This is a genomic window from Pantoea sp. sgz302252 (assembly GCF_042610525.1).
In the GTDB taxonomy this organism is placed as follows: Bacteria; Pseudomonadota; Gammaproteobacteria; order Enterobacterales; family Enterobacteriaceae; genus Erwinia.
In genome coordinates this window covers 1-54,633 of sequence record NZ_JBHDVM010000019.1, presented here as the reverse complement: position 1 = coordinate 54,633, position 54,633 = coordinate 1, and the positions used below count along the sequence as shown (strand labels likewise).

The following is a 54,633-nucleotide window of genomic DNA, read 5'->3' as shown; positions in this document are numbered from 1 at the left end:
ACCTCTTTGCCAGTCAGGCTGATGTCTTTTCCGGCCAGCACGTCCGAGCCTTTTACCGTCAGGGCATTGCCCGCGCTCAGGTTTACGCTGCCTTCAATGCTGCCGAGGGTGCTGCCTGTATTGCTCAGCACCTTACCCTCATCAGTGCTTTTCAGACTGCTGCTGCCAGCGGTAAAGCCAATGCCGCCGGTGCCGGAAATGCCGGATTTTTTCTCTTTCCATAAAGAGTATTCCTGCTGCTGCGCGGTAGCGCTCTCTATGTTGAGGTTGTTTCCGGCGCTCATTGCGACATCCTGCGTGGCCGCGACGCTGCTTCCGGTGACGGTTATATCCCGTCCGGCCTGGACAGTTACGCTGTCGGCGCTGAGCTGGCTGCCGTTTACCGTCTGGTGCGAGAAGGTATCGCGCGACTCAACGGTCTTGCTTGATAAGGCGCCATTGCTGCCGGTGGCCTTGTAGTACTGGTCAAGCGTTGCCGTGTCCACAGCGTGTTGCAGGTTAATATCGTTACCTGCGGTCAGGCTAAGCTGCCGCCCGGCGGAGATATTGCCTGCGGTAACGCTGATATTCTGTGCTGCATCCAGTGATACCTTGCCGGAACCAATGATATCCGTACCGATTTGGCTGCCTGTAGAGTGATTCTGATAATCCTGGCCCCAGCTGAGATTGTCCCGGCTGGCGGTGCTTGCTGTAGTCAGATTTAAATCCCGGCCAGCGGTAAGGACGAGAGTGCCGTCTTCGCCGCTGTTAACGACCTGTGCGGCCTGGAGGTTGATATCCCTTCCTGCCTGTAGCGCCAGCGTGCCGTTGCTCTGCTCAACGTAAAAGCCCGCCACGCTGTCCAGGGTGGTGCGGGCAAAGCGCCCGTCTTCACTTTCGGCCGGGCGGGTAGTGGTGGTGGCGTTGATATCGCGCCCGGCGCTGAGCAGCAGGCTGCTGTTGGCCGCCATCACGCCGCCGATATTGTTGATATCGGTCTGCGCTTTCATCTCAAGGCTGTCGCCGCGAAGCTGGCCGCCGAGGTTAGTGAGGGTATCCGCCAGGATCTGTGTGCTTTGTCGGCTGCTGATACGGCCGCTGTTGGTCAGTTCACCGCTCAGGTTCAGACCGATGTTGTTGGCCGCCAGCAGCGCGCCGCTGCCGTCCAGGTCGCCCGGTTTCACCACGGCGTAAACCTGCGGCACCAGCACCTGCTGCGTGCTGCCGTCCGCCAGCTGCACGCTCTGCGTTACCATCCAGACCATGTCGCCCGTCAGCAGGCTCATCTGCTCTGAGGTCAGCGCCACGCCGGGCGTCAGGTTATATTTTTTACCGAACGCAATGCCGTTGTTCATCAGCATTTTGTACTGCTCTTCGTCGCTTTGCTGCCCGGCCAGATAACGCTGGCCGCTCAGCGCGATAACCTGTTCGCGGATGAGCCGCTGCTCGTAGTAGCCGTCGCCCAGGCGTTTCAGCACGTTATTGGGATCGGTAGCGAAAGCGTCCATCATATAGTCGGAGCTCAGCCACTGCTTCTGGCTGGCGAAGCGCGGATCGGTTTCTACCAGGTAAGCGCTGGTGCTTTGCGGCTGCACCATAAACAGGCTGTTATCCGGCAGGCTGATATTTGGGCCAGCCACGCGCACCACGCTTTCACCGCTCTGCATCTGCACTTCGAATGTTTTTCCGGCGGGCAGAACGATCTGCGCCCGGTCGTTTTTACCCGCGCCCTGAACCTGCGTATTGATTTCGGCGGTTTGATAGCCGCTGACGTTCGGGTTACTGCTCTGCGCGCGGGTATGATCTTCCAGCGTGCTGGCGTTAAGGTCGATAGTCTGAATTACTGTGGGTGGCACATAATCGCTGACTTTGACTACGGGAGAGTCATTGCCTTTTTCCTGATGGCGCGAATAGGCCGTTGCCAGACCGGCATCGTTAATCTGGCGGAAAGCCCCGACCTCAACGTTTTCCACGCTGGCGGCGTTGACGGCCAGCGTGCCGCCCGCAACGATCTGGCTTTTATCATTCAGCAAACTACCGGCATTAATCTGTAAGCTGCCGCCTGCAATAATTTTTGCCGGATCGGTTTCTTTTACGCGGTCTTCGGTGATAGTGCGGGTGTACTGATAATGCGTAAAGCGGTCACCGTCGGTGGTACCGCAGATAACACCCTCAATGCAGACAATATAAGTCTCATCCTTGTAGATATAGATGGTGTAGTCTTTGTCGTTATAGCGTTTGCCGTCTTTTAATCTGTTTACTTCATATTCCGAAATCGCTTCCTGGGAAACCAGCACGTTTTCCAGCTCAAAGCGGTCATTGATATTGTTAATTTCGCGAACGTTCAGCGCCATGGCGCCAGCGGACTCGATGGTGGCGCTGTGATTGTTCAGCGTCGCCGCCTGACCCGTCGCCAGACCTTCCCCGTTCAGCGTGCCGCCGACAGTGAGCACGCCGTCGCTGTAGATCAGCGCATGGTCGCGGTTGTTGATGGTTGTCGCGCCAATATCCAGCCGCTGCCGCGCCGCAAGGGTGGCGGCAACGCCGTTTGCCGCCAGGTTATTCAGGGTGCCGGCTTTTATCGCCAGCGCATCGCCATAAATGCGGCCGCTGCCGATGTTGCTGACGATATCGCCATTGAGGCGGGTGGTGAAGCCATCGATCAGCCCGTAGTTAACCAGGGATTTTCCGGCATTGAGTACGGTGGTCGCGGCGCTGATTTCCGCTGCGGCATCGTTTTGCACGCCGTTCGCGGTCAGGCTCAGGGTTTGCCCGGCCTGAATCAGCGCCTGGTTGTGGATTTTCCCCTGGCTGGCGAGCGTCAGGTTGCCCTCAGCCTGAAGCGTGCCGCCGTTGGTGAAGTCCCGCGCCAGCGTCAGCGTCATATCGCCCAGCGACAGCGCCCTGCCGGCGCCGTTGAACTCTTCACCTGTTACCGCCAGCAGACTGCCTGCCTCCAGGCTGCCCGCCTCGTTGTCGATCCGCTGTGCCGCCAGCCGGGTTTCCGCCAGCGAGCTGATTAATCCGCCGCTGTTATCCAGCTGGTCGCCAAGAGTGAGACTGAGCCGCTCGTCTGCCAGCACCGCGCCCTGGCTGTTAACCAGCTCGTCGGCGTTCAGCGTGATGTTGTTGCCCTGAATGCCCAGGCTGGCACCGCGCGTATTCTGGTTGAGGACTTTTTCCGCCGTCAGCGTCAGCGACTGCGCGCTGTAAATCAGCCCGGCGGCATTGTCTGTCGTCTTTGTCGTCTCCAGCAGCAGATCGCCCTGTGCGCCGATCCGGCCTGAACCGTTAGCCAGCGATAAGGCCTGTAGTGTTAGCGTACCGTTGCTGGCTATTGCGCCCTGGCTGTTATCAAAGGCCTCGCTGCGGAGGGTTATGGTGTTGCCCGCCGCGAACGTACCCTGCTGGTTGCTGACCTGGCCGCCGGTCAGGACAAGGCCGTTCTGCGCCTGAACGGTGCCGCTGCGGTTATCAACAGCCTGCGCAGTAATATTCAAATCCTGCGCCAGGATCTGGCCGTCGACGCTGGTCAAATCGCCGGTATTGAGCGTGGCGCTGCCGGTGCTGTAAACGGTGCCGCTGTTATTCAGCAGTTCCTTTTGGTGAGTATCGAGCGAGAGCGTGCCGCCGGACTGCAGCAGGCCCGCGCTGTTATCCAGGGCCTGGCTGCTGAGCTTCAGGTCGCCGCCGGAAGCAATAACGCCCTCGCGGTTTTGCAGCCCGTTAGCGAGGATCGCCTCCAGGCTGTAGCGATCTGTTACGATCGTTTTCCCCTGCTGATTAAGCAGATCGCTGGCGGAGAGCGCCAGCGCACCTGCGGAGGCGAGGGTGCCGCCCTGGTTATCCAGCACGCCCGCGATGGTCAGCTTCATGGTGCCGTTGCCGCTTTGCAGCAGCTGGCCGTAACGGCTGGAAAGGGTATCCGCTTTGACTTCAATGCTGGCGGCCTGAGTGACGGCGTTATCCAGAACCAGGGTTGCGCTGTTCAGCGCCAGCGCACCGTTCGAGATCACCGTGCTTTGCGAACCGGCAATCTGTGCTGCCTCCAGCGTCAGTTTGCCGTCGCCGCCGTGCAGGATTTTCCCCTGTTCGTTATTCAGCTGGTCGGTTTGTAGCGTCAGGTTTTTGCCGCTGCCGCTTATTACTCCCTGCCCATTATCAAGGCTGGTGGTTTGCAGCATCAGATTTTCGCCGCTGCTGCTGATGGTGCCCTGACGATTATTGATGCCCGCCGCGTGAACGAGCTGTAAGTCATGTTTGCCGGTTTGCTGAATGATGCCCTGCTGATTAGATAACCGGCTGGCGGTCAGCTTCAGCTCGTCAGCGACCAGTTCGCCGCCGTCGTTGTTCAGCGTGCTTTGGGTTTGTGCAACAAGCTGTCGGGCCGCGGCCAGCCTGGCGCCGGCGGTGGTGATATCGCCGCTGGCGGCGGTCAGGGTGACAGTGTCCGCTGCGGTCTGGCTGTGGCTGAAATCAAGTTTTGTCCCGCTGGCCGCCAGCTCGCCAGCCGCCAGGTTTTGACCGTTAGCGCGCAGCTCGCCTTTGCTGTTCAGGATCAGGTTGCCGGATGCGCTCTTTTTGCCGTCGCTGCTGACGCCTGCGGCCAGCGTGCTTTGCGAAGCGCTGTGGATGCTGGCGGCGCTCAGGCTGACGTTTTGCGCGGCGGCTATTGATCCGGTGTTGACCAGCTCTGCCTCTGTCCGGATTTCCGTGCTGCCGGCGGCGTAGATTTTGCCCTGGCTGGCTATCGCGCCCTGCGCCGTCAGCCGCAGCTGTTCCGAACTGGTCAGGCTGCCGGTATTGGTCAGCATGCCGCTGGCATCCACGGTGACATCGCCCGCGGAGGCACCGATATGGCCCGCGTTAGCGACGCCCACGCCGGCCTCGGTGCCGCGCAGGCGGATTTTGTTGGCGTACATGCCGCCAAGCGCGGCGACATCTATCGCCAGCGTGGGTTTGGCGCTGCCGTCGGGGTTTTTGGGCGCGACGGCCTGATGCGCCGCATCCACTTTATTACGGCCCGTAGTGACGTTCAGCTCGTTAGCCCACAGGCCCGCATTGACTTTTACCGCTCGCGCAATCAGGTCTGTTTTATCCTGTAATCGGCTTTCCAGCCCCGCGCCCTGGATCACGATTTCGCCGCGCTCCACGTCATAGCCCGTTAGCTGACCGTTACTCAGCTGTGGCTGCCCTGTAGTCAGCGTGGCGCGATGGGCGTTGATAAAACCGCAGCCGTCGCAGGTGATGCCCGCCGGATTGGCGATAACGACCTGAGCTTTCTGGCCCGCCACCTCGATAAAACCGTTGAGCTGGCTGGCGCGGCTGGCGTTAACCTCATTCAGGATGATTTTCGCTTCGCCTTTTGCCAGCCAGGGATTGCCGGTAACCATACCGGCCAGCTGCGTCTGAGTATTGCTGTGCGAGTTATTCAGCACCGCGCCTTTTTTATCCACGTCGAACTGGCTGTAGACGTTGCGCGAGACGCCAGCGGCGCCGGGCGTTTGAATATTGATCTGCGGCGTTCCGTTGGCCGCGCTGATGATGGTCGGCTGCTGGTTGCCCGGCGCCTGGCGGTCGGCAACGATACCTGCGCCAGCGGCAAAGCTGACGCAGCCCAGCGCGAAGGCCAGAGCGAACTTAAGGCGGGTCAGGGCGCTGATGTGCTGTAGCAGCGACTGCCCGGAAGCACAGGGGGATGAAATGCCGCCGTGCGAGGCAGCGATCTCCGCCACCACCATCAGCATGCCGCGGGCTTGGTTAAAGATGACGCGATAGAGGTTCTTGTTCATAGCGGTGTCCTTCCTGGACGTTAACAGATAAAAGCGGATGGGCCGCGCGCCAGGCCCTTGCCTGGGCGGAGCTCACCTGTTGACCTTTGAAATTTATGACCCGCAGGCCAAGCTGTGCGCCGCGATGGTAGAGCGAACGAACGCAGCGGTCGGGAAAAAGTACTTTACTGACCAGGCGCGCCATCGCCAGGTTTTCGCCAAAAGGCGCAATCCAGTCGCGGAACCACAGGCGATCGCCGCAGGCCCAGTCGCGCTCCTGCACCATAATGGCTGGCTCGCTGATATAGCGCTGTTCGGCGGCCTCGTCGAGCCACATCCAGCTCAGAAAAAACAGCGGTTTTGCCGCGCGGCTGACCAGCGCATACTGCTGGCGTTTAATAATCGGTAGCAGCACGTCCGGCAAGCAGTGCAGCGGAATATCGCGGTGCTGCGCGGAGTGCAGCCACAGCCATACCGAAGCGCCGAAAACTTCCGCTTCGCTTAGCGTGCCGCCGAGGATCATCGGCGCGCAAATGTCGTACTCGCCCAATTTCATCGCTGCCTCCTTGTTCAGTATTGCCAGTTAACAGTGAAACCCAGCGAGACCGGATCGGTGCGAAAGCCATCTGGTTTGGAAAAAGGCATCGCGGCAAACAGGTCATAGCTGAAGCGCCAGGCCTGGCCGCACAGCCCCAGCGCGCCGCCAGCCAGATGATTGCCGATAAGCTGTTTTTTGCTTCTGCCGCCGGTTTCGCCGTAGTCCACGCCCAGATAAAGCTCCTGGGCAGGCACAGGCAGGCTCCAGCCCAGCTCGTTGCGCAGATACCAGGCATTGTCGGCGTTAAGCGTGTATTCGCCATTGAAGCCGCGTACCGTCCAGCGGCTGCCAATCGCCATTTTGTCCTGCGGCGTCAGCGGCGTATTGCTGGTCTGGCGCAGATAGCGCAGGCTGTGGCGAAAACGCTGGCCGCCCAGCGTGAAAGGGGTTTCCAGTTGGGCGGAGTATTGCAGGATTTTCGCCAGCGCCGTGGCCTCGCCGAAATACTCTTCCGGCGCGGGCAGGGCGCCAAACCAGCGGGTGCCGCGCTGGTAGCTGACGGCAACATCCAGCGTCGTCCACGGCAGATAGTGGCGATGCTGTAAACCAAGCCGCCAGGCAGCGGTACGGCGACGCTGCACCTCGACCTCGGTATCGTTGATGTAGTTACGGGTTTCTCTTGCCAGCACTTCCCAGCTAAAGGAGGTTTTCTGGCTGTCGCTGCGGTGCAGCACGCGGCTGAGCTGAAAGCTGAGGTTCTGGCTTTTGCCGCTGTAACGATAATCCTGAGTCAGCCCGGCCACGTTCTGGTGATAGTCGTAGCTGTTGGCGGTCACGCCCGCGTTCCAGTAGCCGAGAGGCAAAGAATAGTGGCCGGTAAAGTTGCGGGTGCCTTTGTCGCCGTGATGAACAAGGCCGGAACCAGCCGAGAAGTAAAAAATATCGCTGAGTGACAAGGGATTATCCAGAGAGAGCGTCAGGCTGCCCTGATAACGTCCTGTTTCGCGGGTACCGGAGTCATCCAGCGAAGCCTCAATACGCCACATTTTGCTTTGCTGCCGACGCAACTGCACATCGCTTTCTCCCGGCGCTTTGCCCGGGACTATTTCCATACTGGCCTGAACGGTGGGCAGCCTTTGCAGGTTTTCCAGCCCTTGTTCGATATCGCGTAGATCCAGTAGCTGGCCGCTGTGTACCGGAAAAACGCTATATAGCGTGAGATAGCGGTTACTTTCCGGCGTCAGCATAACCTCGTGCACCTTGCCTGGTAACAGAGTCAGCTTCAGCTCGCCGCTTTTTAAATCCTGTGAAGGCGCCAGCACGCGCGTGGTGATATAGCCATGATCGATCAGGCGATTTTGTAGCGCGCTCATCAGCAAATTGATGCCTTTACCGCCCAGGCATTTTCCTGTTGCCTGGTTAGCAATGGCCTGTAGCGGCAGCCAGCGCGGCAGGTTCTCTCTGCCAGCCAGCGTAACCCGCGACAGAGTAAAGCAGGGGTTTTCCTGTGGAAAGCGAAGGCGGCCAAAAGTGGATGTAGGCGAAGCGAGGCGCACGTCTGGCGTTGAGGGCAGCAGTTGCTGCTCAAGCGCCTGCTGGCGCTGCAAAATTAATGGTTCGTTTTGCGGCTGGGCGGAGAAAGCCGATAAAGTAAACGCCGCTGTCAGCAATCCAAAACCAGCGCGCACGGGAGAAGGCGAAGCTATCATTGACTTATCCTTGTCAGATGATTTGTTAAGTTAACGATATCGTTAAGCTCGTAAAACGAGCCCGCATTGTTCAGATTTAGTAAGCCTACAAAAAGCAGGGCTTATAATAATCAGCCTTCTTTGTGTTTACAATCAGAAATATTTAAACGCGGGCAGCGTGCGCCTCCGGCATAGTTAAAGTGCCCGGATATTCTTCTCAATACGCTGCATAGCCGCCTGATAAGGACAAAGCGTGCCTACGGCGGTTTGCTCACAGCCGGGGAATTTAAGTTCGGTCAGCAACGGCGGGTTCTCTTTGTCGAGCGGGGTTAAATCGTGCAGCTGCGCGAGGCTTTGTGCCTGAAAATAGATGCGGACAAAACGCTGGTCATGATGCCGCCAGCGTTCGAATACCAGACTGCCGCCTGGCGGAATGTTGCCGGGCGGATAGTCGGCCTGCTGCCAGTGGAAATCCAGCATAGTGCGCAGCCAGGCGATATTGATGTCGTGAGCAACATAAAGCAGCCAGCGTACGTCCGGCGGCGCAGAGTCGCTTTTTGGGCTGTTCAGGCTTAACTCCCCGGCAATCTGGCTCATCAGCAGCGAAGCGCCGCGACTGGATGGCGTTGGCAAATCATTGGTGTAATCATATTTATAGCTGAGTAACGGCAGCAGCTTTACCAGGGCCGCCTCGCTATTGACCTTGCCGAAAGCCACCTGGCCGAGCGGTTTATTTTCGCTCCACTCCAGCCGTAGCGTTTCCGCCATCGCGGCCAGCGTATCCAGACCTTCGATGCCGACAGTGCCGTTTGACCAGATCCTGAGTCGCCAGGGCTGGCTGAAAGCAGGGCAGGGGATCCCGGTCTGGCAAACGGCCTGCTTAAGGGCAGCGATTTGCGGCGCCAGACGTTGCTGTGCCATCGCCAGACTGCCGCCCATCGCCTGCAGTGCTTCCTGACGATTGGTTTCGGCTTCCGCCAGAGTAGCTTTGCCTTTGGGATAGTGAAAAAGCGGATCGGATTGCTCAGCAGAATGGACTGTCACGCTGCAGCCTGGAAAAGCCGCTTCCGCCAGCGCCTGAGCCGTGGCACGGGTTCGCTGCATCGGGCTGGCGCGCAGATAAAAATCGCGTTCGCCAGGGCAGCCGTCTTTAAGTAAACCCTTTTGACGGTAATAGCGGCTTTGATAACGGCCCTTTAGCCAGACCGCCGTATAACCGTGGCCGGTCAGTTCACCGTCTGCCGTCAGCCAGCTTTGCCAGGCGCGCCCGGACCCTTTCTCAATAGCCTGGCGGTTATCGGCAGAAGGCGGACGGACGCCGTGTCGGCTTATTTCCACTGCTTTTTCCAGCATGTAATCCGTTGAGGCCCATGCTGGCGTGGTGTTAAGGCCGCTGATTACTGCAAGAATTAGCAGCGTGAACGGCGTTAAAAAGTTGTACATCCTTACTTTCCTCAGGGAGATTAGCGTAATCATTACGGTGGTTATTATTTAGGCGAATGAGCAGGGCAATAAGGCTATTCCCGGCTGGCAAACCTGGTTTTCCCTCTCAAAAAGCATTCATACAGAGGAATAAACTGCTGACAGCACTTTTTGCTACAAAAAAATGACCTGTACAAATTCAAAATAGCTGTACAGATTTAACAAAAGTGGTTAACTTAAGCGCAGAAATATTTAAACACGTTTTAACCTACCGACTGAAGGGGGCTGTATGCGTCAGGATGGATCTAACCCGAAAACTGAAGACGATATCAGTCGTTACTTCAGTGAAGCAATGATGCCCTCTCAACAAGAGACTTTGGGGCAGATTGTGGTGGAGATTCTGCGTTCTGGTAAAAATATTAATCGTAAGGCGATCTGTTCGAAACTGCTGAGACGCCTTGAGCTGGCCTCAGATGCCGGACAGGAAAAGCACTATCATGACTTAATCGGTATGCTGTTTGGTCGTGAGGACTGATTTTCAAAGCCTGGACAATGATTACCAGACGTTCGTCACTTTTCTGCTCGGCCCGGCCTGCTTTCCTGTCCGGTTTTTTTACCGGCGGTACAGGCAGTTCTGGCGTGCCCAGAGTTTGCCACCGGGAATTGTGGCCATTGCTATGTGTCCACATCACTGATTCAGAGAAGCTGGTATGTACAGAAACGACGAAGAAAAATTGATTGATATTATCCTGGGCGAAGCGGTACTGGCGCTGTTGAAAAGCGACGCCGCCATTAACAACGCTGCGCTGATCCGTCAGCTGCAGGCGATGGCCGCCGTAGAGAAAAGCGCCGCCAGGCATCGTGCCTGCAAACAGGCGATTCTCGACGTCCGTAACAACATTAAGTCTGGTAGCAATCGCTATACGCATGAGATCCGCGATATGGATAACGTGACGCATCTTTTTACCAGCGAAGGCCCGCCGGACGGCACCAAAAAACATTGAGTCAATTCAGGTGGGAAGTTCCCGCCCTTTACAAAGGCGAATATTATGCAGCAGCACTCTTCAGAGTCCGCGATCCTGGAACATTTTCAGGGGGAAGGCGATTTACTGGCTCAGGAAACTAAAGTTATTGGCGCGGTGATAAGAGAAATCGTTGCTGCTGGCGGCTACGTCACCAACAAAGCGATCATCCTGAAGCTGATTGAAAAGCTGGAGAACACCTCCGATGTCGTCCAGCTGGATATCTTCCGCCAGGCGCTGGAAGTGGTGGTCGCCCGTACGCCGGACGACGCATAAAAAAAGAAGGGCAGCAACGTGCCGGATCGGTTTCAGGCTCGCTTGTCACGGTTCAGCCACGAAAAACCCAGGCTCGACTGAGGGCCTGTTATCGGGACGTTGCTGCGAATCTGATTGTTAGTGGAAACGTTCGAGTAGGGAACGAAAGGCTCGTTCGATAAGATCCTGCGCCTGCTCATCGCTGGCCTGCGCGCTATATTTTTGAAGTTGAATCAGGATGTTGTGTCTACCTACCGGTTCACCGTCCGCCAGCAGTTCCGCGACGGCTCTGCCGATAAGGGCACAGATTTCTGAAGAATACGCCTGCTCTTTTTTGGGCACTTTCTTCCCTCTTTAAGCTGTACCTGACAACAGGTTAACACAGCCCGCCATTGCCGGTACACTTTTGCTGGATATTTAGCCTGGTGTTCCCGCATTAAATGCTTAGGACGTCACTTTCCCCCATAAAAAAAAGCCCGCCGAAGCGAGCTTATTGTAGCAATAACTGGATTACAGCTTGCCAGCGTTCTCAGACAGGTATTTAGCCACGCCGTCCGGAGAAGCGCCCATACCTTCTTTGCCTTTTTCCCACTGCGCAGGGCAAACTTCACCGTGCTCTTCGTGGAACTGCAGCGCGTCAACCATACGCAGCATTTCGTCTACGTTACGGCCCAGCGGCAGATCGTTAACAACCTGGTGGCGAACCACGCCCGCTTTGTCGATCAGGAAAGAGCCGCGCAGCGCAACGCCTGCTTCCGGATGCTCGATGCCATAAGCTTTCTGGATTTCGCGTTTGATATCAGCAACCATCGCGTACTTAACTTCGCCGATGCCGCCTTTATCGATTGGGGTTTTACGCCATGCGTTGTGTACGAACTCGGAGTCGAAAGAAACGCCGACAACTTCCACGCCGCGCTTCTGGAACTCTTCGTAACGCTTGTCGAAAGCGATCAGCTCAGAAGGGCAAACGAAGGTAAAGTCCATTGGCCAAAAGAACACAACGGTGGCTTTACCAGCGGTGTGTTTTTTAAAGTTGAAGTTTTCTACGATTTCACCGTTGCCCAGTACGGCTGCGGCTGTGAAATCAGGGGCTTGACGAGTTACCAGAACCATAGTCACTCCTGTAAGGATATATTAAAGGAAACGGCCGCCAGTATAGGGGCGACGTCTGTGTACAAACCAGCGTGAAGCGCCGATTTCTCTGATAGGCTCAGCCTGTCAAAAAATGGGTTTATTCAAGGCGGCCTCATACAATAGCTATTTTCTGCCAAAGGGCAAGCCCTCAGATTGCTGCCAAACCTAAAGCGATGAAGAGCCTGTGACTGGAGCAAAGCATTACGGGCCATGGACGGCCCGTACTGAGCTAGCACGGACGGTGCTTTTTGCGTCTTTGCGGAAGTCACAGGCTCTTCTGAGCCGGCACTTGCATATTTTGTCATCACCTCAGCTCCGCTTACGGCCAGAGCGAATTCCGCTGCGCTTTCACCATCATCTGCGGATAAAACTGCCAGAAAATCACCTCGAGTCTTTGATAATTATCCACAAAATCCTGATAGCAATCCGCCAACGCCATCAGGCGCGGCCGGCGGCTGGCCATGCCGCTCAAAACGTTTTGCAAATAGGGCGCGTCGGCATATTTCTCCATCCAGCGATCGCGCCACAAATAGCGATTGAGATTCTGGAAGCGCTCTGGCGTTAGGGACAAATGCGGTTCGATTTCCGCTCGCGACTGCCGCAAAAATTCAGGAAGCCGCTTTTCCGGCACGATTTTATCCCAGTGGCGTGACAAAAAATGATCCCAGATCACGTCCAGCGCGATGGGCGAGACGCGATATGTTTCAGCGCGAAAATAGCTGCGCGCCAGGCGGACTTCCGGCAGCGCATCGGTCATAACGTCAATGCGGCGATGCAGCAAAATTCCGGCGGCGACCTCGTCAGGCCAGACATCGCGCGGGTTGCCGCGAACGAAATCTGCCATCAGGTTGCCAAGCTGGGAGCTGTTGGCCAGCCGCGCAAGGTGAAGGTGAGCAAGAAAGTTCATCGGGGCAGTATACCGCCTTATCTCCTCACTTCACATCTGCGTTAGCAAGCGGTTTAACCGATAGATGCGGCGAATGGTTCAGAATCGGCGGGTTTTCAGCTAGAATGTGCGCCCTGATTTCCCTGACAGTGACTGATCATGCGCGTTGCCGATTTTTCTTTTGAATTGCCCGAATCTCTGATTGCCCACTATCCGCAGGCCCAGCGCAGCGGATGCCGTCTGCTTTCCCTTAACGGGCCGGACGGCGAGCTGACCCACGGGGTGTTCACCGATTTACTGGATAAGCTTAATCCGGGCGATTTGCTGGTGTTCAACAATACGCGCGTTATTCCGGCCCGTATTTTTGGTCGCAAAGCCAGCGGTGGAAAAATCGAGGTGCTGGTCGAACGCATGCTGGATGAGCGTCGCGTACTGGCGCATATCCGCGCCTCTAAGGCACCTAAGCCTGGCGCAGAGCTGCTGCTTGGCGACGATGAGAGCGTCAAAGCCACTATGGTTGCCCGTCACGATGCGCTGTTCGAGCTGCATTTTGACGATGAGCGCGCCGTGCTGGATATCCTGGAGGCGGTCGGCCATATGCCGCTGCCGCCCTATATCGATCGTCCTGACGAAGACGCCGACCGTGAGCTCTATCAAACCGTTTACAGCGAACGTCCCGGCGCGGTAGCCGCACCGACGGCTGGCTTGCATTTTGACGAGCCAATGCTGGAAGCGCTGCGGGCGAAGGGCATTGAAACCGCTTTCGTTACGCTGCACGTAGGCGCGGGCACTTTCCAGCCGGTGCGCGTGGACAGCATTGAAGATCACATTATGCATGCTGAATATGCCGAGGTGCCGCAGGAAGTAGTGGATGCGGTGCTGGCCTGTAAAGCGCGCGGTAATCGCGTCGTCGCAGTGGGCACAACTTCCGTTCGTTCTTTAGAGAGCGCGGCGGCGGCAGCGAAAGATGCGTTAATCGCGCCTTTCTTCGACGATACAAAAATCTTCATCTATCCCGGCTATGAGTACCAGGTGATCGATGCGCTGGTCACTAACTTCCATCTGCCGGAGTCAACGCTGATCATGCTGGTTTCCGCTTTTGCGGGCTATCGCAATACCATGCACGCTTATGAGCAGGCGGTAGCGGAGAAATACCGTTTCTTTAGCTACGGCGATGCCATGTTTATTACCCGCAATCCGCAGGCTGTTAACGAGCAGGTCGGCAAATAAATTTTCGCGGCCGGTTTCGTACGGCCGTTATACGCATCGCTTTCGGGCGGTGGTTATCTCTTGATCATCAGACTGTTTCTCTGGTGGAGGCAACGTGAAGTTTGAATTAGATACTACCGATGGACGCGCGCGCCGCGGCCGTCTTGTTTTTGAGCGCGGCGTCGTAGAAACCCCGGCATTTATGCCTGTGGGCACCTACGGCACCGTAAAAGGCATGACGCCGGAAGAAGTGCAGGATACCGGCGCGCAGATTATCCTCGGCAATACCTTCCATCTGTGGCTGCGTCCTGGCCAGGAGATTATGAAGCTGCACGGCGATCTGCACGATTTTATGCAGTGGAAAGGACCAATCCTGACCGACTCCGGCGGCTTCCAGGTGTTCAGCCTGGGCGATATCCGCAAGATCACCGAAGCGGGCGTGCATTTCCGTAACCCGATCAACGGCGACAAGATTTTCCTCGATCCCGAGAAATCGATGGAGATCCAGTACGATCTCGGTTCCGATATCGTGATGATCTTCGACGAGTGCACGCCATATCCTGCCGACTGGGATTACGCTAAACGCTCGATGGAAATGTCGCTGCGCTGGGCGCAGCGCAGCCGCGACCGCTTTGATTCACTGGGCAATAAAAATTCGCTGTTCGGCATTATTCAGGGCGGCGTTTACGAAGATTTACGAGATGTCTCGGTAAAAGGGCTGGTAGAGATCGGCTTTGATGGTTACGCTGTGGGCGGCCTGGCGGTCGGCGAGCCAAAAGAGGATATGCACCGCATTCTGGAGCACGTCTGTCCGCAGATCCCTGAGGACAAACCGCGCTATCTGATGGGCGTCGGCAAGCCGGAAGATCTGGTTGAAGGCGTGCGTCGCGGCATCGATATGTTCGACTGCGTTATGCCTACCCGTAACGCCCGCAACGGCCATCTGTTTGTTACCGATGGCGTAGTGAAAATCCGTAACGCGAAACATAAAGACGATACGGCGCCGCTGGATGCAGAGTGCGATTGCTATACGTGCCGCAACTACAGCCGTGCCTATTTGTATCATCTGGATCGCTGCAACGAAATTCTGGGCGCTCGTCTCAACACTATTCATAACCTGCGCTATTACCAGCGCCTGATGGCTGGTTTACGTAAGGCTATTGAAGAGGGTAAATTAGAGCACTTCGTTACCGACTTCTATGCGCGGACGGGCAAAGCGGTTCCGCCGTTAACTGTCTGATAATTAATCAATGAGGGAAAATTAATGAGCTTGTTCATTTCTGACGCAGTGGCAGCCGCTGGGGCTCCAGCACAGGGAAGCCCGTATTCGCTGGTCATCATGCTGGTGGTTTTTGGTCTGATCTTCTATTTCATGATCCTGCGTCCGCAGCAGAAGCGCACCAAAGAGCATAAGAAACTGATGGACTCGATCTCCAAAGGCGACGAAGTGCTGACCACCGGCGGCCTGGTTGGACGCGTAACTAAAGTGGCGGAAACCGGCTACGTAGCTATCGCACTGAACGATACCACGGAAGTTGTGGTCAAACGTGATTTCGTGGCTGCCGTTCTGCCGAAAGGTACGATGAAGGCGCTGTAATTTTTTGTTTTCCCTAAGGGAACTGCCGTGTTAAACCGTTATCCTTTGTGGAAGTACATTATGCTGATCGTCGTGCTTATCGTCGGTCTGCTCTATGCGCTTCCCAACCTGTATGGTGAGGATCCGGCTGTTCAGGTCACCGGCGCGCGCGGAAGCGCCGCCAGTGAGCAGACGCTGAATCAGATCCAGAATGCTTTAAAACAAGAGAATATCCAGAGCAAATCCATCGCGCTGGAAAACGGCGCTATTATGGCGCGCTTCGCTAACGGCGACGTGCAGCTGCGCGCCCGCGACGCTATCAGCAAAGTGCTGGGCGAAGACTATGTCGTCGCGCTTAACCTCGCACCCGCTACGCCGACCTGGCTGAGCATACTGGCCGCAGAGCCGATGAAACTCGGTCTCGATCTGCGCGGCGGCGTTCACTTCCTGATGGAAGTCGATATGGATACTGCCCTGGGCAAGCTTCAGGAACAGAATATCGATAACCTCCGCAGCGATCTGCGCGATAAAAACATTCCCTATGCCAACGTGCGCAAAACCGATAATTACGGTCTGGAAATTCGTTTCCGCGACGCACAGGCGCGTGACGATGCCGTCAGCTATCTGACTGGCCGCCATCGCGATCTGGTGATCAACGCCAGCGGTAGTAATCTGCTGCGTGCGGTAATGTCGGATGACCGTCTGCGTGAAGCGCGTGAATACGCGGTGCAGCAGAACATCACTATCCTGCGTAATCGTGTTAACCAACTGGGCGTAGCTGAACCTCTGGTACAGCGTCAGGGCTCTGACCGCATCGTGGTCGAACTGCCAGGCATCCAGGACACGGCGCGCGCGAAAGAGATTCTGGGCGCGACCGCTACGCTGGAGTTCCGTCTGGTTAACACTTCTGTCGATCCAACCGCCGCTGCCAATGGCCGCGTGCCGGGCGATTCCGAAGTGAAAAATACCCGCGACGGCCAGCCAGTCACGCTGTACAAGCGCGTAATCCTGACCGGCGACCACATCACTGACTCCACGTCGAGCATGGATGAGTACAACCAGGCGCAGGTTAATATCTCGCTGGACAGCGCGGGCGGCAACATCATGTCCAACTTCACCAAGGATAACATCGGCAAACCGATGGCAACGCTGTTTGTCGAGTACAAAGACAGCGGCAAGAAAGACGCCAACGGCCGCGCTATCCTGGCGAAGCAGGAAGAAGTGATCAACGTGGCGAATATCCAGTCGCGTCTGGGCAACAGCTTCCGCATTACCGGTATCAGCAATCCGAACGAAGCGCGTCAGCTGTCGCTGCTGCTGCGTGCGGGCGCGCTGATTGCGCCAATCCAGATCGTGGAAGAGCGTACCATTGGCCCGACCATGGGTGCGCAGAACATTACTCAGGGTCTGGAAGCCTGCCTGTGGGGCCTGATCGCCTCTATCGTCTTTATGGTGGTTTACTACCGTAAGTTTGGCGTAATCGCGACTACCGCGCTGGTGGCTAACCTGGTGCTGATCGTGGGCATTATGTCGCTGCTGCCAGGCGCTACGCTAACCATGCCAGGCATTGCCGGTATCGTACTGACGCTGGCGGTGGCGGTCGATGCCAACGTGCTGATCAACGAGCGTATCAAAGAAGAGCTGAAAAACGGGCGTTCTGTCCAGCAGGCTATTCATGAAGGCTACAGCGGCGCGTTCTCGAGTATCATCGACGCCAACGTCACCACGCTGATCACGGCTATTATCCTTTACGCCGTCGGCACGGGATCCATCAAGGGCTTCGCTATCACCACGGCAATCGGTGTTGTGACCTCGATGTTTACCGCTATCGTCGGTACCCGCGCCATCGTCAACCTGCTGTACGGCGGTAAACGCATCAACAAGCTGTCTATTTGAGGAGTGCGTTGTGGCACAGGATTATAGCGTTGAACAATTAAACTACGGCCGTAAAGTTCATGACTTTATGCGCTGGGACAAGCTGGCCTTTACCCTTTCCGGCCTGCTGCTGATCGCTTCTTTTGTGATCATGGGCGTTAAAGGGTTTAACTGGGGTCTGGATTTCACCGGCGGTACGGTGATTGAAATTACCCTGGAGAAACCGGCCGAGCTGGATAACCTGCGCGGCGCGCTGGAGAAAGCGGGCTTTACCGATCCGCAGGTGCAGAACTTCGGCAGCAGCCGTGATGTGCTGGTGCGGATGTCGCCGCACGAAGGCAATGCGGGCCAGGAGCTGGGCAATAAAGTAGTCAGCATTATTAACCAGGCAACGGCGCAGAACGGCACCGTCAAGCGCATTGAGTTTGTCGGCCCGAGCGTGGGCAGCGATCTGGCGCAGACCGGCGGCATGGCGCTGCTGGTGGCGCTGATCGCCATTCTGGTTTACGTCGGTTTCCGCTTTGAGTGGCGACTGGCGTTAGGCGCGGTGCTGGCGCTGGCGCATGACGTGATTATTACCATGGGCATCCTTTCTCTGTTCCATATTGAGATTGACCTGACCATTGTCGCGTCACTGATGTCGGTGATCGGCTACTCGCTGAACGACAGCATCGTGGTATCGGACCGTATCCGTGAGAACTTCCGCAAGATCCGTCGCGGCACGCCTTACGAAATCTTCAACGTCTCGCTGACGCAGACACTGAGCCGTACCATTATGACTTCCGCCACTACGCTGGTAGTGGTGTTGATGCTGTTTATCTTTGGCGGTGCGCTGCTGGAAGGCTTCTCGCTGACCATGCTGATCGGCGTTTCCATCGGGACCGTTTCGTCCATCTACGTGGCTTCAGCGCTGGCGCTGAAACTGGGGATGAAGCGCGAGCATCTGCTACAGCAGAAGGTGGAGAAAGAGGGCGCCGACCAGCCTTCGATCCTGCCTTAAGCTGTTCGCTATACAGGAAAGCGCCGCATTCGCGGCGCTTTTTTTATAGTGTATATACAGTCAGGGTACTGGCATCGTTTACTCAATCGTTTCGCACAGACGCGTTTCCGATGCTACAAATGCAAAAAAGCCTGACTGGTAAAATCAGGCTTTTATTTTTCAGCACTGAGTTGGTAGCTCTGGCCGAAGTGAGGATGCTCTTATCTAACGCCGTAATATTAGGGCGACGGTCACAAAGTGTCAATTGACTAGCGTCAAGCGTTTGTAAACCAGCTTTAGACGAATGACATAATACGTATAATACCGCTGTTAGCTCTGTAGCGTTCTTGCCGGTTCTTCCGGAAGATTTTTAAGTCCTGGCTGGATTACAGGTGGTGCTGGGTTCAGTGCTCTGGCCGGAGTGAGGACGCTCTTATCTAACATTGAGTACACGTCGTGACAGGCATTGGATGAGTAAGCGGCGCGGTTCTCGCTTCCTTTTTAAAGGAAAAACGGATGATTGATAAAGCAATCATCGTTCTGGGCGCGCTTATCGCGCTCCTGGAGCTGATTCGCTATATCCTCCAGTTAATGGAGTAACAGCGGAAACGTAGCTAAGGGTAGGAGGTTAACCGCTTCCTGCCCTTTAACAGAGAAAATATTCGGTATAAATTCAGAACGATTTCTTTTACTGCCTGTATACGCTTATCTGTTTATAGTGAGCCTGTTTTGAGCAGTCTGAAGCGCCGCATTCGCGGCGCTTTTTTACCTTAAATCTTTTCTACCTGGCCACCGGTCGGCACACCCTGATCGCTCTTATAGCTCCCTTTTTCCACCGTGCTTCTGTCGACGCCGAATTTTGCCACATAATGCGTGATGGCCGCTTCTGTAAAAGCACCAGACTCACTATGACTGGGATGGGCGGACTGCGCACGATAGTAGGTAATTTTAGGATGGGTTCCGGATTGAATCGACTGCACCATATATTTCGCCATATACCTGACCTCTTCGTTATATCAGCAAAACAGTTAACGGAATAAAGCCATCGGCTGCGCGCGGCAGCTTTATCAAGGAGTATAAAAAAGCGGAATAAGCGCGGATATCGGCTAATCGGCCAGGTAAGAAGAGGTGGTTTGCCCAGGTAATGCATATGAACAAGTTAAAAAAAGCGCCGTATTCGCGGCGCTTGAGATTGATGACAAATCCCTGGTCGCGTTTATATCAGTGACAGGGCAACAGAGGCAGATCGGAACACGGACACGCCGTAAATACTTCCATGTAGGCTCGGTTGGCGCGTCCATGCGCCAAACGGTCCGCTTATCCGCTCAGCCTCTGCCGCCATAAAGCTGCGGAGTTGCTGTAAAAAAACAGATGTTCACCTGAGCTTTTTTAGCTTTGTCAGCAGTCTGAAGCGCCGTATTTACGGCGCTTTTTGACAGCTATAACAAACTTATTGCGCAGGCGGGGTTTGTGCGACCAGATCGTGTACGCGCACGTAGCCCAACTGCTCCGGCGGCAGGTTACTCAGGCGCAGCGGCACCGTTACTTCGCTACGCGGCAGCAGTGAAGCCGCTACGCTGAAACTCTGGCTCTGGCTGTCGACCTGAAGCGGCTTGCCGGTCGTGGGATCCAGCTCGCCCCATTCCACAGTAGCGGTAAAAGCTGGCAGGCTGTTATCCGCTGCGGAACGAATATGCAGTATTGCTCGCGTGCCGTTAGCCTCACTTTCCACGTGACTTAACGATAGTCTCACTTCACCCAGCTGGCTCTGCAACGGCACAGCCGTATTAGTGGCTGGCAGCAGCCATGCGCCCTGGGTAGAGTTGCTGTTAAGGCTATTTTGCCGGGTCAGCGCGGTAGCCTGCTCGGTCAATTGCTGCATCTCGGTGTTTAGCTTGCCCACCTGGTTATGCAGCTTATTGATCTGCGGCTGCTGCTGCGGCGAAGCGCAGCTGGCTAATAGCGCCACGGCTGGCAGTAAAAACGCTTTCTTAAGATATCCCGCCATAGATGCCTACTGAGGAATACGTAAGGTTTGGCCCGGATAGATTTTATTCGGGTCAGACAGCATAGGTTTGTTTGCTTCAAAGATTTGATTGTACTTGTTTGGATCGCCGTATACCTCTTTCGAGATAGCGCTCAGCGTATCGCCTTTTTTCACCGTATAGAATTTTGCTTCGTTTCCGGCCTGCTCAACCTTCACGTTATCTTCAACATGGGTGATACCGGCAACGTTACCTGCCGCGACCAGGATTTTCTCTTTCAGCTCCTGAGAAATGCTGTCGCCGCTAATGCTGGCCTTGTCGCCGTCTACTTTAACATCGACCTTATCGCTGCCCGGCAGGCCCAGCTTGTGAAGGTAGTCTTTCAGCTTCGCGCTCTGATCTTCGCCAGCGCCGCTGACGGAATCCCATAATTTTTCGCCCGCTTCTTTTACAAAACTAAATAAACCCATATCTCCTCCGGTTAATCCCTGTATTCGAAAGTAAATGACGCGTTCGCGTTTCGTTATTATAGCGGAAGAATCAGGAGTAGGCCGTTTACAGGCGGCTAAAGCAATGCAAAAGGGCGGCCTGATATTTTGTTGATCGTCACTTCGCGCTACACTGTGCCTAATTTTCCAGGATCATCAGGAAGCATCATGCATTGCCCGTTCTGTTCTGCTGTGGATACCAAAGTTATCGATTCCCGCCTGGTGGGGGAAGGAACCTCGGTGCGCCGTCGCCGTCAGTGCCTGGTGTGCCACGAGCGCTTCACCACTTTTGAAGTTGCTGAGCTGGTGATGCCACGGGTCGTTAAAAGCAACGATATCCGCGAGCCTTTTAACGAGGACAAGCTTTGCAGCGGCATTATGAAGGCGCTGGAAAAACGGCCGGTAAGCTCAGACGATGTTGAAACCGCCGTCAGCCATATTAAAAGCAGGCTGCGTTCCACCGGCGAGCGCGAAGTGCCGAGCAAGATGATCGGCAATCTGGTGATGGACGAGCTGAAAAAACTGGATAAGGTTGCCTATATCCGCTTCGCCTCGGTTTACCGCAGTTTTGAAGATATCCGCGAATTTGGCGAAGAGATCGCCCGCCTACAGGATTAAGCAATGGACGAAATCTATATGGCGCGCGCGCTGGAGCTTGCCAGGCGCGGCCGCTTCACCACAACGCCCAATCCCAATGTAGGCTGCGTTATAGTCCGCGATGGCGTAATCGTTGGCGAAGGCTACCATTTCCGCGCTGGTGAGCCGCACGCCGAAGTTCATGCGCTGCGTATGGCGGGCGAGAAAGCCCGCGGTGCCACAGCCTATGTCACGCTGGAGCCATGCAGCCATCATGGCCGTACGCCGCCCTGCTGCGATGCGCTGATTGCCGCTGGCGTTGCCCGTGTCGTCGCCGCTATGCAGGATCCGAATCCGGAAGTAGCCGGGCGCGGGCTTTATCGTTTACAGCAGGCCGGCATTGAAGTCAGCCACGGGCTGATGATGCAGGAAGCGGAAGCGCTGAACCGGGGATTTCTCAAACGGATGCGTACCGGCTTTCCCTGGCTGCAGCTGAAGCTGGGCGCATCGCTGGATGGCCGTACGGCGATGGCGAACGGCGAGAGCCAGTGGATAACCTCGCCGGAAGCGCGACGAGATGTGCAGCGGCTGCGGGCGCAGAGCTCAGCCATTTTGACCACCAGCGCCACGGTGCTGGCAGACGATCCTTCTCTTACGGTACGCTGGGATGAGCTAAGCCGGGATACGCAGGCCAACTATGCGCAGCAGGATTTACGCCAGCCGGTCAGAGTGGTGATCGACAGTAATAATCGCGTGACGCCGCAGCATCGGCTGATTGCCCAACCAGGCGAGACCTGGCTGGCGCGTCGACAGCCAGACGAGCTTAGCTGGCCGGATAACGTTGAGCAGTTCACCGTACCGCAGCTAAACGGACAGACCGATTTGGTTTCTCTGCTGATGTTGCTGGGCCGCCGCCAAATCAATAGCGTGTGGGTAGAGGCTGGCGCCAAACTGGCTGGTGCACTGTTGGCCGCGGGCGTGGTAGACGAGCTGATTGTTTACCTCGCCCCTAAATTATTAGGCGATAACGCACGCGGTTTGTGCCATCTGCCTGCTTTAGCACAACTTGCTGAAGCACCGGCCTTTATATTCAGCGATAGTCGTCAGGTTGGGCCCGATTTGCGCCTGACGCTGACGCCGCGATAGCGCCCTGCAGAAAAGCGGAAGCAGAGCGTTAAAGAGTGTGATAGAATCCGCCCCCCTGCGGGGCCATAACAAACCCTGAAAGGAAGATTATGAACGTTATTGAAGCTGCTGTTGCTACTCCTGATGCGCGCGTGGCCATTGTTATTGCGCGTTTCAACAACTTTATCAACGACAGCCTGCTGAGCGGTGCCCTCGATGCGCTGAAGCGTATCGGCCAGGTAAAAGATGAAAACATCACCGTTATCTGGGTGCCGGGCGCCTACGAGATGCCAATGACGGCGCGCGCGCTGGCGAAATCCGGCAAGCACGACGCGGTAGTAGCGCTGGGCACCGTGATCCGCGGCGGCACCGCTCACTTCGAATATGTTGCTGGCGAAGCCAGCTCTGGCCTGGCCAGCGTCGCTATGAACAGCGATATTCCGGTTGCTTTTGGGGTTCTGACTACCGAAAACATCGAGCAGGCCATTGAGCGCGCCGGAACCAAAGCGGGCAACAAGGGCGCAGAAGCGGCCTTAACCGCACTTGAAATGATTAACGTATTGAAAGCCATCAAAGCCTGATTTTAAGGGGAATTTTGTGAAACCTGCTGCTCGTCGCCGCGCCCGTGAATGCGCTGTCCAGGCGCTTTACTCCTGGCAGTTGTCCAAAAACGACATTTCCGATGTCGAATACCAGTTTCTGGCGGAGCAAGACGTCAAAGACGTTGATATCAGCTATTTCCGCGAGCTGCTGGGCGGCGTTGCGACCAACAGCGCGTACCTGGACGGCCTGATGAAGCCTTATCTCTCTCGCCAGCTCGAAGAGCTGGGCCAGGTAGAGAAAGCGATTCTGCGCATTTCGCTGTACGAGCTGAGCAAGCGCTCCGATGTTCCCTATAAAGTTGCTATCAACGAGGGGATTGAGCTGGCTAAAGTGTTCGGCGCCGAAGACAGCCATAAATTCGTCAATGGCGTGCTGGATAAAGCCGCACCGCAAATCCGCCCCAACAAGAAGTAATCCTCTCAGGCCGGTTTTATCCGGCCTTCTTTCTTTTTTCTGCTGGAAAGCATTATGGCATGTGGCGAATTCGAACTTATCACGCGCTATTTTGATCGCGTAACCAGCTCTCGTCGCGATGTGGAAAAAGGCATCGGCGACGACTGCGCTCTCCTGAACCTGCCGGAAAAACAGACGCTGGCGATCAGCACCGACACGCTGGTGGCGGGCATCCATTTTCTGCGGGATATTCATCCGGCCGATCTCGGCTATAAAGCGCTGGCGGTGAATCTCAGCGATTTGGCCGCCATGGGCGCCGATCCCGCCTGGTTAACGCTGGCGCTGACGCTGCCGGAAGTCAACGAAGCCTGGATTAAAGAGTTCAGCGACAGCCTGTTTGAGCTGCTGGACTACTACAATATGCAGCTGATTGGCGGCGACACCACGCGTGGGCCGCTGAGCCTGACGCTGGGCATCCACGGCCTGGTACCACAGGGCAGGGCGCTGAAACGCTCCGGCGCTCGTCCGGGCGACTGGATTTATGTCACCGGTACGCTGGGTGACAGCGCGGCCGGGCTGGCGCTGTTACAGCACCATATAAAAATTAACGATCCCGCCGCGCACGAAGCGTTGATCAAGCGCCATCTACGGCCGATGCCGCGCATTCTGCAAGGTCAGGCGCTGCGCGATCTGGCGAGCGCGGCTATTGATATTTCCGATGGCTTAATCTCTGATCTGGGCCATATCCTCAAAGCCAGCGGCTGCGGTGCCCGCCTGAATCTGGACGCGCTGCCGCTGTCGGGCGTAATGAAAAGCCATTTCGAGCCGGAACAGGCGTTGACCTGGGCGCTGAGCGGCGGTGAAGATTACGAGCTTTGCTTTACCGTACCGGAAATCAATCGTGGCGCGCTGGATGTGGCGCTGGGCCATTACGGCGTGCCTTTTACCTGTGTCGGTCAACTGGCGCCGCAGTCCGAAGGTCTGGTGCTGTTAGAAAATGGTAAGCCGGTAGAGCGTAACCTGAAAGGATTTGACCATTTTGGATAAGCGAGAGGCGAAACGCCGCCTGAAAATGAGCAATCCCTGGCATCTGCTGGCAACGGGATTTGGTAGCGGACTTAGCCCGATAGTACCGGGAACCATGGGATCGCTGGCGGCCATCCCTTTCTGGTATTTGATGTCTTTCCTGCCATCGGATATCTATTCGCTGCTGGTAATGTTTGGCATCTGTATCGGTGTTTATCTGTGTCATCGCACCGCTAAGGATATGGGTGTACACGATCATGGCAGCATCGTCTGGGATGAATTTATCGGGATGTGGATTACGCTGATGGCGATCCCGGTAAATAGTTGGCAATGGGTGCTGGCCGGGTTTGTGATTTTCCGCATTCTGGATATGTGGAAGCCGTGGCCAATCCGCTGGTTCGACCGCAACGTGCACGGTGGCATGGGCATTATGGTGGATGATATCGTCGCAGGGATCCTTTCAGCAGGGATCCTTTATTACGCCGGGCACCATCTGGCGCTGTCGGCCTGAAGGTGCAGTAAAAAGGGCCGCGAGATTTCTGTCGCAGCCCTTTTTGATTTTTAACGCTGGTTAAAGCTTATTCAAATCCTACCACGTGATGCGGTTGATAGATTTTTTCCAGCTCGGCGATTTCTTCCTGCGTCAGTTCAATATCTACCGCCTTGACCAAATCGGCTAGCTGTTCAGAACGCGACGCGCCGATAATCGGAGCCGTTACCACAGGTTTAGCCAGCAGCCATGCCAGCGCGATCTGCGCCCGGCTGACGCCGCGTGCTTCAGCAATATCCGCCACGCGCTGCGCTATGGCGCCGTCATTTTCTTCGCTTTGCGCATAGAGCGTGCTGCCGTATTCATCAGATGCGGTACGCGCGGTGGCCTCGCCCCACGGACGCGTCAGGCGGCCGCGAGCCAGCGGGCTCCATGGCAGCACGGCAATATTTTCCGCCAGGCACAGCGGATACATTTCACGCTCTTCTTCACGCTGGATCAGGTTGTACTGATCCTGCATGCTGACAAATCTTGTCCAGCCGTAGCGATCGGCGGTGTAAAGCGCTTTAGCGAACTGCCAGGCATACATGGAGGAAGCGCCGATATAGCGCGCTTTGCCTGCTTTAACCACGTCATGTAGCGCTTCCAGCGTCTCTTCCAGCGGCGTGTTGTAATCCCAGCGATGGATCTGCAATAAATCGACATAATCGGTGCCTAAACGGCGCAGGCTGTCATCAATCGACTGCATAATATTGGCGCGGGAAAGACCGCCAGAAAGGTTGCTCATCGGGAAATAGACTTTGGTCGCCAGCACAATTTCTTCCCGGCGAGCGTAATCTTTCAGCGCGCGGCCAACGATCTCCTCGCTGCTGCCATCCGAGTAGCTGTTAGCGGTATCGAAGAAGTTAATTCCGGCGTCCAGCGCCTGTTTAATCAGCGGGCGGCTGCTCTCTTCCGGCAGCGTCCAGGGATGACGACCACGGTCGGGTTCGCCATAGGTCATGCAACCGAGGCATAAACGGGAAACGGTAAGATCGGTGTTGCCTAACTGAAGGGTCTTCATGCTAGCTCCTGCTGATGTTGAAAAGGCGCAAAGGCCTAAGCATAGCAGGTGAAAGGCTCCCCGGATGGGGAGCATAGTGCGGTGTTACAGCGTCAGCCAGCGCTTAATTTGCTGCTCAATGCCTTCGGCATCCAGCTGGTAATCGTGGCGGATCTCTTCCTGGGTGCCCTGCGGAATAAACTCGTCCGGCAGACCGATATTCAGTACCGGCACCAGCACGCGCTTCTCCATCAGCGCTTCGATTACGCCGCTGCCCGCGCCGCCTTTGATCGCGCCTTCTTCCAGCGTGATCAGCGCCTCGTGGCTGGCGGCCAGCTCCAGGATCAGCGCCTCGTCCAGCGGCTTCACAAAGCGCATATCTACCAGCGTGGCGTTCAGCGATTCTGCAACGGCTGCCGCTTCCGGTAATAATGTGCCGAAGTTAAGAATTGCCAGCTTTTCGCCTTCGCGCTTCACCACGCCTTTACCCAACGGCAGCGACGCCAGCGGCTGAAGTTCCGCGCCGGTTCCCGTTCCACGAGGGTAGCGCACCGCGCTTGGGCCAGCGCCATAGTGATAGCCGGTATAAAGCATCTGGCGGCATTCGTTCTCGTCGCTCGGCGTCATGATCACCATGTTCGGGATGCAGCGCAGGAAAGAGATATCGAAAGCGCCCTGATGGGTCTGGCCATCCGCGCCGACGATGCCGCCGCGATCGATAGCAAACAGCACGGGCAGCTTCTGGATCGCCACATCGTGGATCAGCTGGTCATAAGCGCGCTGTAAAAAGGTCGAGTAGATAGCGACAACGGGTTTGTAGCCGCCAATTGCCAGGCCTGCGGCGAAAGTCACCGCGTGCTGTTCGGCAATCGCCACGTCAAAATACTGCGCCGGATAGTCGCGCGAAAAGCTGACCATGCCGGAGCCTTCGCGCATCGCTGGCGTTACCGCCATCAACTTTTTATCCTCTGCTGCGGTTTCGCACAGCCACTGCCCAAAAATTTTGGAGTAGCTCGGCAGGCCTTCCACCGCTTTCGGCAGCAGGCCGCTGGCCGGATCGAATTTAGGCACGGCGTGCCAGCTAATCGGATCTTTCTCTGCCGGCGCGTAGCCTTTGCCTTTTTTGGTCATGATATGCAGGAACTGCGGGCCTTTCAGCTCGCGCATATTCCTTAGCGTCTGCACCAGCGTCAGCACATCGTGGCCATCAACCGGGCCAATATAGTTAAAGCCCAGCTCTTCAAATAGCGTGCCCGGGACTACCATGCCTTTCAGGTGCTCTTCAGTGCGTTTGACCAGCTCTTTGATCGGCGGCAGCCCGGTCAGTACCTTTTTGCCGCCTTCACGCAGCCGTGAGTAGGTTTTGCCGGAAAGGATTTGCGCCAGGCGGTTGTTCAGCGCGCCAACGTTTTCTGAAATCGACATTTCGTTGTCGTTCAGCACCACCAGCAGATCGGATTTAATATCGCCCGCGTGGTTCATTGCTTCAAAAGCCATACCGGCGGTAATGGCGCCATCGCCGATTACGCAGGCGGTGCGACGACCTTTGCCTTCTTTTTCCGCTGCGACCGCCATACCCAGTCCGGCGCTGATCGACGTAGAGGAGTGGCCGACGTTCAGCACATCGTAATCGCTCTCGTCACGCCACGGAAACGGATGCAGGCCGTTTTTCTGGCGGATGGTGCCGATACGATCGCGACGGCCGGTCAGAATTTTATGCGGGTAGGCCTGATGGCCCACGTCCCAGATCAAATGGTCAAAAGGCGTGTTATAGACGTAATGCAGGGCAACGGTCAGTTCCACCACGCCCAGCCCAGAGGCAAAATGGCCGCTGGAGCGGCTGACGCTGTCGAGTAAATACTGTCGTAGCTCGTCACAGAGTTTTGGCAGGCTCTCTTTAGGAAGCGAACGTAATTCTTGTACCGAAGCGGCCTGCGCCAGCGTCGGGTATTTTGCAGTATCAAAACTCATCAGAGACTCATTGTGGAAGTTATTTATTGCGTTCAATTATGTAGCTTGCCAGCAGCTGTAGCGACGTAGTGTCAAAGCCCTGTGCGGCAAGCGTTTCCAGCGCGCCAAGCGCCTCCTGACAGAGTTCCCACGCTTTTTCCCGCGCGCTGTCGAGTCCCATCAAGGCTGGGTAAGTACTTTTTCCAAGCTGCTGATCGGCGCCCTGTTTTTTGCCGATAATGGCCGTATCGCCTACCACATCTAAAATATCGTCCTGCACCTGAAACGCCAGGCCGATAGCTTCAGCGTAGCGATCCAACGCAGGCAGCGCGCTGCGACCACGTTCACCCGCGGCTAAAGCCCCCAGACGAACCGCTGAACGGATTAGCGCGCCGGTCTTATAACGATGGATCTGCTCCAGTTCGCTCAGGCCGACCTGCTGGCCTTCCGCCGCCAGATCCAGTGCCTGACCACCGCACATGCCCGCCACGCCGCTGGCCTGCGCCAGTTCGGAAATCATGGCGATACGGTGCTCTGCCGTTACGCCTGGCATCTTTGTATCGGCAAGTATAGTGAAGGCGAGCGTTTGTAGGGCGTCTCCGGCCAAAATAGCTGTATCTTCGCTGAATTTAATATGGCAGGTCGGCTGGCCGCGTCGCAGGCTGTCATCATCCATGGCGGGCAAATCGTCATGGATCAGCGAGTAGGCGTGGATGCACTCTACTGCGGCGGCAGGCGCGTCCAGCGCGGCATCCTCGGCCTGCAGCATCTGTCCGGTGGCATAAACCAGGAAAGGCCGCAGGCGTTTGCCGCCCAGCAGCGCGCCATATTCCATAGCGTTAACCAACGGCGAGTGCTGAAAAGGCAGGGCACCGATAAAATTTTGTAAAGCCTGATTGACGCGCGAATGGTGCGCGGTAAGAAGAGCGCTAAAATCCATTAGTCGTTTTCCGGCGTGAAAGGCTGCAGATCGCCATTTTTATCGTCGTTAAGCAGGATCTGCACGCGCTGTTCCGCCTGTTGCAGCTTCTGCTGGCCCGCTCGCGCCAGCTGCACGCCGTGTTCGAATTCATTCAGCGCCTCTTCCAGCGGCAGATCGCCGCTCTCAAGACGGGAAACAATTTGCTCCAGCTCGGTAAGCGAAGTTTCAAAACTGGCGGGTTGTTCGGCTTTTTTCGGCATAATAACGTTTGGCTCGCTCTCTGTCAGGTTACTCATGGTAGCCGACTCAAATTGATTAGCAAAATAATGATTCCGACAGCTGTTGCAGAAGCAGTCGGCGCTCAGATGTGATACAATCTTCGCCCCTGGATGCAAAGGGCGAAGGCTGCTTTGCAATTCTCTGATTTTACCCGCTAAGTGCGCTCTGTTTCAGCACTTAATTGCCCGTTGAGCCCGTGCCACCATGAAGTTTATCATTAAATTATTCCCTGAAATCACCATTAAAAGCCAGTCTGTTCGTCTGCGTTTTATCAAAATGTTAACGACGAACATCCGTAACGTACTGAAAGAGTGCGACGAGACGCTGGCCGTGGTGCGTCACTGGGACCATATTGAAGTTCGTTCTAAAAATGAGAGCCAGCGCGGCTATATCATTGATGAGCTAACGCGTATTCCCGGCATCCATCATGTGCTGGAAGTAGAAGAACGTCCCTATACCGATCTACATAATATCTTTGAACAGACGCTGGCGATGAACCGCGAGCGTATTGAAGGCAAAACTTTCTCCGTGCGCGTGAAGCGCCGTGGCAAGCATGAATTCAGTTCCCAGGACGTTGAGCGTTACGTTGGCGGCGGGCTTAATCAGCATGTTGCCAGCGCCCAGGTCAAACTGAACCATCCGCAGGTCACGGTAAATCTGGAGATTGAAGACGATCGCCTGCTGTTAATTACCGGCCGTTATGAAGGCATCGGCGGATTCCCTATCGGCAGCCAGGAAGATGTACTGTCGCTGATTTCCGGCGGCTTCGACTCCGGCGTCTCCAGCTATATGCTGATGCGTCGCGGCTGTCGCGTACATTACTGCTTCTTTAACCTGGGCGGCGCGGCACATGAAATCGGCGTGCGTCAGGTTGCGCACTATTTATGGAACCGTTTTGGCCGTTCGCATAAGGTACGCTTCGTCGCGATTAATTTTGAGCCGGTAGTAGGCGAGATTCTGGAAAAAGTGGATGACGGCCAGATGGGCGTAGTGCTGAAGCGCATGATGGTGCGCGCGGCTTCCACTATTGCGGAGCGCTACGGCGTGCAGGCGCTGGTAACCGGCGAAGCGCTGGGCCAGGTCTCCAGCCAGACCTTAACCAACCTGCGCCTGATCGACAACGCTTCCGATACGCTGATCCTGCGTCCACTGATTTCGCACGATAAAGAGCATATCATCAAGCTGGCCCGTCATATCGGCACAGAGGATTTTGCCCGCACCATGCCGGAATATTGCGGCGTGATTTCGAAAAGCCCGACGGTAAAAGCGGTGAAGACAAAAATCGAAGCCGAAGAGCAAAACTTCGATTTCTCCGTGCTGGAAAAAGCTATCGAAGAGGCCACTAACGTCGACATCCGCCAGATTGCTCAAGAGACGGATCAGGAAGTGGTGGAGGTGGAAACCGTGGTTTCGTTTGGCGATAACGATGTGGTGTTGGATATTCGTTCGCCGGATGAGCAGGATGAAAATCCGCTGGAGCTGGACGGCGTAGAGGTGAAAGGCATGCCGTTCTACAAGCTCAGCACCCAGTTTGGCGATCTGGACCAGAGTAAAAACTGGCTGCTGTACTGCGATCGCGGCGTGATGAGCCGCCTGCAGGCGCTCTATCTGCACGAGCAGGGCTTTAAAAACGTGAAGGTCTATCGGCCTTAACGGCAGTTAAGAAGCATCGTAAAATTAAAAGGCGCTATTTTTAGCGCCTTTGAGGTTGATGACAAAGTATGCCGGTGCCGGCTCAGGAGGGCCTGTGTCTTCCGCAAAGACGCAAAAAGCGCCTTCCGTGGCGGCTGCCGTCCATGGCCCGTAATGCTTTGCTCCAGCCGCAGGCCCTCCATCGCTTCACGTTTGTCAGCAATCTGTGGCGCTATCTTTAGCGCCTTTTTTCCCTTTTTCTGGCATGCCAGACAGGCTATTCCACCCATTCCCGATAGTCGAAAATGCCTGCGGCAAGCACCAGCTGCTGCGCTACCTCATGGGCTTTTTCTTTTCCGATCAGCAGGTCGATCAATTTCAGCGCAAAATCAATCGAGGTGCCGGGTGCCTGGCTGGTGAGCAGATTAACGCGGCGATCCCAGACCACGCGTTTATCCATCCACTGGTTCTCCGGAATGGTCTCTTTCAGGCCCGGAAAGCCGGTCATATTGCCAACGGGAAAAAGGTTATGCGGCACCAGCACCGTACCGGCCGCAGCACAAATCGCTGCGACGATGCGGCCGGACTGATGAAACTGACGAACCGTCTCCACCAGCAGCGGGCTGTCGCGGAAAACCTCCGCACCTTTCAAACCGCCGGGCAGGACAATGGCGTCGAAATCGTTATCGGCCACCTCGACCAGCGCAGCATCCGCCAGTAGCCTGACGCCACGTGAACAAACTATTTCTCTGCCGCCGTCATCTGCCACGCTGGCGGTGGTGACGCTAATGCCTGCGCGTACCAGTAGATCTATAGTAGTGACTGCTTCAGTTTCTTCACTGCCAGCTGCCAGGCAAACCAGTACGCTCGCGCTCATAATTTTGTTCCTTACGCTTAATCATTTCATAAAGCCGGCTGTTTTCCGGTGCCGACAGGCCTTGTGCCCGTGCCCGGCGAATCACATAGCCGGTAATATAGTCTATTTCTGTGCGCCGCTGCGCCCGGATATCCTGCAACATAGAAGAAGTGTTAGCGGCGGTCGCGCTGATGACCGCATTCACATAATCCAGCAGCGCCTCGCGGGAAGTGTGTTGGCCTTCACGCTCCATTACTGTCGCCACCTCGTTGCAAAGCGCGGCAACCTCTTGCGGATGGTTAAGCAGCTCGCCGTTGGGGCAGTCATATTGAACCGTTAGCGGATTGATCACGCAGTTGACGGCCAGTTTCTGCCAGGCGGCGGAGGCCACATTATTATGCCAGGCGACGTCAGGCAGCGCCTGCTGAAGCATTTCTGCCAGCTCGCTGAAGTGCGCGCTTTCCGGCGAGGTCGGGCCAATATGCGTAATACCTGCCGCAACGTGCACTATCACCGTGCCGTCTCGTTTTGCAGCGTGGGTAGTGATGCCGCGCAGCAGCGGCTGAGTTAATGTCTGTAACTCATCAAGCGTTCCCATGCCGTTGTGCAGCAACAGCACAGGGCAATCCTCGCGCAGCGCAAACTGAAGATTTTTAACCGCTTCAGAAACCTGCCAGGCTTTTAACGTTACCAGCAGCAGATCGCTTTGCGTTAAGAAGTTAGGATCGTTGGCGATACAGGTTTCGTTGGTAACCGAACCATCCAGGTTAACCACGTTGACGGAACAGTAAGGCTGCGGCACGCGTAGCCAGCCCTGAACCTCATTGCCCTGGGCTTTAAGGGCAGCCAGCCAAATTTGCCCTAAAGCGCCGCATCCCAATACGGTAATCTTCATTCATCCTCCCCGCATGCGGGTTGCATTAATTGCCCGGTGGCGCCGATGGAGCTGTTCTTATTATAGCTTTCCGTGCCGGTGGTTTTTTTACTGACGCTAAGTCGGTATTATGCCTGTCACAACAGAATCAGGAGAATAAATCATGCCATCTTTCGATATCGTTTCGGAAATCGATCTGCAGGAAGTGCGTAATGCCGTGGAAAACGCCAACCGTGAAGTCTCTACCCGCTTTGATTTTCGCAACGTCGAGGCCAGCTATGAGCTGAATGAGAAAAACGAAAGCATTAAGGTGCTGAGCGAGTCAGATTTCCAGGTTAAACAGCTGGTGGATATTCTGCGCGAAAAGCTGCTTAAGCGCGGCATTGAAAACGGCGCGCTGGACGTGCCGGAAGAGATCGAACACAGCGGCAAAAGCTGGAGCGTCGAGGCCAAACTGAAAAAAGGCATCCCGACGGACGTGGCAAAAAAAGTCGTTAAGCTGATCAAAGACAGCAAAATGAAGGTGCAAACCCAGATTCAGGGTGAAGAAGTTCGCGTAACCGGTAAATCCCGCGACGATCTGCAAAGCGCAATGGCGCTGGTGCGCGGCGGCAACCTGGGCCAGCCTTTCCAGTTCAAAAACTTCCGCGACTAAGCAAAAACGCTGGCACAGTTTTGCTTTAGCAGACTGGCCAGCGTCCTTTTGCCGCTATCAGCAGGCTCGCAAATAAGCTTTGGTCGAGCCTTGTTTTTATTTAGTTTCAGCAGGCTGGAGTCCGGGCAGGATTTCACCCAAAGCCTGCAGTAAATTGTTGGCCCAAAAACGGCCGCCGTTGGTCAGGCGCAGACAAAGCGAACGATCCCGCAGCAGGCCGGACTCGTGCCACTGATCGATCAGCGGCTGTAGCTGCGCAGCGTATGGCGTTAATTCATGTAGATCCAAACGCCCACGCTCAATGCCGCCCTGTAGCTGATGACGCCATGGCGTATGCGTAGCGGCAGTCATCATCGCTATCGGCTTCTCGTTTTTTTCCAGCGCGGCATAGTAATCTTCCAGGCTGCGTTTATTCATCCAGGCCTGGCCATCGAGGTTGCCGCCCGCGCCCGCGCCCAGCGCCAGGCAATCCGCACCTTGCTTGATCAACAGATTATAAAGGTTGCGCTCACGCGTGGTGCTGGCCCAATGGCTGTTGCTTAGCTGTCGCCAGCCGAAAGCTTCCAGACATTCAGCGCCCTGTAGATAGAAATCACGCCGCTGCACAACATCCGGCAAAGTAACGCGTTCGTTTTCCATCGCCTTTGCCAGCGGCGTTTGCGGCAACAGGTTTAACGCATAGAGATCGACGCCGTCCAGACCGATCTCTTTGACTATTTCCAGATCTTTTTGCCAGCTTTCCGCTGTCTGGCCAGGCAGGCCAAAAATCAGATCGCAAACCACGGCGGCTCTGTCGCGGCGGCAAAGGTTTTTCAGAAAGGCGATAGCCTGTTCCTGGTTTGCCGTGCGCGCCATCCGCTTGCGGACGCGGCTGTCGAACGTCTGAATGCCGATGGAAAAACGATTGGCACCTGCATCCAGACAGGCATCAATTCTTTCATCGTCAAAATTCAGAATCCGTCCTTCAATAGTGATTTCACAATCCGGCGCCAGCGGCAGGCTGGCTTTCAGCCGCCGAATCAGGGTATAGAGATCGTTGGCGGCAAGGGCGGTTGGCGTGCCGCCACCAAAATAAACGGCATGAATGGGCGCGGACTGATGAAGCGGGCTGGCGGCCTCCAGCTCAATTTCCTGGTACAGATAAGAAGCGTAACGTGCTGCCTCGTCAGCCTGAAACTTATTCTGATAGAATCCGCAAAACTTACACTGCGTGGCGCAAAAGGGGATATGCAGATAGACCAGCCGCTTATTAGGCGCAAGTACTTGCTCACATAGATTATGCCAGGCAGGCTGAATCGCTTCCTGAGAAAGAGGGAGGCTATTACGGAAAGGCATTGCCGCCCGACGATGTTCAAATGCCAGCGCGCCGGGCTGAGCAAACCAGGGAGAGAAATCACGCACGTTACACATCCATGAGCAAAGTAAAAAGAGCTAATATTAAAAGATAATCATTATCATTTGGCAAAGCAGAATGCGCGCTGGATGACACAGGTCAAGAAAGCGGGACAGGGCTGTTGACTGGACAGAAAAAGCAATAAGCAGCCTTAGGCAAATGTAGTGACCCGATTGTACAAAACGATGACGTAGATTTGTTGTCGATGGTTTTGTATAATATTTACTCTAATGCCTGGAGGTACTTATGGCTGTAATGAAGTTAACAATTCCTAACGCTGTTGAACGGCCTGCTCGTAATCGCGGCAAGGCTGGTGCGCTTAAACGTGCCTTGCGCCGAAGCGCTTCTCTACGGCGGTATGAAACTGTTCCGAGCGTAAGCCGCGAAGAAGCCCGGCATCTTTCTGAAACTTTTCTTAAGGCGTATCAGGAAAAGAGTGATGGGGAGTTTGAACTTGCATGACCCTGAAGGGGAAAGTTTGGGTTCATCCTAAATACACAGCAGCAAAACAGGGAGAGGCAGCGAAAGGCCGCAGCACTCTTGCCTCTTTCGAAACAGCATTCAAGGATTACTGGACGACAGGATTTCACCCCCATTTGGTAAAGACACCATTTTTGAAAAACCCTTTCCTGATGTACTTCCTTTTTCTTTGCGTAAAGCCCACGTCAGGCCCACAGAGTTTACTAATAAATTTGGTCCTGGCGGGACGAAAAATGGATGGAACAATCGCACAATAATAACCAGGGATTTTGCTACCAGTAATATTTATATGGCCTACGCAGTCAATGTGGTTCGGGATGCTCTAATCCTGGCTTTGATTGATAACGCTCACTATGTGACTGAATCAGCTGCATTTATGCAGGGGCTAATGGAGGGGGCGGACTATTGGTATACTAAAACAGGTATACCAGCTATGCCTGTTGAACAACAACATACAGTTTGGATGACGGAAGTGTGGAGTATTTAATTTTCCCTCATTATATTGTCCGAATAAGTTAAACGATTACATAGTAAATTATATTAAATAATCCCGGCCTTGCGGTATATTCGTTACATTCTGCAAGTCAATAAAGCGATCGGAATAGTAAAAAACTGCGGCAGCGCATTCGCCCCACCGCAGGTTAAAACTAGCAGCTGCCGACCAGCGCTTCCAGTTCAGGACGGTTAGTTACCTTACTGTCAATCTTCACATAGGCGCTGCGCTCTTCCGGCACGATAAATACTGCGGCCACGCCCGGTTGTGCCTTCAGGCGTTTTTCCAGTGCGGCGGTGTCGGTGATATCGTCGCGCAGTACGATGCGCAGGCTGCTGACATAAGGCGGCTCCTGCATGGTGCAGCTCACCAGCAGCCAGACTGCGGCAATCAATGCGCCAACCACGAATACCGTGGAAGCATCAAAGTGGCCATAGAGCCAGCCGCCCAGGCTGCCGCCGATCGCCACGCCGATAAACTGGCTGGTGGAGTAGACGCCCATTGCGGTGCCTTTATAGCCCGGCGGCGATTCTTTACTGACCAGCGAAGGCAGAATGGCCTCCATCAGGTTAAAGCCGATAAAGAAAAGCTGTACGCCGATCACCAGCGTCCAGAAGTGCGGGCCAGCGCCCCAAAGCACAATCTCCGCAATCAAAATAATCGCTACGCAGAAAATAAATACCCGCTTCATCTGACGCTTTACTTCGGCGTAAATAATAAAGGGGATCACGCCGCCAAAAGCGATCAGCATAGTGACAAGATAGACCTTCCAGTGCTGCTCTGCCGGAAAACCGGCCTGCTCGAACTCGCCAGGCAGGGCGACAAAGCTCGACATCAGCAGAATATGCAGGCACATAATGCCGAAGTTAAGCTTTACCAGACGGCTGTTGCCCAGCACGGCGCGGAAGCTGCCTTTCACAATGCCCGATTCGCGGTTAAGCATATGGCTGGAAGCGGAAGGCACTACCAGCAGCGTAATCACGATGCCGCTGCTTGCCAGCAGCGCTATCATCCAGAACAGCGCGTGAAGACCCAGCGCATGGGTGATGATTGGCCCGAGTACCATCGCGATAGCGAAAGTGATGCCGAAGCTAATGCCGATAAAAGCCATAGCTTTAGTGCGGTTCTGCTCGCGGGTCAGATCGGAAAGCAGCGCCATTACGGCTGCCGCTATTGCGCCAGAACCCTGGAGCGCACGCCCGAGGATTACGCCCCAGATGGAAGTGGTACTGGCGGCAATCACGCTGCCGAGCACAAAGATCAGCAGACCGCCGATAATCAACGGTTTACGACCAATTTTGTCGGAAAGTAGTCCAAAAGGAATCTGAAATACGGCCTGCGCTAAACCGTAAATGCCGATGGCCAGGCCGATCAGCGCTTCGCTTGCGCCCTGCAGCGCCATGCCATAAGTGGTCAGGACGGGAAGCACCATAAACATGCCCAGCATACGCAGGGAAAAGACGGTTCCCAAACCCCATGTCGCACGCAGTTCGACCGGAGTCATTTTGTTATCGTTCATTACTACCTCAGTTTATCTGGTGAACATATTTTAAGGGGCGGGGCAGGGCGGGTAAAATTATTATTAACAAGAAGTGGTAACAAAAAGAAAAGGGCGCGATAAATGCGCCCTTCGGAGGAGTCGGAAGTTACCAGACGTAGGTCAGTAAATCCTTTGAGGCCGGCGTCATAAAGTCCACCGACATCATCACGCTTAGCGCGGTGATGGCGACGATAGAGAAAACGAACAGCTTGCGCGCCCAGACACGATCGTTCTGCGTCTTGTAGCCCGAAAGCGCCATTCCCAGCCACCATACGCTAACGGCAGCGGCAACCACCAGATACTTATAGCCCGCGTAGCCCACCAGCGTCAGCATCAGCGTCGCTACCATAAACGCCAGGATATAAAGCGTAATATGGTTCTTGGCGACCGAGATGCCTTTTACCACCGGTAGAACCGGGATATTCGCTGCCTGGTAATCTTTAAAGCGGAAGATGGCAATCGCATAGGAGTGCGGCATCTGCCACAGGCTAAAGATAGCCAGCAGGATCAGCGCGCCAGCGTCAAACTGGTTGCTGACGGCGCAGTAGCCGATAACCGGCGGCGCCGCGCCGGACAGGCTGCCAATCAGCGTTCCGTAAACGGAGTGGCGCTTCATGTACAGGCTGTAAATACCGACGTAAACCACAAAGCCCATCACCGCCAGCCACATGGCCAGCGGGTTTGCTCCGAGATACAGCAACGCGAATCCAGCAATACCCAGAACGGTTGCATAAACCAGAGAGACTGTCGGAGAAATGAGGCCTTTTACCAGCACACGGTTTCTGGTTCTCTCCATTTTTACGTCGATGTCGCGGTCAATAAAGTTGTTATAAACACAACCCGATGCGACCACCAGCGAGACGCCGACTAAGGTGGTGAGAAACAGGGAATAGTCGATGCTACCTTTAGAAGCCAGCAGAAATCCCCCGATGACAGAAATTAAATTCCCGAAAATAATTCCTGGTTTCGTTACTTGCAGGTATTGCTTAATCATCACAGGCGACTCTTTAACGGACCATCATGTTGTAATTGAGGTTCCACATAATCCATATAGAGCCCACTACGACAATCAGAATGATGACGGCGGAAAACACTATCGCCACCAGATTCCAACGCTGATCGGTAGACGTGCTGAGGTGCAGGAAGTAATAGAGATGCACCAGCACCTGTACCACGGCTGCGATCACCACCACGGCCAGCGTCGTCGATTTAGACGCGCCGCCTGCCATAACAATCCCAAATGGGATCGCGGTCAGGATGATCGACAGGATAAAGCCGATCATATAAGTCTTCACGTTACCGTGAGAGGTACCATGATCGCTTAATGTCTTGCTCATTACATGACTCCCAACAGGTAAACAATGGTGAATACGCAGATCCAGACAACGTCCAGGAAGTGCCAGAACATGCTCAGGCACATCACGCGGGTATGGTTGGTGGAAGTCAGGCCTTTAGTAGCCACCTGATACATCATCACCAGCATCCAGATCAAACCACAGGTTACGTGCAGACCATGCGTACCTACCAGCGTAAAGAAGCCTGACAGGAAGCCGCTACGCTGCGGGCCAAAACCTTCGGTAATCAGGTGATGGAACTCATAAAGCTCCATCCCGATAAAGCCCAGACCAAACAGGAAAGTCAGTCCCAGCCAGCCGAGAACGGCAGACTTAGAGCCTTTTTCCATGCTGATAACAGCAAAGCCGTAGGTAATGGAGCTGAACAGCAGCAGGGCGGTTTCAACCAGTACAAAAGGCAGTTCAAAAATATCTTTACCTGCAGGGCCACCAGCGGTGCTGTTGACCATAACCGCATAGGTCGCAAACAGGGTTGCGAAGATAATGCAGTCGCTCATCAGGTAGATCCAGAAGCCGAACAGCTTGTTGGCTCCTGCATCGTGATGCCCATGCTCCGCATGGGCGTCGTGGTGTTTAGTCAGAGTTTCAGTTGACATTTTTCAGGCCTGCTTTGCTAATTTCGTCAAAGTGCTGATTCTCGATTTTTTCGATCTCGGCAACGGGAACGTAGTAATCAACGTCTTCGTCAAAGCTCTTGATAATCCAGGTCAGGATCATTCCGAGGAACGCCACGCCTACCAGCCACCAGATGTGCCAGATAGCTGCGAAACCAAACACCAGGCTGAAAGCACCGATGATAACGCCAGCGCCGCTGTTTTTCGGCATATGAATCTCTTCATACTTAGCAGGACGTTTGTAAGCTTCGCCTTTCTCTTTCATTTCCCAGAACGCATCACGCTCGTGGATAACAGGCACTTCAGCAAAGTTGTAGAACGGTGGTGGTGAAGAGGTTGCCCACTCCAGAGTACGGCCGCCCCACGGGTCACCAGTCAGATCGCGCAGCTGCTCGCGGTCACGTACGGATACCCAGAACTGAGTAATCTGGCACAGCACGCCACAGGCGATCAGCGCCGCACCGAATGCCGCTACAACCAGCAGAGGGTGGAACTGCGGATCGATGTTCTGGCTCAGACGACGGGTCATCCCCATGAAGCCCAGCGCGTACAGCGGCATAAAGGCAACGAAGAAGCCGATAATCCAGAACCAGAAGGCGCGGATACCCCATTTTTCGTTCAGGCAGAAACCGAACGCTTTCGGGAACCAGTAAGTTACGCCAGCAAAGCAACCGAATACCACACCACCGATAATTACGTTATGGAAGTGGGCAATCAGGAACAGACTGTTGTGCAGCACGAAGTCCGCACCTGGCACCGCCAGCAGAACACCGGTCATACCACCTACAGAGAAGGTGACCAGGAAGCCTACGGTCCACAGCATGGCAGAGTGCATCTGAATGCGGCCCTGGTACATGGTGAACAGCCAGTTAAAGATCTTAACACCGGTCGGGATGGCGATAATCATCGTCATGATACCGAAGAAGGCGTTAACGTTCGCGCCTGCACCCATGGTAAAGAAGTGGTGCAGCCACACGATGAAGGAGAGAACGGTAATAACTACCGTCGCCCACACCAGTGAGGTATAGCCAAACAGACGTTTTTTCGAGAAGGTCGCAACGACTTCAGAGAAGACGCCGAAGACCGGCAGAACCAGGATGTATACTTCCGGATGGCCCCAAACCCAAATCAGGTTGACATACATCATCATGTTGCCACCCATATCATTGGTAAAGAAATGGAAGCCCAGATAACGGTCAAGGGTCAGCAGCGCCAGCGTCACGGTCAGAACCGGGAAGGAGACGATGATCAGCACGTTAGTACACAGGGATGCCCAGGTAAATACAGGCATTTTGAACATGGTCATGCCAGGTGCGCGCATTCTCAGGATAGTAACGAAGAAGTTAATACCCGTTAATGTCGTCCCGATACCGGAAAGCTGCAGACTCCATATCCAGTAGTCAACCCCGACCCCCGGACTGTACTCCGCGCCGGACAGCGGCGGATAAGCCAGCCAGCCGGTCTGAGCAAATTCGCCCACGCCCAGCGACAGGTTAACCAGCACCACGCCCACAGCCGTGAACCAGAAGCTCAGGTTGTTCAGGAACGGGAAGGCCACGTCGCGCGCGCCGATCTGTAAAGGAACAGCGATGTTCATCAGACCGATAACGAACGGCATCGCTACGAAGAAGATCATAATCACGCCGTGAGCGGTGAAGATCTGGTCGTAGTGATGGGGTGGCAGGAAGCCAGCGCCGCCATCAGAGGCAAGCACCTGTTGGCTACGCATCATCACCGCATCGGCAAAGCCGCGCAGCAGCATGACGAAAGCCACGATGATATACATGATACCGAGTTTTTTGTGGTCGACAGACGTTAGCCATTCGCTCCACAGGTATTGCCACTTACCGAAGTAAGTGATTGCTCCAGCAACAGCCAGACCACCAAGAATGATGGCGGCAACCGTAACCACGATAATCGGCTCATGGTACGGAACTGCATCAAGGGTTAATTTTCCCAACATCGTATTATTCCTCGGCTCCCGCGTGAGAGGCGTCGTTCATGTCCATGCCTTCATGCTCAGAGGACATAGCCATATTCCCGTGGTTCATCTTGAATTTGCCAATAACCTGCTTGAACAAATCTGGATTCGCCGTAGAGAAGAACTCCACCGGATGGTTTTCGCTTGGCGCAGCCAGTTTCTCGAAATCATCCATGGTCATCAGCTGGTTAGAAGACTCTTTCGCTTTCGCTACCCACTGATCGAACGTGGCGTTATCAGGCGTGGCGATAGCTTTGAACTTCATACCGGAGAAACCGCGACCGCTGAAGTTAGAGGAGATACCGTCAAACGTACCGGATTCATTCGCAATCAGATTCAGCTGCGTCTGCATACCTGCCATGGCGTAGATCTGGCTACCCAGGGTAGGAATGAAGAAAGAGTTCATCACGGAGTTCGAAGTGATCTTAAAGGTCACTGGCGTGTTAGCCGGGAAAGCGATCTGGTTGACCGTAGCGATGCCCTGCTCCGGATAGATAAACAACCATTTCCAGTCCAGCGCCACCACATCAATCTCGATTGGTTTCACGTCGGAAGCCAGCGGTTTGCTTGGTTCCAGCGCGTGGGTTGATTTCCACGTCAGAACGCCAAGGAAGAGAATGATTAAGATTGGCACAGTCCACACCACGGCTTCCACTTTATTCGAGTGTGACCAGTTAGGGCTGTATTTTGCTTCAGTATTCGATGCCCGATATTTCCAGGCGAACACCACGGCCATCAGGACTGCGGGAATAACGACGATCATCATCAAGCCGAAGGCTGTCAGTATCAGCGAACGTTGCTCCATTGCAACCTGTCCTTTGGGACTCAACAATGCACTATCACAGCCACTTAACAATACAGTGCCTGCGATTAATGACAGAATCCCCAAACTTTTATTGTATTTCCTGAGTCTCATTTAACGACCTCAATGACAAGGGCTCTATTGTCGTTTAAGTGTGGCGGCATTTTACGGGAACGTTTCAGTACTGTAAACCAGCAACAGCTTGTGTCAGCGCGGTGTTGACACCTTTTGCAAACACTGTCACAGATGTTGCGAGGGGTGACAAAATATGAATAACAGCAAGGCTTTGGAGGCAATATAACAAAAACCGATGGAAAAGCCCCTTCAGAAATCATGGACGCTATAAACAGCGAGATTGGTACTCAATTATTTAACATAGTTGTAGCATTTGATCTATGTCAAATAAACAAAGATAGTTTCGCAGCGGTTTTTATTTGGCGTTTAATTGTAAATGTAAAGGTGAGAATCTTTAGGAAATAACGGATAAAGGCAAATTAACGCGGCGGCAGAATTGTTAAAAATTGATGAAAATTCCTGCGCTATTGCCGTTTATTTCCGCGTAAAAAAAGCCTGTTTGTTACGTTGCTGTTAGCGTATTTTCTGCTACGAGAGGCCGCTATGCCGAACCTGAGACGCTTATAACAGTTTCGCTAATGTAAAACGCTGATTTTACCAGCAAAGAGATAACATGGCGCAAACGGCAGTTTGCCTTAGGTCAGGGCTGTTTCGCACGGTATTTGTCAGGACGTTGGCTCACTTGTGTGAGTCTTATCACACTATTTCGCTTTGTTATTATCGTTGGCTTGACAATTCTCGTGCTATGTTCTCTGTATATTCATTTATATAACGGTAGATGGAGTTGATATGGATATCAACCGGCGTCGTACGGTAGTCGGCCTTGCCGCTACCGCGATCTGTGCAGCTTTACCTCATTCCGCCTTCTCTGCAGAAGAGGCCGACCGCGGACTTTTTTTATATGGAAAGATTCCGCCTTCTTCCTCCATCCATAAAATATTGAGTGCAGGCGCGCCTGGCGATCCGCTGCTGCTGGCGCTGGCCCCCGAAAAGCTGCTGGGCCTCTCTTTCTATAGCTTTTCCCGACCCGGCAATGAGTTTATGCCTGAAAAGCTGCGCCAGCTACCTGAAACGGGGCGGCTTGCCGGGATGGGAAACCCGCTTTCGCTGGAGAAACTGCTACGGCTGAAGCCCGATCTGATTATTGACTGCGGCATGACAGGAGAGACTTATCGCTCGCTGGCGCAGCGGATAGTGACACGCACCGGCATTCCCTGGGTACTGGTGGATGGCCGCCTGAAGCATTCTGTCCGGCAGTTGCAGCAGCTCGGCACTCTTTTAGGCGTAGCAGAACGCGCTAAACCACTGGTGGAGCTGGCTGAACGCATCCTGCATGAGGCATTCTCATTCGCCGCCAGCCACCCGGTAAGGCTGCGCTTTTATTCCGCCCGTGGCATCAACGGCCTGCAAACCGGCTTGCAGGGTTCGCTGCATACGGAAGCCGCTGAGCTATTGGGGATGCAAAATGTGGCGGTGCAGCCAGGGCAGGCGCATTTGGTGCAGGTTTCGCTGGAGCAGCTGCTTGCCTGGCAGCCAGAGGTGATTATCACTCAGGATGTTCAGTCCTGGCGGCATATTACCACCGATCCCATCTGGCGCGGCATTAAAGCGGTGGCGCAGAACCAGGTACTGCTGTTTCCGCAGCGGCCTTTCGGCTGGCTGGACGGGCCGCCGGGCGTTAACCGGCTGGCGGGCCTGAGAATGCTGCAGGCACGTTTCGACGCGGAAGTAGCGAAAACTTTGCAGCAGGATCTGGCGCAGTTTTTCCGCCTGTTTTACCACAGCGAACCGGATGCAGCCCAGTGGCGGCGCCTGATGAGCCCGGCATGAAAATCATCTGCTGCCTGCTTTTTTGCCTGGGCGCGCTGGCCGCTTCGCTAACTATCGGCGCCTATCCGCTGACGCTGTCGCAAATCATAACGCTACTGTTTTCTTCGGCCAGCAACTTGCCCGATCCACAACCAGGCATTGTTTTTTGGCAAATACGTTTGCCGCGTATTCTGGCAGCGCTATTGATTGGCGCAGGTTTGTCGGGTGCAGGCGCCGCTTACCAGGGCATGTTCCGCAACCCTCTGGTCTCGCCGGATATCCTTGGCGTTTCCGCCGGCGCTGGCCTGGGTGCCTGTCTGGCTATCTGGCTGGATCTGCCCATGTTTTTCGTCCAGATGATGGCATTTAGCGGCGGTCTGCTGGTGGTGGCGCTGGTAAACCTGACGGCGCGCTTCGCTCGATCGCATGACCCGGTACTTTCGCTGGTGCTGACGGGTATCGCCTGGGGAACGCTGAGCGGCGCGGCCATCTCGTTGATCAAAACTCTTGCCGATCCTTATACGCAGTTGCCTGGCATTACCTTTTGGTTACTTGGCGGTTTGTCCGGCATTACGCCGGAAGATCTTATCAGCGCCAGCGTGGGTATTGTTCTGGGGCTGCTGCCTTTGCTGCTGTTACGCTGGCGGCTAAATCTGCTGAGCCTGCCGGATGAAGAGGCGCAAATTATGGGTGTCAACGTCAGGCAGCTACGGGCGGTTTGCATCCTGAGCGCGACGCTAATCACCGCCAGCGCCGTTGCCGTTGCGGGGATTATCGGGTGGGTAGGGCTGGTGATACCTCATATCAGCCGTTTGCTGGCGGGTGCTGACCATCGCCGCCTGCTACCCGCTTCGCTATTTTACGGTGGCCTTTTTTTACTTTGCACCGACACCCTGGCGCGCAGCATAAATAAAACTGAGGTGCCGTTAGGGATCCTCACTGCTTTTATCGGCGCGCCTTTTTTTATCGCACTGCTGTTACAGGGAGCCAGACGATGAGTTTTCTCAACCTCAGGCAGGTTTCGTTGGGCTACGCCAACAATAAAGTGGTGCGGGAAGCCAGTCTCTCTCTGGAACAGGGCACCATCTATTGCCTGCTGGGCGGCAACGGCTGCGGTAAAAGTACTTTGCTACGCACTATTGCGGGCGTGCTGTCGCCTTTAGCGGGCGACATCGATCTGGCGGGAAAAACGCTGGGGCGCTGGTCTGTAAGAGAAAGAGCAAAGCTTATTGCCTGGGTGCCGCAGCAGCATGCTACACCTTTCGCTTACAGCGTACTGGATATGGTGATGATGGGCAGCAGCGCGGAGCTGGGCCTTTTTGCTGCTCCGGGAAGGGCACAGCGCGAGCGGGCGCAGGAAGCGCTGAATATGCTGGGCATGGGCAAGCTGGCGGCGCGCAGCTATCCCACGCTTAGCGGCGGCGAACGCCAGCTGGTGCTGCTTGCCCGCGCGCTGGTGCAGCAACCGGCGCTGATGCTGCTGGATGAGCCAGCGGCCAGCCTGGATTTCGGGCATCAGATCGCGCTACTGGAAAAAGTGCGCGAGCTGAAAAACAAGGGAATGACGTTATTGATGGCTACGCATCATCCGCTTCATGCCTGGGCTATTGCGGATCGCGTTATCTTTATTACGCCGCAGGGCAAGATACGCCAGGGGACGCCGCAAAAGATGCTGACCAGCGACTCGCTGGCGGAACTTTATCGGGTCAGCCCGCAGGAAATCACGCGCTGGCTAAACCTTAACCCTGAACGCCAGGAGAAAATAGCATGTTGATTGACGGTATCGATTTTGCGTTGCTTTATAAAGAGCAGTTACGGCAGGCGAAAAGAACGGAGAAAAGTCCGCAGCACTGGGATCGCCGCGCCAGCAAGATGGCGGAAAGCTGCGGTCGCTCCGCTAGCCGCTATTTGCGCGAGCTGCTTTCGCATATGGATTTAACAGGCGCATCCACGCTGCTGGATATAGGCTGCGGGCCGGGAACAGTATGCCTGGCGGTGGCCGATCGACTCGATAAAGTATATGGCCTGGATTACAGCACGGGAATGCTGGAGGTTGCTGCACAAAGAGCCGCCGCACAAGGCGTGGATAACGCTGTCTGGCTGCCTCGCGCCTGGGAAGATAGCTGGGAAGATCTGCCGGTTTGCGATATTGCCGTGGCATCCCGCTCCACGCTGGTGGGTGATTTGCGGCAGGCGCTGGCTAAGCTTAATCGTCAGGCTCGTCTGCGCGTCTATACCACGCATACTGTCAGCGGCACTTTTGTCGATCCAGAGCTGCTACGGGCTATCGATCGGCCCGTAGAACAGCTGCCGAACTATATCTATGCGGTCAATATCCTTTATCAAATGGGCATCCACGCCCGCGTTGACTTTATTGAAGACGATCGGTGCCAAAAAGCACAGACTTTTGAGGACGCTTTGCAGGCCGTCAGCCGCGCTACTGGCGAACTGAATGCGAGCGAGCAGCAGCGGCTGGCCGAGTATTGCCAACAGAGAAAAGCGCCTGCGGCCGGAAAAAAATGGGCGCTGGTTTACTGGGATTGCCAGCCGGAGACGGGCCGATGAATTTTATTTCCGATGCTCAGCTCGATCGGTGGCTGCTGGAAGATATCCAGGGCGGCGACCTGACCACCCGTGCGCTGGACATAGGTTTTCGCCATGGGCGCATGCAGTTTATTCATCGCGCTGGCGGCTGCGTCAGCGGTGCAGCCTGTGCACAGCGATTATTGCAACGGCTGGGGTTACAGGTAGAAGGTGCCGTAGCGGAAGGTGAAGTAGTAAAAGCTGGCCACTGCCTGCTAAGCGCGGTCGGCCCGGCGGAAGCGTTACACCAGGGCTGGAAAGCGGCGCAAAACCTGCTGGAGTGGAGCTGCGGCATCGCCCATTATGCCTGGCGCATGACGCAACTGCTGCGCCGCTATGTTCCGGAAGGGCAAATCGCGGGGAGCCGTAAAACTTTCCCCGGCAGCAGAACCCTTGCCCAGCAGGCGCTGGTAGCGGGCGGCGGCATTGTCCATCGCAGCGGCCTGGCTGAAACCGTGCTGCTGTTCGCCAATCATCGCCGTTTTCACGCTAATCCACAGGACTGGTCGACCATGGTCGCCAGCCTGAGGCAGCAGGCGCCGGAAAAGGCAATTGTTGTCGAAGCCGATAATAAAGAAGAAGCGCTGGCCGCTCTGGCCGCGCGGCCCGATATTCTCCAGCTTGATAAGTTTTCCGTCGCCGATATTGCAGCGGTACAGCAGGCTGCCATCAGCCTTGCACCGCGCTGCCGTCTGGCGCTGGCGGGCGGCATAACCTTACAGACGCTGGAAACTTTTGCGCAAACCGGCGTCGGATTAATGATTACTTCAGCGCCTTATGCGGCTTCTCCAGCCGATATCGGCGTAATGATGGAGCCTGTGCAATGAACTGAATCTTACCGTCACGGGCGTGACGGCAGTCTTCCCCATCGCGATCTAAGGAAAGATCATGAAAAGAAACTCACTCAGGCTGTTGCTGGCGATGCCGTTGATTATCACTATGGCACGGGCAGACGACAGTACTATCACTGTCTGGGCCACTCCTGCAGCCGCCAGCCGCGATATTATCTCCTCCGAAACACTTAACGACCTTGAAAAGCACGATGTTGCCGAGGCACTGTCAGCCATTGGCGGCGTGACGCTGGATAAATCAGGCGCCAGAAATGAATTACAGGTGCGCGTCCGGGGCTTTGACAGCCGCCAGGTACCGGTTTATTACGACGGTGTGCCCATCTATGTGCCTTATGACGGCAATCTGGATTTAAGCCGCTTTCTGACCTTTGGCGTAGGTGCGCTGGAGGTATCAAAAGGCTATACCTCGCTGCTGCAGGGGCCAAACCAAATGGGCGGCGCCATCAATATCACCAGCGCGCCGCCGAAAAAACCGCTTGAGGGAAAAATCGGCTATCGCCAGGGCTGGAGCCGCAGCCACCGTAACATCAGGGAAAGCAATGCCGCTTTTGGCATTAAAAATGACAACGGATTTTTACAGTTGAGCGCCAGCCAGCTAAAGAGAGACTTTATCGCTCTGCCGCATGGCGCAGCCCTGGCGGCTGGCGAAAACGGCAGGCGCAGCAATTCGGCGGCGGATGATAAAAAAGGCGCAATCAGGCTAGGCTGGACGCCCGGTGACGATCAATATGTTTTTAGCTGGAGCAAACAGGATGGCGAAAAGCAGAGTCCGCCTTATGCGGGCACGGATTCGCAAACCCCGCGCTACTGGCAGTGGCCGCAATATAATAAAGAAAGTCTCTATTACCAGGGCAATACCCATATTGCCGATAAGCTGACGCTAAAAAGTCGTCTTTATCATGACGTATTTACTAACACGCTGCTGATGTATAACTCAGCGGCGGCGCTAAGTAAAAAGCAGGGCACCTACAGCCACTACGATGATTACAGCGACGGCGGGGGTCTTCAGCTCTCTCTCGATCTGCGTGAAAGCGACAGCCTGGCTTTCGCCGCCCACTGGAAAAAAGATGTCCACCGGCAGAAAAGCGGTAAAAACGAGGCAAGGGAGCGCTATGAAGACAGAACATGGTCGCTGGCTACGGAATACCAGCGCGCGATAAGCGATTCGCTGGATATAGTAGCGGGCATAAGCTATGACTGGCGGGATAGCGTGGAAGGTTACCGGCACGACAACAGTGACGGTCTGATCCATTATGACAATAATACCCAGCGCGCTTTTAACTGGCAGGTGCTGACGAAATACTATCCGGCGCCGGGCGATACCCTGTCGTTTTCTCTTTACGATCGCAGCCGGTTTCCCACGCTAAAAGAGCGTTATACCACGACGCGTCCTGCTTACTCGCAAACCTCATTAGTCAATCCTCATCTTAAACCAGAGCGTGCGCGCGGCGTGGATTTGAGCTGGGATCGTGAAATCACCGCTGGCTGGCGCACCGAGGCCAGCCTCTATTACCATCGGGTCAGTGATGCCATCCTTTCTAAAACCATAGATGCGCAGACTTTGCAGAATCGCAACAGTGGCCGCGTGGATTACCGGGGACTGGATATAGGGCTGAGGGGAAAAATCGGCGATTATGCCGAACTGGGCGTTAACTACAGCCTGATTGCCAACAGCGTTAAAGAGACGGGCAAAATTATCGGTCTACCAGGCCAAACCTTTACCGGCTGGCTTAACCTGATGCCGTGGCAAGGCTGGCGGGTAAGCCTTTCTGAAGAGGCGCGTTCTTACAGCTACAGCGACAGCGCCGGAGAGCGGCAGGCCGCGGGCTTTGCGCTTACCCATTTACGGCTGGTGTACAGCCCCGGCTATGGCCTGAGCTTTAACACGGCGGTCACTAACCTGTTTGATAAAAAATACGCCCTGACCGAGGGCTATCCCGAGTCAGGGCGTCAGTACTGGGCTGGCGTGGAATACGTTTTCTGACCTTAATCCGGCAGGCGGCGCAGCGCCAGATAATCCAGCAGCGAACCGAAGGTTACGCCAGCCAGGCCCAGCAGCGCCGCGCCAGTAAACAACGCCCCGGTCAGATGATTAACGTGCATCAATCCCAGGGCATCCAGCGCCAGCAGCAGCAGCCCGATACCTGCCAGCCCGCATCCCACCAGCAGCAAACGGCTGGCCCAGCGATAAGCCTGCGGCCAGCTAACGCGCGGCGTGAATTCGCGCGTTTTCTCAGCCCGATCCAGTGTGCGCCTGCAGCCAGCCAAAAGAACCAGGCCGGGTAGCGCAGCCGCCACGGAAAAAGCGTAAAACGCTGGCCAGCCCCAGCTTGCAACAAACCAGCCCGCCACCGGCCCTACGTAAACGCGACCAACGGCAGAAAGAGCGGAAAGCAGAGCGAATTGCGTGGCGGAAAAGGACTTATTGCACAGTGTCATCAGCAGCGCTACGAAAGCAGCCGTCCCCATGCCGCCACAAAGGTTTTCTACAAATACCGCAGCAGCCATGCTGTATAAATGCTTATCGGTTACTGACAGCAGCCAGTAGGCCAGGTTAGAACAAGCCTGCAAAATGCCGAACAGCATCAGCGCGCGGTACAGGCTCAGGCGCTGCATCAGCATGCCACCGTAAAGTGCGCCGACAATAGTAGCGAACAGGCCAAGCGTTTTATTCACCAAACCGACATCGCCAGCGTCAAAGCCCACGCCGCGAATCAAAAAGATAGTGGTCAGGCTGGCGGCAAAGGCATCGCCAAGCTTATAAAGAACGATGAGCGACAGGATTAGCCAGGCATTGTTGCGGGTAAAAAAATCCCGCAGCGGCGCGAGCACCGCTTCTTCCAGCGAGTGCGGCCGCACTATCGCGTCGTCCGGCTCTTTTGCCAGCAGCGTGGCGATAACGCCCGGCACCATCATCGCGGCCATCAGCCACCAGATAGCCTGCCAGCCAAGATAACGGTCGGCCAGCCAGAGCGCCAGCCCGCCGGAAACCAGCATCGCCAGCCGATAGCCGAAAACGCTGATCGCCGCGCCGCTGCCGCGCTCTTCGGCGGGCAAAATATCCGTTTTCCAGGCATCGAAAACAATATCCTGCGAGGCGGAACAGAAAGCTACCAGTACCGCCAGCGAGGCGAGCAGCGTCAGATCGCGGGAAGGCTGCATAAAGCCCATCAGCGCGATAGCAACAATCAGCAGCAGCTGGGTCAGCAGCAGCCAGCCGCGACGACGCCCCAAAAAAGGCGGCGTATAGCGATCCATCAGCGGCGACCAGAGAAACTTAAAAACGTATGCCTGGCCTACCAGCGAAAAGAAGCCGATGGTCTTGATATCGACGTTTTCCACGGCCATCCAGGCCTGTAGGGTGCCGGAAGTCAGCGCCAGCGGCAGACCGGAAGAGAAGCCGAGCAGAAGCAGAAGGGCGGCGTTGCGCCGGGTGAAAATTTGCAGATAGTGACTGGGCATACGAACCTTAAAACAGTGCCCGCCTGAGCGGCGGGCAAGGCTATATTAACGGGCGTTTTGCTTGATGAACTCGTGGATGCTGGTGTCCTGAGCCATATCGTCGATAACATCGCCCAGCGTGGAGTTAACCGCTTTGGTGATCTTATCGTTAGTGGCGTTGAACGCGCCTTCCACACTGTAGGTCTGACGGTAGTTTTTCACCTGCTTGCTGCCGTTTTTAGCGGTAGCGATGATCGAAATATCTGCCTTAGTGGTGATGCTGTAGCGCACGTTGCCCTGCGTTACGTCAGCATAAAGGTTATTTACCACGATTTGCAGATCGACCGCGCCGTTCGGGCCAATCATATAGCCGCGCGCGCCCATTTGCTTCTCGAGCACTTCCTGCAGCAGGAAACGCAAATCGCGGGAAGGGGTCAGCGTTACCAGCTGGCCGTCGCGGTTGACCTTGGCCAGCGCTTTATCGCTGCGCTGGTCGGCACCGTTGATGCTGACGGTAATACCCATCAGGCTCGGATCCTGCTGCGGCAGTTTAATTTCTGGCGAAACGTTCAGCGTGGTGCTGCTGGTGGCGCAGCCAGCCAGCATAAACACGGCCAGCAGGGGGAAAAACAATTTTTTTAGCATGTTTATGTTCTCGATTTTATGGGTGCAGTCCTGTTAAAACCGGGGCCATCATAACATCGCCTGAAGCAAGAGGAAGCCCCGGCGACGCGCAAATTCATCGCTTTACCCTTCGGTTAAGGTTGCCGCACGCGCTTTCCGTGCGCGGAGGGTTGCGGTCGACAGCAGGAAAATGCACAGTAGCGCCCCTGAACGCCAGATATTTTTCCGCCAACGAATCGGCAGGCGGCGAAATCCGGCTAATATTGAAAGGGATGGGGCGCAGCTCAGGCGGCAGAGGAGTGTTGTTATGATACGCGAACAAATAGAAGAAAAGTTAAGAACGGCATTTGCACCGGTGCACCTGGAGGTTCACGACGAGAGTTACCGTCACAATGTTCCGGCAGGCGCAGAGAGTCATTTTAAAGTGGTTATCGCCAGCGACAGCTTTCTTAATCAGCGGTTCTTAATGCGTCATCGCGCCATTTATGGCGTGCTGGCCGACGAGCTGGCGGGAAGCGTTCATGCTCTGGCATTGCATACCTATACCGAAAAAGAGTGGGCCGGGTTACAGGATACGGTGCCGGCCTCGCCAAACTGTCGCGGCGCCGGTACGCTGGCCTGAGGCAATATCCGAAAATCTAAAGCGGCCTGCGGGCCGCTTTATTGTTTCCGGTCGAAAAAACCGCGTTTACCTCTTCTTTTATCCCTTTCACAAGTAAAAAGCGTGAACCTTAACAAAATGGCGTCGCGTTGTAGCCTCGACTCGCTTTGCCGTTGCCGCTATAATGCTGCGTCTATTTTTCCGAATGTCTTCGGGACGCTTCTGACAACAGGGAAAGCGGTTCTGACATCAGAGGCCGTCCCGGTTCTTAGTCTTACTTTGCCTTAGCGGCAGAGCGAGTCTGAAGTTGACCGAGCACGTGATTTTTTGAGGTAATAAGATGCAAGTTTCAGTAGAAACAACTCAGGGCCTGGGCCGTCGCGTTACGATTACCGTTGCTAAAGATGTGATCGAAAACGCGGTGAAAAATGAGCTGGTCAGCGTAGCGAAAAAAGTGCGCATCGACGGTTTCCGTAAAGGAAAAGTGCCGATGACCGTAGTCGCGCAGCGTTATGGCGCTTCTGTTCGCCAGGACGTGCTGGGCGATCTGATGCAGCGCAACTTTGTTGATGCGATCATCAAAGAAAAAATCAACCCGGCTGGCGCACCGAACTACGTGCCGGGCGAGTACAAAACCGGCGAAGATTTCACCTACTCCGTAGAGTTTGAAGTCTATCCGGAAGTCGAGCTGAAAGGCCTGGAAGCAATCGAGGTTGAAAAACCAGTGGTTTCCGTGACCGACGAAGACGTCGACGCCATGCTGGATACCCTGCGCAAGCAGCAGGCGACCTGGAAAGAGTCCGATCGCGCAGCGGAAGCTGAAGATCGCGTGACCATCGACTTCTCCGGCTCCGTAGACGGCGAAGAGTTCGAAGGCGGCAAAGCGTCCGACTTCGTGCTGGCAATGGGCCAGGGCCGTATGATCCCAGGCTTTGAAGACGGCATCAAAGGCCACAAAGCGGGCGAAACCTTCACTATCGACGTGAACTTCCCGGAAGACTACCACGCTGAAAACCTGAAAGGGAAAGCAGCGAAGTTTGAGATCGTGCTGAAGAAAGTAGAAGAGCGCGAGCTGCCGGAATTCACCGAAGAGTTCATCAAGCGTTTCGGCGTGGAAGATGGCTCCGTAGCGGGCCTGCGCACCGAAGTGCGTAAAAACATGGAGCGCGAGCTGAAAGGCGCCGTGCGTAACCGTGTTAAGACTCAGGCTATCGACGGCCTGGTCAGCGCTAACGAAATCGACGTGCCTGCCGCGCTGATCGACAGCGAAATCGACGTGCTGAAGCGTCAGGCTGCACAGCGCTTCGGCGGTAACGAGAAGCAGGCTCTGGAGCTGCCTCGCGAACTGTTCGAAGAGCAGGCGAAGCGTCGCGTACTGGTTGGCCTGCTGCTGGGCGAAGTGATCCGTAGCCACGAGCTGAAAGCAGACGAAGATCGCGTGAAGACCCTGATCGAAGAGATGGCGTCCGCTTACGAAGATCCTTCAGAAGTGATCGAGTTCTACAGCAAGAACAACGAGCTGATGAACAACATGCGTAACGTTGCGCTGGAAGAGCAGGCGGTAGAAGCCGTGCTGGAAAAAGCCAAAGTGACCGAAAAAGAAACTAACTTCCAGGAACTGATGAACCAGACCCAAACGGCCTGATTATCTGATAATACTGGATAAATAAAAGCCCGCGGTTGTAATGACCGCGGGCTTTTTTCTTTTATCCGCTGCAAAGCTCACTATTCCAGGCTTTATTCGCTCATTAAAGCGGCAAAATATCGACTATGCTACTTTTCCTGGTTAGCAGCGGCCCAAAAACGTTGTTATGCTTGAATTAGCGGGGCTGCATCCCCAGATAGGAATGTTACGAAAAAGCTTTAGCGTTCCCGATAGCTTTCGGGGAACAAAGCGGGGGACATAGTGTTCCGGAACGCTCTCAAGTAGAATTGGTAGTGTTGCCAAATGAAATTTATCCAGGAGACGGTAATGTCATACAGTGGCGAACGTGAACAAACAGCACCTCATATGGCTCTGGTGCCGATGGTGGTTGAACAAACTTCTCGCGGAGAGCGTTCTTACGACATCTTTTCCCGCCTGCTCAAAGAGCGCATTATTTTCCTGACCGGCCAGGTCGAGGATCATATGGCGAACCTGATCGTCGCGCAGATGCTGTTTCTGGAAGCAGAAAACCCGGAAAAAGATATCCACCTCTATATCAACTCTCCTGGCGGCGTGATTACCGCAGGCATGTCTATTTATGACACTATGCAGTTTATTAAACCTGACGTCAGCACCATTTGTATGGGCCAGGCCTGCTCCATGGGCTCTTTCCTGCTGACGGCGGGCGCGAAAGGCAAACGCTACTGCCTGCCGCATTCGCGCGTGATGATCCACCAGCCGCTGGGCGGCTTCCAGGGCCAGGCGTCGGATATCGATATCCACGCGCGTGAAATCATCAAGACCAAGCGCATGATGAATGAACTTATGGCTAAGCATACCGGTCAGAGCGAAGAAACCATCGAACGCGATACCCAGCGCGATCGTTTCCTTTCCGCCAACGAAGCGGTGGAATACGGTCTGGTCGACGCCATTTTGAACCAGCGCGGCTAAGCGACGCTGGTTAGTAAAAGAGATTGCTGCCGTCATCAAGGCAGACTGACGGCCCGGGCCGTTAGCGTTAAAGAAGAGGGGCTAATTAATGACAGATAAGCGCAAAGACGGTTCAGGAAAGCTGCTGTACTGCTCTTTTTGCGGCAAGAGCCAGCATGAAGTCCG

The 54,633-nt window shown here is 55.1% G+C and carries 53 protein-coding genes; 28 read left to right on the top strand and 25 right to left on the bottom strand.

The window, feature by feature from the left end:
* From ACETPC_RS22695 to ACETPC_RS22680, 4 genes are all read right to left on the bottom strand, one after another.
* The coding region (locus tag ACETPC_RS22695) for a filamentous hemagglutinin N-terminal domain-containing protein (protein ID WP_380184728.1) at positions 1–5,771 on the bottom strand (5,771 nt) is incomplete at its 3' end.
* Positions 5,740–6,306 carry a toxin-activating lysine-acyltransferase gene (locus ACETPC_RS22690; RefSeq protein ID WP_380184727.1) on the bottom strand — a complete coding sequence of 189 codons (567 nt, stop codon included), beginning with the start codon at positions 6,304–6,306 and terminating at the stop codon, positions 5,740–5,742. The genes ACETPC_RS22690 and ACETPC_RS22695, both read right to left, overlap by 32 nt.
* Before the next feature lie 14 nt (positions 6,307–6,320).
* Positions 6,321–7,997, bottom strand: coding sequence for a ShlB/FhaC/HecB family hemolysin secretion/activation protein (locus ACETPC_RS22685; protein ID WP_380184726.1), 1,677 nt, complete (start codon positions 7,995–7,997; stop codon positions 6,321–6,323).
* 174 nt (positions 7,998–8,171) lie between these two features.
* The gene (locus ACETPC_RS22680) at positions 8,172–9,419 is read right to left on the bottom strand and encodes a histidine-type phosphatase (RefSeq protein ID WP_380184725.1); all 1,248 of its coding nucleotides are present in this window, start codon (positions 9,417–9,419) and stop codon (positions 8,172–8,174) included.
* A 268-nt stretch (positions 9,420–9,687) separates the two neighbouring features.
* Between ACETPC_RS22680 and ycgZ the strand changes: the two genes are divergently transcribed.
* From ycgZ to ACETPC_RS22665, 3 genes are all read left to right on the top strand, one after another.
* Positions 9,688–9,933: a regulatory protein YcgZ gene (gene ycgZ, locus ACETPC_RS22675; protein ID WP_380184724.1), complete on the top strand. Its 246-nt coding sequence runs from the start codon at positions 9,688–9,690 to the stop codon at positions 9,931–9,933.
* A gap of 175 nt (positions 9,934–10,108) precedes the next feature.
* Positions 10,109–10,402, top strand: a complete 294-nt coding sequence (locus ACETPC_RS22670; RefSeq protein ID WP_380184723.1) for a hypothetical protein — start codon at positions 10,109–10,111, stop codon at positions 10,400–10,402.
* A 45-nt stretch (positions 10,403–10,447) separates the two neighbouring features.
* Positions 10,448–10,696: a biofilm/acid-resistance regulator YmgB/AriR gene (locus tag ACETPC_RS22665; protein WP_380184722.1), complete on the top strand. Its 249-nt coding sequence runs from the start codon at positions 10,448–10,450 to the stop codon at positions 10,694–10,696.
* A gap of 117 nt (positions 10,697–10,813) precedes the next feature.
* On the opposite strand, the gene ACETPC_RS22660 is transcribed toward ACETPC_RS22665, so the two are convergent.
* The 3 genes from ACETPC_RS22660 to ACETPC_RS22650 all read right to left on the bottom strand — a co-directional run bounded on the left by ACETPC_RS22660 (position 10,814) and on the right by ACETPC_RS22650 (position 12,716).
* Complete coding sequence (locus ACETPC_RS22660) at positions 10,814–11,017, bottom strand: hypothetical protein (protein WP_380184721.1); 204 nt, start codon at positions 11,015–11,017, stop codon at positions 10,814–10,816.
* A 168-nt stretch (positions 11,018–11,185) separates the two neighbouring features.
* Positions 11,186–11,788 carry a peroxiredoxin C gene (locus ACETPC_RS22655; protein WP_380184720.1) on the bottom strand — a complete coding sequence of 201 codons (603 nt, stop codon included), beginning with the start codon at positions 11,786–11,788 and terminating at the stop codon, positions 11,186–11,188.
* A 340-nt stretch (positions 11,789–12,128) separates the two neighbouring features.
* Positions 12,129–12,716, bottom strand: a complete 588-nt coding sequence (locus tag ACETPC_RS22650; RefSeq protein ID WP_380184719.1) for an ACP phosphodiesterase — start codon at positions 12,714–12,716, stop codon at positions 12,129–12,131.
* A 138-nt stretch (positions 12,717–12,854) separates the two neighbouring features.
* On the opposite strand from ACETPC_RS22650, the gene queA reads away from it, so the two are divergent.
* From queA to dinQ, 6 genes are all read left to right on the top strand, one after another.
* Positions 12,855–13,925 carry a tRNA preQ1(34) S-adenosylmethionine ribosyltransferase-isomerase QueA gene (queA, locus tag ACETPC_RS22645; protein WP_380184718.1) on the top strand — a complete coding sequence of 357 codons (1,071 nt, stop codon included), beginning with the start codon at positions 12,855–12,857 and terminating at the stop codon, positions 13,923–13,925.
* A gap of 94 nt (positions 13,926–14,019) precedes the next feature.
* Positions 14,020–15,144: a tRNA guanosine(34) transglycosylase Tgt gene (gene tgt, locus ACETPC_RS22640; protein WP_380184717.1), complete on the top strand. Its 1,125-nt coding sequence runs from the start codon at positions 14,020–14,022 to the stop codon at positions 15,142–15,144.
* Positions 15,145–15,168: 24 nt separating this feature from the next.
* Positions 15,169–15,501 (top strand): preprotein translocase subunit YajC, encoded by a 333-nt coding sequence (yajC, locus tag ACETPC_RS22635; RefSeq protein WP_380184716.1) that lies wholly within the window; start codon positions 15,169–15,171, stop codon positions 15,499–15,501.
* A gap of 27 nt (positions 15,502–15,528) precedes the next feature.
* A complete protein-coding gene (gene secD / locus ACETPC_RS22630; protein WP_380184715.1) occupies positions 15,529–17,376 on the top strand; it encodes a protein translocase subunit SecD in 1,848 nt (615 codons plus the stop codon).
* A gap of 10 nt (positions 17,377–17,386) precedes the next feature.
* Positions 17,387–18,355, top strand: coding sequence for a protein translocase subunit SecF (secF, locus tag ACETPC_RS22625; protein WP_380184714.1), 969 nt, complete (start codon positions 17,387–17,389; stop codon positions 18,353–18,355).
* 495 nt (positions 18,356–18,850) lie between these two features.
* The gene (gene dinQ, locus ACETPC_RS22620; protein WP_380184731.1) at positions 18,851–18,934 is read left to right on the top strand and encodes a damage-inducible type I toxin DinQ; all 84 of its coding nucleotides are present in this window, start codon (positions 18,851–18,853) and stop codon (positions 18,932–18,934) included.
* A gap of 170 nt (positions 18,935–19,104) precedes the next feature.
* Here dinQ and ACETPC_RS22615 read toward each other — a convergent pair whose 3' ends face one another.
* From ACETPC_RS22615 to lysM, 3 genes are all read right to left on the bottom strand, one after another.
* Complete coding sequence (locus ACETPC_RS22615; protein WP_380184713.1) at positions 19,105–19,329, bottom strand: hypothetical protein; 225 nt, start codon at positions 19,327–19,329, stop codon at positions 19,105–19,107.
* Positions 19,330–19,784: 455 nt separating this feature from the next.
* Positions 19,785–20,342, bottom strand: a complete 558-nt coding sequence (locus ACETPC_RS22610; protein WP_380184712.1) for a DUF3251 domain-containing protein — start codon at positions 20,340–20,342, stop codon at positions 19,785–19,787.
* Between the two features lie 6 nt (positions 20,343–20,348).
* A complete protein-coding gene (gene lysM, locus ACETPC_RS22605) occupies positions 20,349–20,789 on the bottom strand; it encodes a peptidoglycan-binding protein LysM (protein WP_380184711.1) in 441 nt (146 codons plus the stop codon).
* Positions 20,790–20,975: 186 nt separating this feature from the next.
* Here lysM and nrdR point away from each other — a divergent pair, with 186 nt between their 5' ends.
* The 6 genes from nrdR to pgpA all read left to right on the top strand — a co-directional run bounded on the left by nrdR (position 20,976) and on the right by pgpA (position 25,041).
* Positions 20,976–21,425: a transcriptional regulator NrdR gene (gene nrdR, locus ACETPC_RS22600; RefSeq protein WP_380184710.1), complete on the top strand. Its 450-nt coding sequence runs from the start codon at positions 20,976–20,978 to the stop codon at positions 21,423–21,425.
* Between the two features lie 3 nt (positions 21,426–21,428).
* Complete coding sequence (gene ribD, locus ACETPC_RS22595; RefSeq protein WP_380184709.1) at positions 21,429–22,529, top strand: bifunctional diaminohydroxyphosphoribosylaminopyrimidine deaminase/5-amino-6-(5-phosphoribosylamino)uracil reductase RibD; 1,101 nt, start codon at positions 21,429–21,431, stop codon at positions 22,527–22,529.
* Positions 22,530–22,618: 89 nt separating this feature from the next.
* Entirely contained in the window at positions 22,619–23,089 is a 471-nt protein-coding gene (ribE, locus tag ACETPC_RS22590; protein ID WP_380184708.1) for a 6,7-dimethyl-8-ribityllumazine synthase, read from the top strand.
* A 16-nt stretch (positions 23,090–23,105) separates the two neighbouring features.
* Positions 23,106–23,525, top strand: a complete 420-nt coding sequence (nusB, locus tag ACETPC_RS22585; protein WP_380184707.1) for a transcription antitermination factor NusB — start codon at positions 23,106–23,108, stop codon at positions 23,523–23,525.
* A 54-nt stretch (positions 23,526–23,579) separates the two neighbouring features.
* Entirely contained in the window at positions 23,580–24,551 is a 972-nt protein-coding gene (gene thiL, locus ACETPC_RS22580; RefSeq protein WP_380184706.1) for a thiamine-phosphate kinase, read from the top strand.
* Positions 24,544–25,041 (top strand): phosphatidylglycerophosphatase A, encoded by a 498-nt coding sequence (gene pgpA / locus ACETPC_RS22575; protein ID WP_380184705.1) that lies wholly within the window; start codon positions 24,544–24,546, stop codon positions 25,039–25,041. Before thiL ends, pgpA begins: the two co-directional genes overlap by 8 nt.
* Before the next feature lie 67 nt (positions 25,042–25,108).
* Here pgpA and ACETPC_RS22570 read toward each other — a convergent pair whose 3' ends face one another.
* The 4 genes from ACETPC_RS22570 to xseB form a co-directional block, all read right to left on the bottom strand.
* Positions 25,109–26,083: an aldo/keto reductase gene (locus tag ACETPC_RS22570; RefSeq protein WP_380184704.1), complete on the bottom strand. Its 975-nt coding sequence runs from the start codon at positions 26,081–26,083 to the stop codon at positions 25,109–25,111.
* 84 nt (positions 26,084–26,167) lie between these two features.
* A complete protein-coding gene (gene dxs / locus ACETPC_RS22565) occupies positions 26,168–28,033 on the bottom strand; it encodes a 1-deoxy-D-xylulose-5-phosphate synthase (protein WP_380184703.1) in 1,866 nt (621 codons plus the stop codon).
* Positions 28,034–28,052: 19 nt separating this feature from the next.
* A complete protein-coding gene (gene ispA / locus ACETPC_RS22560) occupies positions 28,053–28,952 on the bottom strand; it encodes a (2E,6E)-farnesyl diphosphate synthase (protein ID WP_380184702.1) in 900 nt (299 codons plus the stop codon).
* A complete protein-coding gene (gene xseB, locus ACETPC_RS22555; RefSeq protein WP_380184730.1) occupies positions 28,952–29,194 on the bottom strand; it encodes an exodeoxyribonuclease VII small subunit in 243 nt (80 codons plus the stop codon). Before xseB ends, ispA begins: the two co-directional genes overlap by 1 nt.
* Positions 29,195–29,417: 223 nt before the next feature.
* Here xseB and thiI point away from each other — a divergent pair, with 223 nt between their 5' ends.
* Positions 29,418–30,866: a tRNA uracil 4-sulfurtransferase ThiI gene (gene thiI, locus ACETPC_RS22550; protein ID WP_380184701.1), complete on the top strand. Its 1,449-nt coding sequence runs from the start codon at positions 29,418–29,420 to the stop codon at positions 30,864–30,866.
* Between the two features lie 256 nt (positions 30,867–31,122).
* Here thiI and yajL read toward each other — a convergent pair whose 3' ends face one another.
* Together yajL and panE are read right to left on the bottom strand one after the other, a co-directional pair.
* Entirely contained in the window at positions 31,123–31,722 is a 600-nt protein-coding gene (yajL, locus tag ACETPC_RS22545) for a protein deglycase YajL (protein WP_380184700.1), read from the bottom strand.
* Positions 31,682–32,596 (bottom strand): 2-dehydropantoate 2-reductase, encoded by a 915-nt coding sequence (gene panE / locus ACETPC_RS22540; RefSeq protein WP_380184699.1) that lies wholly within the window; start codon positions 32,594–32,596, stop codon positions 31,682–31,684. The genes yajL and panE overlap by 41 nt, the downstream gene beginning before the upstream one ends.
* Before the next feature lie 142 nt (positions 32,597–32,738).
* Here panE and ACETPC_RS22535 point away from each other — a divergent pair, with 142 nt between their 5' ends.
* Positions 32,739–33,230 carry a YajQ family cyclic di-GMP-binding protein gene (locus ACETPC_RS22535; RefSeq protein ID WP_380184698.1) on the top strand — a complete coding sequence of 164 codons (492 nt, stop codon included), beginning with the start codon at positions 32,739–32,741 and terminating at the stop codon, positions 33,228–33,230.
* Positions 33,231–33,326: 96 nt separating this feature from the next.
* On the opposite strand, the gene hutW is transcribed toward ACETPC_RS22535, so the two are convergent.
* Positions 33,327–34,640: a heme anaerobic degradation radical SAM methyltransferase ChuW/HutW gene (gene hutW, locus ACETPC_RS22530; protein ID WP_380184697.1), complete on the bottom strand. Its 1,314-nt coding sequence runs from the start codon at positions 34,638–34,640 to the stop codon at positions 33,327–33,329.
* Positions 34,641–34,869: 229 nt separating this feature from the next.
* On the opposite strand from hutW, the gene ACETPC_RS22525 reads away from it, so the two are divergent.
* Positions 34,870–35,085 (top strand): hypothetical protein, encoded by a 216-nt coding sequence (locus ACETPC_RS22525; protein ID WP_380184696.1) that lies wholly within the window; start codon positions 34,870–34,872, stop codon positions 35,083–35,085.
* 665 nt (positions 35,086–35,750) lie between these two features.
* Here the strand turns inward: ACETPC_RS22525 and ACETPC_RS22520 are convergent.
* The 6 genes from ACETPC_RS22520 to cyoA form a co-directional block, all read right to left on the bottom strand.
* The gene (locus ACETPC_RS22520; protein ID WP_380184695.1) at positions 35,751–37,115 is read right to left on the bottom strand and encodes an MFS transporter; all 1,365 of its coding nucleotides are present in this window, start codon (positions 37,113–37,115) and stop codon (positions 35,751–35,753) included.
* A 127-nt stretch (positions 37,116–37,242) separates the two neighbouring features.
* The gene (cyoE, locus tag ACETPC_RS22515; protein WP_380184729.1) at positions 37,243–38,130 is read right to left on the bottom strand and encodes a heme o synthase; all 888 of its coding nucleotides are present in this window, start codon (positions 38,128–38,130) and stop codon (positions 37,243–37,245) included.
* Positions 38,131–38,143: 13 nt separating this feature from the next.
* Positions 38,144–38,473: a cytochrome o ubiquinol oxidase subunit IV gene (locus ACETPC_RS22510; protein ID WP_380184694.1), complete on the bottom strand. Its 330-nt coding sequence runs from the start codon at positions 38,471–38,473 to the stop codon at positions 38,144–38,146.
* Positions 38,473–39,087: a cytochrome o ubiquinol oxidase subunit III gene (locus tag ACETPC_RS22505; protein WP_380184693.1), complete on the bottom strand. Its 615-nt coding sequence runs from the start codon at positions 39,085–39,087 to the stop codon at positions 38,473–38,475. The genes ACETPC_RS22510 and ACETPC_RS22505 overlap by 1 nt, the downstream gene beginning before the upstream one ends.
* On the bottom strand, positions 39,077–41,068 hold the full coding sequence (gene cyoB, locus ACETPC_RS22500; RefSeq protein ID WP_380184692.1) for a cytochrome o ubiquinol oxidase subunit I: 1,992 nt from the start codon (positions 41,066–41,068) through the stop codon (positions 39,077–39,079). Before cyoB ends, ACETPC_RS22505 begins: the two co-directional genes overlap by 11 nt.
* Positions 41,069–41,072: 4 nt before the next feature.
* Positions 41,073–42,002, bottom strand: coding sequence for a cytochrome o ubiquinol oxidase subunit II (cyoA, locus tag ACETPC_RS22495; protein WP_380184691.1), 930 nt, complete (start codon positions 42,000–42,002; stop codon positions 41,073–41,075).
* A 750-nt stretch (positions 42,003–42,752) separates the two neighbouring features.
* On the opposite strand from cyoA, the gene ACETPC_RS22490 reads away from it, so the two are divergent.
* The 6 genes from ACETPC_RS22490 (at position 42,753) to ACETPC_RS22465 (ending at position 49,190) form a co-directional block, all read left to right on the top strand.
* Positions 42,753–43,793 (top strand): ABC transporter substrate-binding protein, encoded by a 1,041-nt coding sequence (locus ACETPC_RS22490; RefSeq protein WP_380184690.1) that lies wholly within the window; start codon positions 42,753–42,755, stop codon positions 43,791–43,793.
* Complete coding sequence (locus tag ACETPC_RS22485; RefSeq protein ID WP_380184689.1) at positions 43,790–44,770, top strand: FecCD family ABC transporter permease; 981 nt, start codon at positions 43,790–43,792, stop codon at positions 44,768–44,770. The genes ACETPC_RS22490 and ACETPC_RS22485 overlap by 4 nt, the downstream gene beginning before the upstream one ends.
* Positions 44,767–45,546, top strand: a complete 780-nt coding sequence (locus ACETPC_RS22480; RefSeq protein WP_380184688.1) for an ABC transporter ATP-binding protein — start codon at positions 44,767–44,769, stop codon at positions 45,544–45,546. The genes ACETPC_RS22485 and ACETPC_RS22480 overlap by 4 nt, the downstream gene beginning before the upstream one ends.
* On the top strand, positions 45,540–46,337 hold the full coding sequence (locus tag ACETPC_RS22475; RefSeq protein ID WP_380184687.1) for a class I SAM-dependent methyltransferase: 798 nt from the start codon (positions 45,540–45,542) through the stop codon (positions 46,335–46,337). The genes ACETPC_RS22480 and ACETPC_RS22475 overlap by 7 nt, the downstream gene beginning before the upstream one ends.
* Positions 46,334–47,182 carry a ModD protein gene (gene modD / locus ACETPC_RS22470; RefSeq protein ID WP_380184686.1) on the top strand — a complete coding sequence of 283 codons (849 nt, stop codon included), beginning with the start codon at positions 46,334–46,336 and terminating at the stop codon, positions 47,180–47,182. Before ACETPC_RS22475 ends, modD begins: the two co-directional genes overlap by 4 nt.
* A 61-nt stretch (positions 47,183–47,243) precedes the next feature.
* Complete coding sequence (locus ACETPC_RS22465; RefSeq protein ID WP_380184685.1) at positions 47,244–49,190, top strand: TonB-dependent receptor plug domain-containing protein; 1,947 nt, start codon at positions 47,244–47,246, stop codon at positions 49,188–49,190.
* 2 nt (positions 49,191–49,192) lie between these two features.
* Here the strand turns inward: ACETPC_RS22465 and ampG are convergent, their stop codons facing one another.
* Both ampG and ACETPC_RS22455 read right to left on the bottom strand, forming a co-directional pair.
* Positions 49,193–50,668 carry a muropeptide MFS transporter AmpG gene (ampG, locus tag ACETPC_RS22460; protein ID WP_380184684.1) on the bottom strand — a complete coding sequence of 492 codons (1,476 nt, stop codon included), beginning with the start codon at positions 50,666–50,668 and terminating at the stop codon, positions 49,193–49,195.
* A gap of 45 nt (positions 50,669–50,713) precedes the next feature.
* A complete protein-coding gene (locus tag ACETPC_RS22455; RefSeq protein WP_380184683.1) occupies positions 50,714–51,292 on the bottom strand; it encodes a lipoprotein in 579 nt (192 codons plus the stop codon).
* Between the two features lie 286 nt (positions 51,293–51,578).
* Between ACETPC_RS22455 and bolA the strand changes: the two genes are divergently transcribed.
* The 4 genes from bolA to ACETPC_RS22435 form a co-directional block, all read left to right on the top strand.
* Positions 51,579–51,893, top strand: a complete 315-nt coding sequence (gene bolA, locus ACETPC_RS22450; protein WP_380184682.1) for a transcriptional regulator BolA — start codon at positions 51,579–51,581, stop codon at positions 51,891–51,893.
* A gap of 319 nt (positions 51,894–52,212) precedes the next feature.
* Positions 52,213–53,517, top strand: a complete 1,305-nt coding sequence (gene tig / locus ACETPC_RS22445; protein ID WP_380184681.1) for a trigger factor — start codon at positions 52,213–52,215, stop codon at positions 53,515–53,517.
* A 327-nt stretch (positions 53,518–53,844) separates the two neighbouring features.
* Complete coding sequence (gene clpP, locus ACETPC_RS22440) at positions 53,845–54,468, top strand: ATP-dependent Clp endopeptidase proteolytic subunit ClpP (protein WP_380184680.1); 624 nt, start codon at positions 53,845–53,847, stop codon at positions 54,466–54,468.
* An 88-nt stretch (positions 54,469–54,556) separates the two neighbouring features.
* Positions 54,557–54,633 (top strand): ClpX C4-type zinc finger protein (locus ACETPC_RS22435; RefSeq protein WP_231278969.1); only part of this gene is annotated, 77 nt, incomplete at its 3' end.

Excerpts from the sequence above, each read along its gene's own strand:
- ACETPC_RS22465 (WP_380184685.1), top strand. The coding sequence starts at position 47,244 with ATGAAAAGAAACTCACTCAGGCTGTTGCTGGCGATGCCGTTGATTATC.
- ACETPC_RS22680 (WP_380184725.1), bottom strand. The coding sequence starts at position 9,419 with ATGTACAACTTTTTAACGCCGTTCACGCTGCTAATTCTTGCAGTAATC.
- ispA (WP_380184702.1), bottom strand. The coding sequence starts at position 28,952 with ATGGATTTTAGCGCTCTTCTTACCGCGCACCATTCGCGCGTCAATCAG.
- ACETPC_RS22650 (WP_380184719.1), bottom strand. The coding sequence starts at position 12,716 with ATGAACTTTCTTGCTCACCTTCACCTTGCGCGGCTGGCCAACAGCTCC.
- ampG (WP_380184684.1), bottom strand. The coding sequence starts at position 50,668 with ATGCCCAGTCACTATCTGCAAATTTTCACCCGGCGCAACGCCGCCCTT.
- ACETPC_RS22535 (WP_380184698.1), top strand. The coding sequence starts at position 32,739 with ATGCCATCTTTCGATATCGTTTCGGAAATCGATCTGCAGGAAGTGCGT.
- thiI (WP_380184701.1), top strand. The coding sequence starts at position 29,418 with ATGAAGTTTATCATTAAATTATTCCCTGAAATCACCATTAAAAGCCAG.
- yajC (WP_380184716.1), top strand. The coding sequence starts at position 15,169 with ATGAGCTTGTTCATTTCTGACGCAGTGGCAGCCGCTGGGGCTCCAGCA.
- cyoA (WP_380184691.1), bottom strand. The coding sequence starts at position 42,002 with ATGAGACTCAGGAAATACAATAAAAGTTTGGGGATTCTGTCATTAATC.
- nrdR (WP_380184710.1), top strand. The coding sequence starts at position 20,976 with ATGCATTGCCCGTTCTGTTCTGCTGTGGATACCAAAGTTATCGATTCC.
- ACETPC_RS22475 (WP_380184687.1), top strand. The coding sequence starts at position 45,540 with ATGTTGATTGACGGTATCGATTTTGCGTTGCTTTATAAAGAGCAGTTA.
- cyoE (WP_380184729.1), bottom strand. The coding sequence starts at position 38,130 with ATGATTAAGCAATACCTGCAAGTAACGAAACCAGGAATTATTTTCGGG.
- hutW (WP_380184697.1), bottom strand. The coding sequence starts at position 34,640 with ATGTGTAACGTGCGTGATTTCTCTCCCTGGTTTGCTCAGCCCGGCGCG.
- modD (WP_380184686.1), top strand. The coding sequence starts at position 46,334 with ATGAATTTTATTTCCGATGCTCAGCTCGATCGGTGGCTGCTGGAAGAT.
- ACETPC_RS22455 (WP_380184683.1), bottom strand. The coding sequence starts at position 51,292 with ATGCTAAAAAAATTGTTTTTCCCCCTGCTGGCCGTGTTTATGCTGGCT.
- ACETPC_RS22670 (WP_380184723.1), top strand. The coding sequence starts at position 10,109 with ATGTACAGAAACGACGAAGAAAAATTGATTGATATTATCCTGGGCGAA.
- ACETPC_RS22685 (WP_380184726.1), bottom strand. The coding sequence starts at position 7,997 with ATGATAGCTTCGCCTTCTCCCGTGCGCGCTGGTTTTGGATTGCTGACA.
- ACETPC_RS22615 (WP_380184713.1), bottom strand. The coding sequence starts at position 19,329 with ATGGCGAAATATATGGTGCAGTCGATTCAATCCGGAACCCATCCTAAA.
- ACETPC_RS22485 (WP_380184689.1), top strand. The coding sequence starts at position 43,790 with ATGAAAATCATCTGCTGCCTGCTTTTTTGCCTGGGCGCGCTGGCCGCT.
- dinQ (WP_380184731.1), top strand. The coding sequence starts at position 18,851 with ATGATTGATAAAGCAATCATCGTTCTGGGCGCGCTTATCGCGCTCCTG.
- cyoB (WP_380184692.1), bottom strand. The coding sequence starts at position 41,068 with ATGTTGGGAAAATTAACCCTTGATGCAGTTCCGTACCATGAGCCGATT.
- xseB (WP_380184730.1), bottom strand. The coding sequence starts at position 29,194 with ATGCCGAAAAAAGCCGAACAACCCGCCAGTTTTGAAACTTCGCTTACC.
- ACETPC_RS22655 (WP_380184720.1), bottom strand. The coding sequence starts at position 11,788 with ATGGTTCTGGTAACTCGTCAAGCCCCTGATTTCACAGCCGCAGCCGTA.
- ACETPC_RS22690 (WP_380184727.1), bottom strand. The coding sequence starts at position 6,306 with ATGAAATTGGGCGAGTACGACATTTGCGCGCCGATGATCCTCGGCGGC.
- ACETPC_RS22570 (WP_380184704.1), bottom strand. The coding sequence starts at position 26,083 with ATGAAGACCCTTCAGTTAGGCAACACCGATCTTACCGTTTCCCGTTTA.
- ACETPC_RS22610 (WP_380184712.1), bottom strand. The coding sequence starts at position 20,342 with ATGGCGGGATATCTTAAGAAAGCGTTTTTACTGCCAGCCGTGGCGCTA.
- dxs (WP_380184703.1), bottom strand. The coding sequence starts at position 28,033 with ATGAGTTTTGATACTGCAAAATACCCGACGCTGGCGCAGGCCGCTTCG.
- ACETPC_RS22505 (WP_380184693.1), bottom strand. The coding sequence starts at position 39,087 with ATGTCAACTGAAACTCTGACTAAACACCACGACGCCCATGCGGAGCAT.
- ribD (WP_380184709.1), top strand. The coding sequence starts at position 21,429 with ATGGACGAAATCTATATGGCGCGCGCGCTGGAGCTTGCCAGGCGCGGC.
- ycgZ (WP_380184724.1), top strand. The coding sequence starts at position 9,688 with ATGCGTCAGGATGGATCTAACCCGAAAACTGAAGACGATATCAGTCGT.
- thiL (WP_380184706.1), top strand. The coding sequence starts at position 23,580 with ATGGCATGTGGCGAATTCGAACTTATCACGCGCTATTTTGATCGCGTA.
- ribE (WP_380184708.1), top strand. The coding sequence starts at position 22,619 with ATGAACGTTATTGAAGCTGCTGTTGCTACTCCTGATGCGCGCGTGGCC.
- bolA (WP_380184682.1), top strand. The coding sequence starts at position 51,579 with ATGATACGCGAACAAATAGAAGAAAAGTTAAGAACGGCATTTGCACCG.
- ACETPC_RS22510 (WP_380184694.1), bottom strand. The coding sequence starts at position 38,473 with ATGAGCAAGACATTAAGCGATCATGGTACCTCTCACGGTAACGTGAAG.
- lysM (WP_380184711.1), bottom strand. The coding sequence starts at position 20,789 with ATGGGTTTATTTAGTTTTGTAAAAGAAGCGGGCGAAAAATTATGGGAT.
- ACETPC_RS22490 (WP_380184690.1), top strand. The coding sequence starts at position 42,753 with ATGGATATCAACCGGCGTCGTACGGTAGTCGGCCTTGCCGCTACCGCG.
- queA (WP_380184718.1), top strand. The coding sequence starts at position 12,855 with ATGCGCGTTGCCGATTTTTCTTTTGAATTGCCCGAATCTCTGATTGCC.
- ACETPC_RS22665 (WP_380184722.1), top strand. The coding sequence starts at position 10,448 with ATGCAGCAGCACTCTTCAGAGTCCGCGATCCTGGAACATTTTCAGGGG.
- ACETPC_RS22480 (WP_380184688.1), top strand. The coding sequence starts at position 44,767 with ATGAGTTTTCTCAACCTCAGGCAGGTTTCGTTGGGCTACGCCAACAAT.
- ACETPC_RS22520 (WP_380184695.1), bottom strand. The coding sequence starts at position 37,115 with ATGAACGATAACAAAATGACTCCGGTCGAACTGCGTGCGACATGGGGT.
- tig (WP_380184681.1), top strand. The coding sequence starts at position 52,213 with ATGCAAGTTTCAGTAGAAACAACTCAGGGCCTGGGCCGTCGCGTTACG.
- yajL (WP_380184700.1), bottom strand. The coding sequence starts at position 31,722 with ATGAGCGCGAGCGTACTGGTTTGCCTGGCAGCTGGCAGTGAAGAAACT.
- clpP (WP_380184680.1), top strand. The coding sequence starts at position 53,845 with ATGTCATACAGTGGCGAACGTGAACAAACAGCACCTCATATGGCTCTG.
- panE (WP_380184699.1), bottom strand. The coding sequence starts at position 32,596 with ATGAAGATTACCGTATTGGGATGCGGCGCTTTAGGGCAAATTTGGCTG.
- ACETPC_RS22525 (WP_380184696.1), top strand. The coding sequence starts at position 34,870 with ATGGCTGTAATGAAGTTAACAATTCCTAACGCTGTTGAACGGCCTGCT.